The organism is Streptomyces sp. NBC_01520 (assembly GCF_045040375.1).
Taxonomy (GTDB): Bacteria; Actinomycetota; Actinomycetes; order Streptomycetales; family Streptomycetaceae; genus Streptomyces.
The window spans coordinates 975,217-1,030,040 of record NZ_CP109404.1 but is presented as its reverse complement, the minus strand read 5'-3'; the positions used below and the strand labels follow the sequence as shown (position 1 = coordinate 1,030,040).

The 54,824-nt window shown below is 70.1% G+C and carries 58 protein-coding genes and 1 riboswitch (2 of these 59 only partly in view); of the genes, 25 read left to right on the top strand and 33 right to left on the bottom strand.

Annotation, left to right across the window (positions count from 1 at the left end):
• A protein-coding gene (locus OG524_RS04720; RefSeq protein ID WP_405392198.1) for an SRPBCC domain-containing protein crosses the window boundary here: on the bottom strand, positions 1 to 474 show its 5' portion. Its footprint begins 54 nt before the window's first position; the window shows 474 of its 528 coding nt (coding positions 1-474); its start codon is at positions 472 to 474; its stop codon lies beyond the left edge, outside the window.
• A 189-nt stretch (positions 475 to 663) separates the two neighbouring features.
• Here OG524_RS04720 and OG524_RS04715 point away from each other — a divergent pair, with 189 nt between their 5' ends.
• The 4 genes from OG524_RS04715 (at position 664) to OG524_RS04700 (ending at position 5,747) form a co-directional block, all read left to right on the top strand.
• Positions 664 to 1,659 carry a LysR family transcriptional regulator gene (locus OG524_RS04715; RefSeq protein ID WP_405392199.1) on the top strand — a complete coding sequence of 332 codons (996 nt, stop codon included), beginning with the start codon at positions 664 to 666 and terminating at the stop codon, positions 1,657 to 1,659.
• A 1,440-nt stretch (positions 1,660 to 3,099) separates the two neighbouring features.
• The gene (locus OG524_RS04710; protein ID WP_405809191.1) at positions 3,100 to 3,642 is read left to right on the top strand and encodes a GNAT family N-acetyltransferase; all 543 of its coding nucleotides are present in this window, start codon (positions 3,100 to 3,102) and stop codon (positions 3,640 to 3,642) included.
• A 116-nt stretch (positions 3,643 to 3,758) separates the two neighbouring features.
• Entirely contained in the window at positions 3,759 to 4,643 is an 885-nt protein-coding gene (locus tag OG524_RS04705; RefSeq protein ID WP_405392201.1) for an RNA polymerase sigma-70 factor, read from the top strand.
• 333 nt (positions 4,644 to 4,976) lie between these two features.
• Positions 4,977 to 5,747, top strand: a complete 771-nt coding sequence (locus tag OG524_RS04700) for a GntR family transcriptional regulator (protein WP_405392202.1) — start codon at positions 4,977 to 4,979, stop codon at positions 5,745 to 5,747.
• 88 nt (positions 5,748 to 5,835) lie between these two features.
• Here the strand turns inward: OG524_RS04700 and OG524_RS04695 are convergent, their stop codons facing one another.
• From OG524_RS04695 to OG524_RS04685, 3 genes are all read right to left on the bottom strand, one after another.
• The gene (locus OG524_RS04695) at positions 5,836 to 6,993 is read right to left on the bottom strand and encodes an ROK family protein (RefSeq protein ID WP_405392203.1); all 1,158 of its coding nucleotides are present in this window, start codon (positions 6,991 to 6,993) and stop codon (positions 5,836 to 5,838) included.
• 100 nt (positions 6,994 to 7,093) lie between these two features.
• The gene (locus tag OG524_RS04690; RefSeq protein ID WP_405392204.1) at positions 7,094 to 7,744 is read right to left on the bottom strand and encodes a response regulator; all 651 of its coding nucleotides are present in this window, start codon (positions 7,742 to 7,744) and stop codon (positions 7,094 to 7,096) included.
• A gap of 4 nt (positions 7,745 to 7,748) precedes the next feature.
• Positions 7,749 to 8,921 carry a sensor histidine kinase gene (locus OG524_RS04685; RefSeq protein WP_405809190.1) on the bottom strand — a complete coding sequence of 391 codons (1,173 nt, stop codon included), beginning with the start codon at positions 8,919 to 8,921 and terminating at the stop codon, positions 7,749 to 7,751.
• Between the two features lie 107 nt (positions 8,922 to 9,028).
• Between OG524_RS04685 and OG524_RS04680 the strand changes: the two genes are divergently transcribed.
• The 3 genes from OG524_RS04680 to OG524_RS04670 all read left to right on the top strand — a co-directional run bounded on the left by OG524_RS04680 (position 9,029) and on the right by OG524_RS04670 (position 12,393).
• A complete protein-coding gene (locus OG524_RS04680) occupies positions 9,029 to 9,964 on the top strand; it encodes an ATP-binding cassette domain-containing protein (protein ID WP_405392206.1) in 936 nt (311 codons plus the stop codon).
• A 5-nt stretch (positions 9,965 to 9,969) separates the two neighbouring features.
• Positions 9,970 to 10,713: an ABC transporter permease gene (locus OG524_RS04675; RefSeq protein ID WP_405392207.1), complete on the top strand. Its 744-nt coding sequence runs from the start codon at positions 9,970 to 9,972 to the stop codon at positions 10,711 to 10,713.
• 684 nt (positions 10,714 to 11,397) lie between these two features.
• Positions 11,398 to 12,393, top strand: a complete 996-nt coding sequence (locus OG524_RS04670) for a phosphotransferase family protein (protein ID WP_405809187.1) — start codon at positions 11,398 to 11,400, stop codon at positions 12,391 to 12,393.
• Positions 12,394 to 13,097: 704 nt separating this feature from the next.
• On the opposite strand, the gene OG524_RS04665 is transcribed toward OG524_RS04670, so the two are convergent.
• Complete coding sequence (locus OG524_RS04665) at positions 13,098 to 13,763, bottom strand: class I SAM-dependent methyltransferase (protein WP_405809185.1); 666 nt, start codon at positions 13,761 to 13,763, stop codon at positions 13,098 to 13,100.
• 216 nt (positions 13,764 to 13,979) lie between these two features.
• A complete protein-coding gene (gene purB / locus OG524_RS04660) occupies positions 13,980 to 15,422 on the bottom strand; it encodes an adenylosuccinate lyase (protein ID WP_405392210.1) in 1,443 nt (480 codons plus the stop codon).
• 700 nt (positions 15,423 to 16,122) lie between these two features.
• On the opposite strand from purB, the gene OG524_RS04655 reads away from it, so the two are divergent.
• Together OG524_RS04655 and dhaL are read left to right on the top strand one after the other, a co-directional pair.
• Positions 16,123 to 17,121 carry a dihydroxyacetone kinase subunit DhaK gene (locus OG524_RS04655; protein ID WP_405392211.1) on the top strand — a complete coding sequence of 333 codons (999 nt, stop codon included), beginning with the start codon at positions 16,123 to 16,125 and terminating at the stop codon, positions 17,119 to 17,121.
• A gap of 55 nt (positions 17,122 to 17,176) precedes the next feature.
• A complete protein-coding gene (dhaL, locus tag OG524_RS04650; RefSeq protein ID WP_405392212.1) occupies positions 17,177 to 17,842 on the top strand; it encodes a dihydroxyacetone kinase subunit DhaL in 666 nt (221 codons plus the stop codon).
• A 145-nt stretch (positions 17,843 to 17,987) separates the two neighbouring features.
• Here the strand turns inward: dhaL and OG524_RS04645 are convergent, their stop codons facing one another.
• Positions 17,988 to 18,668 (bottom strand): HAD family hydrolase, encoded by a 681-nt coding sequence (locus OG524_RS04645; RefSeq protein WP_405392213.1) that lies wholly within the window; start codon positions 18,666 to 18,668, stop codon positions 17,988 to 17,990.
• A gap of 555 nt (positions 18,669 to 19,223) precedes the next feature.
• Between OG524_RS04645 and OG524_RS04640 the strand changes: the two genes are divergently transcribed.
• Positions 19,224 to 19,859 (top strand): ScbR family autoregulator-binding transcription factor, encoded by a 636-nt coding sequence (locus OG524_RS04640; RefSeq protein ID WP_405393319.1) that lies wholly within the window; start codon positions 19,224 to 19,226, stop codon positions 19,857 to 19,859.
• Between the two features lie 167 nt (positions 19,860 to 20,026).
• Here the strand turns inward: OG524_RS04640 and OG524_RS04635 are convergent, their stop codons facing one another.
• The 6 genes from OG524_RS04635 to OG524_RS04610 all read right to left on the bottom strand — a co-directional run bounded on the left by OG524_RS04635 (position 20,027) and on the right by OG524_RS04610 (position 26,167).
• Entirely contained in the window at positions 20,027 to 20,908 is an 882-nt protein-coding gene (locus tag OG524_RS04635) for a universal stress protein (RefSeq protein ID WP_405809181.1), read from the bottom strand.
• A 143-nt stretch (positions 20,909 to 21,051) separates the two neighbouring features.
• Entirely contained in the window at positions 21,052 to 21,981 is a 930-nt protein-coding gene (locus OG524_RS04630) for a universal stress protein (RefSeq protein WP_405809179.1), read from the bottom strand.
• A 205-nt stretch (positions 21,982 to 22,186) separates the two neighbouring features.
• Complete coding sequence (locus OG524_RS04625; RefSeq protein WP_405809177.1) at positions 22,187 to 23,023, bottom strand: SGNH/GDSL hydrolase family protein; 837 nt, start codon at positions 23,021 to 23,023, stop codon at positions 22,187 to 22,189.
• Between the two features lie 104 nt (positions 23,024 to 23,127).
• Positions 23,128 to 24,147: a hemolysin family protein gene (locus OG524_RS04620; RefSeq protein ID WP_405392217.1), complete on the bottom strand. Its 1,020-nt coding sequence runs from the start codon at positions 24,145 to 24,147 to the stop codon at positions 23,128 to 23,130.
• On the bottom strand, positions 24,144 to 25,481 hold the full coding sequence (locus OG524_RS04615; protein WP_405392218.1) for a hemolysin family protein: 1,338 nt from the start codon (positions 25,479 to 25,481) through the stop codon (positions 24,144 to 24,146). Before OG524_RS04615 ends, OG524_RS04620 begins: the two co-directional genes overlap by 4 nt.
• 251 nt (positions 25,482 to 25,732) lie before the next feature.
• Positions 25,733 to 26,167 (bottom strand): GNAT family N-acetyltransferase, encoded by a 435-nt coding sequence (locus OG524_RS04610; protein WP_405809176.1) that lies wholly within the window; start codon positions 26,165 to 26,167, stop codon positions 25,733 to 25,735.
• A gap of 212 nt (positions 26,168 to 26,379) precedes the next feature.
• Here OG524_RS04610 and OG524_RS04605 point away from each other — a divergent pair, with 212 nt between their 5' ends.
• Both OG524_RS04605 and OG524_RS04600 read left to right on the top strand, forming a co-directional pair.
• Positions 26,380 to 26,607: a hypothetical protein gene (locus OG524_RS04605; RefSeq protein ID WP_014157595.1), complete on the top strand. Its 228-nt coding sequence runs from the start codon at positions 26,380 to 26,382 to the stop codon at positions 26,605 to 26,607.
• Positions 26,604 to 26,975, top strand: coding sequence for a fic family toxin-antitoxin system, toxin component (locus OG524_RS04600; protein ID WP_405392220.1), 372 nt, complete (start codon positions 26,604 to 26,606; stop codon positions 26,973 to 26,975). The genes OG524_RS04605 and OG524_RS04600 overlap by 4 nt, the downstream gene beginning before the upstream one ends.
• Before the next feature lie 53 nt (positions 26,976 to 27,028).
• On the opposite strand, the gene OG524_RS04595 is transcribed toward OG524_RS04600, so the two are convergent.
• The 4 genes from OG524_RS04595 to bioB form a co-directional block, all read right to left on the bottom strand.
• The gene (locus tag OG524_RS04595) at positions 27,029 to 27,706 is read right to left on the bottom strand and encodes a class I SAM-dependent methyltransferase (protein WP_405392221.1); all 678 of its coding nucleotides are present in this window, start codon (positions 27,704 to 27,706) and stop codon (positions 27,029 to 27,031) included.
• 66 nt (positions 27,707 to 27,772) lie between these two features.
• Positions 27,773 to 28,462 carry a dethiobiotin synthase gene (gene bioD / locus OG524_RS04590; protein WP_405392222.1) on the bottom strand — a complete coding sequence of 230 codons (690 nt, stop codon included), beginning with the start codon at positions 28,460 to 28,462 and terminating at the stop codon, positions 27,773 to 27,775.
• Between the two features lies 1 nt (position 28,463).
• Positions 28,464 to 29,768, bottom strand: coding sequence for an adenosylmethionine--8-amino-7-oxononanoate transaminase (locus OG524_RS04585; RefSeq protein ID WP_405809174.1), 1,305 nt, complete (start codon positions 29,766 to 29,768; stop codon positions 28,464 to 28,466).
• The gene (gene bioB / locus OG524_RS04580; protein ID WP_405392224.1) at positions 29,761 to 30,969 is read right to left on the bottom strand and encodes a biotin synthase BioB; all 1,209 of its coding nucleotides are present in this window, start codon (positions 30,967 to 30,969) and stop codon (positions 29,761 to 29,763) included. Before bioB ends, OG524_RS04585 begins: the two co-directional genes overlap by 8 nt.
• A 144-nt stretch (positions 30,970 to 31,113) precedes the next feature.
• Between bioB and OG524_RS04575 the strand changes: the two genes are divergently transcribed.
• Positions 31,114 to 32,262: an 8-amino-7-oxononanoate synthase gene (locus OG524_RS04575; RefSeq protein ID WP_405392225.1), complete on the top strand. Its 1,149-nt coding sequence runs from the start codon at positions 31,114 to 31,116 to the stop codon at positions 32,260 to 32,262.
• A gap of 5 nt (positions 32,263 to 32,267) precedes the next feature.
• Here the strand turns inward: OG524_RS04575 and OG524_RS04570 are convergent, their stop codons facing one another.
• Together OG524_RS04570 and OG524_RS04565 are read right to left on the bottom strand one after the other, a co-directional pair.
• Positions 32,268 to 32,492: a DUF397 domain-containing protein gene (locus tag OG524_RS04570; protein WP_405392226.1), complete on the bottom strand. Its 225-nt coding sequence runs from the start codon at positions 32,490 to 32,492 to the stop codon at positions 32,268 to 32,270.
• Positions 32,493 to 32,523: 31 nt separating this feature from the next.
• Positions 32,524 to 33,381 carry a helix-turn-helix domain-containing protein gene (locus tag OG524_RS04565; protein ID WP_405392227.1) on the bottom strand — a complete coding sequence of 286 codons (858 nt, stop codon included), beginning with the start codon at positions 33,379 to 33,381 and terminating at the stop codon, positions 32,524 to 32,526.
• A 230-nt stretch (positions 33,382 to 33,611) separates the two neighbouring features.
• Here OG524_RS04565 and OG524_RS04560 point away from each other — a divergent pair, with 230 nt between their 5' ends.
• The gene (locus tag OG524_RS04560; protein ID WP_405392228.1) at positions 33,612 to 34,043 is read left to right on the top strand and encodes an ATP-binding protein; all 432 of its coding nucleotides are present in this window, start codon (positions 33,612 to 33,614) and stop codon (positions 34,041 to 34,043) included.
• Between the two features lie 63 nt (positions 34,044 to 34,106).
• Here the strand turns inward: OG524_RS04560 and OG524_RS04555 are convergent, their stop codons facing one another.
• Positions 34,107 to 35,024 (bottom strand): LysR family transcriptional regulator, encoded by a 918-nt coding sequence (locus OG524_RS04555; protein ID WP_405809171.1) that lies wholly within the window; start codon positions 35,022 to 35,024, stop codon positions 34,107 to 34,109.
• 72 nt (positions 35,025 to 35,096) lie between these two features.
• Between OG524_RS04555 and OG524_RS04550 the strand changes: the two genes are divergently transcribed.
• Positions 35,097 to 35,738 carry a LysE family translocator gene (locus OG524_RS04550; protein WP_405809169.1) on the top strand — a complete coding sequence of 214 codons (642 nt, stop codon included), beginning with the start codon at positions 35,097 to 35,099 and terminating at the stop codon, positions 35,736 to 35,738.
• A 392-nt stretch (positions 35,739 to 36,130) separates the two neighbouring features.
• Here OG524_RS04550 and OG524_RS04545 read toward each other — a convergent pair whose 3' ends face one another.
• The 4 genes from OG524_RS04545 to OG524_RS04530 form a co-directional block, all read right to left on the bottom strand.
• Positions 36,131 to 36,499, bottom strand: a complete 369-nt coding sequence (locus OG524_RS04545; protein ID WP_405392231.1) for a VOC family protein — start codon at positions 36,497 to 36,499, stop codon at positions 36,131 to 36,133.
• Positions 36,500 to 36,701: 202 nt separating this feature from the next.
• Positions 36,702 to 37,172 carry a C40 family peptidase gene (locus OG524_RS04540; protein WP_405392232.1) on the bottom strand — a complete coding sequence of 157 codons (471 nt, stop codon included), beginning with the start codon at positions 37,170 to 37,172 and terminating at the stop codon, positions 36,702 to 36,704.
• Between the two features lie 3 nt (positions 37,173 to 37,175).
• Positions 37,176 to 37,348, bottom strand: a riboswitch (cyclic di-AMP (ydaO/yuaA leader).
• 364 nt (positions 37,349 to 37,712) lie between these two features.
• Positions 37,713 to 38,021, bottom strand: coding sequence for a hypothetical protein (locus OG524_RS04535; RefSeq protein ID WP_405392233.1), 309 nt, complete (start codon positions 38,019 to 38,021; stop codon positions 37,713 to 37,715).
• 25 nt (positions 38,022 to 38,046) lie between these two features.
• Complete coding sequence (locus OG524_RS04530) at positions 38,047 to 38,652, bottom strand: ATP-dependent Clp protease proteolytic subunit (protein ID WP_405809167.1); 606 nt, start codon at positions 38,650 to 38,652, stop codon at positions 38,047 to 38,049.
• 77 nt (positions 38,653 to 38,729) lie between these two features.
• Here OG524_RS04530 and OG524_RS04525 point away from each other — a divergent pair, with 77 nt between their 5' ends.
• Positions 38,730 to 39,020: a type II toxin-antitoxin system Phd/YefM family antitoxin gene (locus OG524_RS04525; RefSeq protein WP_405809166.1), complete on the top strand. Its 291-nt coding sequence runs from the start codon at positions 38,730 to 38,732 to the stop codon at positions 39,018 to 39,020.
• A gap of 180 nt (positions 39,021 to 39,200) precedes the next feature.
• Here the strand turns inward: OG524_RS04525 and OG524_RS04520 are convergent, their stop codons facing one another.
• The gene (locus OG524_RS04520) at positions 39,201 to 40,196 is read right to left on the bottom strand and encodes an ABC transporter permease (protein WP_405809164.1); all 996 of its coding nucleotides are present in this window, start codon (positions 40,194 to 40,196) and stop codon (positions 39,201 to 39,203) included.
• Positions 40,197 to 40,340: 144 nt separating this feature from the next.
• Between OG524_RS04520 and OG524_RS04515 the strand changes: the two genes are divergently transcribed.
• The 8 genes from OG524_RS04515 to OG524_RS04480 all read left to right on the top strand — a co-directional run bounded on the left by OG524_RS04515 (position 40,341) and on the right by OG524_RS04480 (position 47,392).
• A complete protein-coding gene (locus OG524_RS04515) occupies positions 40,341 to 40,961 on the top strand; it encodes a TetR/AcrR family transcriptional regulator (protein WP_405392237.1) in 621 nt (206 codons plus the stop codon).
• Positions 40,962 to 41,098: 137 nt separating this feature from the next.
• Positions 41,099 to 41,401: an urease subunit gamma gene (locus OG524_RS04510; RefSeq protein WP_405392238.1), complete on the top strand. Its 303-nt coding sequence runs from the start codon at positions 41,099 to 41,101 to the stop codon at positions 41,399 to 41,401.
• Between the two features lie 12 nt (positions 41,402 to 41,413).
• On the top strand, positions 41,414 to 41,725 hold the full coding sequence (locus OG524_RS04505) for an urease subunit beta (protein WP_405392239.1): 312 nt from the start codon (positions 41,414 to 41,416) through the stop codon (positions 41,723 to 41,725).
• Positions 41,718 to 43,439, top strand: a complete 1,722-nt coding sequence (locus tag OG524_RS04500; RefSeq protein ID WP_405392240.1) for an urease subunit alpha — start codon at positions 41,718 to 41,720, stop codon at positions 43,437 to 43,439. Before OG524_RS04505 ends, OG524_RS04500 begins: the two co-directional genes overlap by 8 nt.
• A 59-nt stretch (positions 43,440 to 43,498) precedes the next feature.
• Complete coding sequence (locus OG524_RS04495) at positions 43,499 to 44,164, top strand: urease accessory protein UreF (RefSeq protein ID WP_405392241.1); 666 nt, start codon at positions 43,499 to 43,501, stop codon at positions 44,162 to 44,164.
• Positions 44,165 to 44,202: 38 nt separating this feature from the next.
• A complete protein-coding gene (gene ureG / locus OG524_RS04490; protein ID WP_405392242.1) occupies positions 44,203 to 44,880 on the top strand; it encodes an urease accessory protein UreG in 678 nt (225 codons plus the stop codon).
• Positions 44,877 to 45,662 (top strand): urease accessory protein UreD, encoded by a 786-nt coding sequence (locus OG524_RS04485; RefSeq protein ID WP_405392243.1) that lies wholly within the window; start codon positions 44,877 to 44,879, stop codon positions 45,660 to 45,662. Before ureG ends, OG524_RS04485 begins: the two co-directional genes overlap by 4 nt.
• A gap of 152 nt (positions 45,663 to 45,814) precedes the next feature.
• The gene (locus OG524_RS04480; RefSeq protein WP_405392244.1) at positions 45,815 to 47,392 is read left to right on the top strand and encodes an alpha/beta hydrolase; all 1,578 of its coding nucleotides are present in this window, start codon (positions 45,815 to 45,817) and stop codon (positions 47,390 to 47,392) included.
• Positions 47,393 to 47,490: 98 nt separating this feature from the next.
• On the opposite strand, the gene OG524_RS04475 is transcribed toward OG524_RS04480, so the two are convergent.
• From OG524_RS04475 to OG524_RS04440, 8 genes are all read right to left on the bottom strand, one after another.
• Positions 47,491 to 48,540, bottom strand: coding sequence for an NAD-dependent epimerase/dehydratase family protein (locus OG524_RS04475; RefSeq protein WP_405809160.1), 1,050 nt, complete (start codon positions 48,538 to 48,540; stop codon positions 47,491 to 47,493).
• 65 nt (positions 48,541 to 48,605) lie between these two features.
• A complete protein-coding gene (locus tag OG524_RS04470) occupies positions 48,606 to 49,319 on the bottom strand; it encodes a lysophospholipid acyltransferase family protein (RefSeq protein ID WP_405392246.1) in 714 nt (237 codons plus the stop codon).
• A 143-nt stretch (positions 49,320 to 49,462) separates the two neighbouring features.
• Entirely contained in the window at positions 49,463 to 49,651 is a 189-nt protein-coding gene (locus OG524_RS04465) for a hypothetical protein (RefSeq protein ID WP_405809158.1), read from the bottom strand.
• 250 nt (positions 49,652 to 49,901) lie between these two features.
• Positions 49,902 to 50,060 (bottom strand): hypothetical protein, encoded by a 159-nt coding sequence (locus OG524_RS04460; RefSeq protein WP_405392248.1) that lies wholly within the window; start codon positions 50,058 to 50,060, stop codon positions 49,902 to 49,904.
• 66 nt (positions 50,061 to 50,126) lie between these two features.
• Positions 50,127 to 51,077, bottom strand: a complete 951-nt coding sequence (locus tag OG524_RS04455) for a cytochrome c oxidase assembly protein (RefSeq protein WP_405809156.1) — start codon at positions 51,075 to 51,077, stop codon at positions 50,127 to 50,129.
• Positions 51,078 to 51,188: 111 nt separating this feature from the next.
• Positions 51,189 to 52,214 (bottom strand): 6-phosphofructokinase, encoded by a 1,026-nt coding sequence (locus OG524_RS04450; RefSeq protein ID WP_405392250.1) that lies wholly within the window; start codon positions 52,212 to 52,214, stop codon positions 51,189 to 51,191.
• A gap of 203 nt (positions 52,215 to 52,417) precedes the next feature.
• Complete coding sequence (locus tag OG524_RS04445) at positions 52,418 to 53,146, bottom strand: type 1 glutamine amidotransferase (protein WP_405392251.1); 729 nt, start codon at positions 53,144 to 53,146, stop codon at positions 52,418 to 52,420.
• Positions 53,147 to 53,180: 34 nt separating this feature from the next.
• Entirely contained in the window at positions 53,181 to 54,419 is a 1,239-nt protein-coding gene (locus OG524_RS04440; protein ID WP_405392252.1) for a MurT ligase domain-containing protein, read from the bottom strand.
• Between the two features lie 113 nt (positions 54,420 to 54,532).
• Between OG524_RS04440 and def the strand changes: the two genes are divergently transcribed.
• Positions 54,533 to 54,824, top strand: the 5' portion of a protein-coding gene (def, locus tag OG524_RS04435) for a peptide deformylase (RefSeq protein WP_405392253.1). Its footprint extends 254 nt past the window's final position; the window shows 292 of its 546 coding nt (coding positions 1-292); its start codon is at positions 54,533 to 54,535; its stop codon lies beyond the right edge, outside the window.

The window sequence follows — 54,824 nt, the reverse complement described above, 5'->3', positions numbered from 1 at the left end:
GTGGCCGTTGAGCATCGGGTTCGGCCGCTCCCCGGCAAGCGCCGCGGCGGGCCGGCCGATCTGCGATTCCTGGGTCAGGATCCGCAGCCGGCCGCCGGGCAGGTCCTCCACCAGCCAGGCGTGCAGCACGTCCAGCCGCTCCTCGGGCGTGCCGTCCTGCTTCGCGGTCCACGACAGGCGTCCGGGCACGCCCTGGGCGGGGTCCTGGAACTCGACGACGCGGGCGTCCAGGGGAGGGAAGCCGAAGGTGCCGAAGCTGAAGACGAGGTCCTTCTTCAGCTCGGGGCCGCCGTCCTGGGGGAAGGAGATGTCGGCGACGTTGTCGTAGTACGACTCCCAGGTCGAGGTGTCCACGAGGTAGCGCCACACCTGGGCGGCGCTCAGACCCTGGACGATCACCTCGTTGGAGACGAAGTTGTCGCCGGTGCCGGGCAGGTACTTCTCGGGCCAGTTGATCGCGTTCTGCGTGGTCATGCCGGGGTTCCTCTCGGAGGGGCGGACTTCGGGACGGCGTTGCCGCGTCAAGGGCATCATTACGGTCCGCTGCCGTTGCCGCCTTTTGGCGACTCCTCGAAACTAAGCCCGTAAGCCATCGGCCAGCCAATAGGGAAGCCGATCCCTCCCATCGGGGTGCCGATGGGTTCCGGGGCTATCCTGAGGTTCATGAAGCACTCGCCGCCCGACGAGCCGTCGACAGGGCCCGGGGAGCCCGTCCCGGCCGCGACGCCCGCGACCGAGACCGCCCCCGCAGGGGTGAGGACCGCCCCGCATGCGGACCTCAACCTGCTCCGCACCTTTCTGGCCGTCTACCGTGCCGGTTCGTTCACCGCGGCGGCGCCTCTGCTCGGCCTGTCCCAGCCGACCGTCACCGCCCAGATCCGCACACTGGAGCAGCACAGCGGGTACGAGCTGTTCACCCGGCTACCGCGCGGGGTCGAACCCACTCCTCGCGCCCACGAACTCGCCGCCCGCTCCGCCGCGCCCCTCGACGCCCTGGCCTCCCTGGACAGCGGCCCCCTCCCGGGCCGAGCCACTCCTGTCCACCTCGCCGGCCCCTCCGAGCTGCTGTGCACCCGCGTACTGCCCGCACTCGCCCCGCTGGTCGCCGAGGGCGTGCAGCTCCGCGTCAGCACCGGCCTGACCGAACCACTCGTGGACGAACTCCGGGCTGGCCGGCACGACCTGGTCATCGCCACCCGGCGACCCAGGGGCCGCGCCTTGGCCTCGGCGCCCCTCACTGACGAGGAGTACGTCCTGGTAGCAGCCCCCCGCTGGCAGGCACAGGTGGACACCGCCCAGACCGCCGACGACCTCTGCGGAGCACTCAGGGACATCCCTCTCGTCACCTACGCGGAGGACCTGCCCATCGTGCGCCGTTACTGGCGGCTCGTCCTCGGTAGACAGCTCACCACCCAGGCGGCTGTCACCGTGCCCAACCTGTACGCCGTCGTCTCCGCGGTCGCCGCCGGCGCCGGCTACAGCGTCCTGCCCCGCTCCCTGTGCCAGGACCACCTCACCGCCGGCACCCTGGCCTTCCTCCACGACCCGGACGAGCCCCCGCTCAACACCCTTTTCCTCGTCCAGCGCCCCGGCATCGAGACCAACTCCGACGTCATCCGCGTCCGCGATACCCTCCGCCACGCGGCCCTCACCTGGTAGGAGCAGCGAGCCGTCGTCAACGAGACCGCCGCAGCCGGCCCGTCGCGCCTCGGTAAACCCCTCGACGCCTGCAGCTGTCCCCGCCTCGTCCGCATCGAAACAGGGGTGTGGGTCATCGCACCGGACCCGCGATTCGCGCTACCGCCGAGCCTTGGAAGCACACCGTGCGGCATGGCAGAGCATGCCGCGGGACGCAGCGATCCAGGCGGCGGCCGAGCGGCAGATCAAGGAACAGACGCGCGAGTCGGCCGAGCGATTCGGCGAAGGGCAGGCACCCCCGCGGCGTAGGCGCCTTTCTGACGGGCCACCAAGGGCCGGTGCCACGCGCTACGGCGCTTGAGGATCGGCCGACGGACGGGAATGCCGCCCTGGTGGTGGCATTGGTCAGCACCGAGAATCACAGTTGGCCAAAGCGCCCAAGCACTCCCGTACGATGAAGTTGTAGCGAAGAACTGCGACAGGCCTGCATCGGGTGCAACCGATACAGGCCCGTCGCTTGCGTCAGCAGGAAGTGAGCCCGGCCGTGTTGCATTCGGCCGGGCTCATTGCTGAAGCCTGGCGCCCGTTTGGGTTCACGTCTCGTCTGGTGGCTACCGGACGAACCGCGTCGCACATTCGATGAGCACCGCCATCACGGGCGCCCAGGCGAGCAGGGCCTTCTGTCGGTACGACAGCCGTGGCTCGCACGAGCATCCATCCTTCGGTTCCATCGGCTTCTCCCATCCAACCCCATGAGCCCTGGGTCAGGGCCTTCGCCGGCTCCCGGCGAAGAACGAGAGGGCTTCAGGTGAAGCAGCCCCAAGCATATGCGAGTTGGGTCAGGCACTCGCCTGCCGCCGGTCAAGAAGAAGCGGGCAGCCACCGCACGTCGATCCGGCGAAGGCGGGTCGGCAAGGAATCATGAGGGCGACCTGTGATATAGCCGCCAACTTCTCTTCGTTCACCGCTGTCGTGACCAGTCCATGTCGAACCGAGGAGAGATTCGGTGACCGAGGCCCGTACGGCGGCCGCATTTGTTCTGCTGGGACTGCAGGCGCTGGGTTCGTAACTCTCTCGAACGTGAGAGCGATTTCGGTTCTGGCACTCGCCGTAGCTGTATGGGTGGCTCTGAGTATCTGAGGCCCCCGTGTGGTGAGTGCCGCCCTCTGTCACACCTCACCGGAAGCACGGGGAGCTCCTGCAGCAGAGTGGCGTTACGCGGCTCCTGCCCCTGACTCGGCCGCCAGATGGCACTTCCTGGATGGCGGACAACGGGTCGATGCTGGACTGGCCGATCTCGCCAGCGGATTGTCGGCAAGGGGGTGCGACCTCCCGCGTTCGTGGCAACATCGGGGACATGGGAAGAGCCTCACGCCGCCGGGCTGAACACCGGGCCGGCCGGCTGTACCGAAGTTCACCACGGTTCTCAGGCCGCTGACGTCCGATGATCTGCCGCAGGTCATGCCCTTGCTCCGTGGGGTAGCTGAGCACAGGGATCCGGAGAAGCTGGAGCTCTACCTGGCGGAAACATCCCCCGCCAACCGGTTCGGTGTCGGTCTGGTCGCCGAGGTCGACGGCAAGGCCGTCGGATTTGTCGCAGGGGCAGGTATCGCCGTCGCCCTGTCTGGACTGGACGTGTCCGAAGAGGACATCACCAGGCGCATCGGGTTGCTGGACATACTGGCCGTGCACCCGGATTACCAGCGGCGTGGGATCGGAGCTCTGCTCTGTACGACCTTGCTGGACCGGTTCAGGGATACGGGGCAGCGATTGGTCGTGGCGAAACTCGCCAACGGCAGGCGTGATCTCATCCCGATCTATGCGGGTTGGGGATGGAGCGTGGGCGGCAACGGCAGCGGCCTGGCGGTCGAGCTGGGCTCCCACCCAATCGTCATCGCTGAGCATCCAGCGGAGCGCATCGCCTGGAAGGCTCTCTCGTCCAGGGTTCGTCCGGGTTCCTCTGGGGTGCAGGGAGAAGTGGCCGTGTCCGGGATGTTCGACTGACGGGTTGGTCAAGCTGATACGTCTTGTCACCACTAATTACCGCTGAGTAGCTTGCAGTTCAAGGGGCGGGGCGAATCCTGCTGGACACTGTCCGGCGTGTCGGCTGGGATGGAGACGTGACTGCTGACACCGCGACCGATCTGTTCGAAGAAAACCGGCCCGTCCTCACGGGGGTCGCCTACCGGATGCTCGGCCGTGTGGCCGATGTCGAGGACGTGGTGCAGGAGGCGTGGCTGCGCTGGTCGTCCGCGGAGCGCGAGGGTGTGCGGGAGCCGAGGGCCTTCCTTGTCCGGATCACCACCCGGCTGGCCATCGACCGCCTGCGCCACCTGCGGTCCAGACGCGAGTCGTACGTGGGGCCGTGGCTGCCCGAACCCGTTGCCACCGGCTTCGGGCCCGCAGTCCCCGACACCGCGGAACAGGTGGTCCTCGCCGATTCCGTCTCGCTGGCCGTGCTGGTCGTCCTCGAGTCACTCTCCCCGCTGGAACGCGCGGTCTTCGTCCTGCGCGAGGCCTTCGGCTTCCCGTACGCGGAGATCGCGGCCACCCTCGAACGGTCCGAAGCGGCGGTACGCCAGCTCGCAGGCCGTGCGAAACGGCATGTGGAGGAACGCAAGCCGCGTTACGACGTCGATCCGGCCGTGCGCCGGGAACTCACCGAGCGCTTCCTCGCCGCCGCGTCGGGCGGAGACCTGGAGCAACTGCTCGCCCTGCTGGCGCCCGACGTGCGGCTGGTCGGCGACGGCGGAGGTAAGTCGAAGGCGCCGCGCCGGATCATCGAGACGGCGGACAAGGTCGGCCGCTTCCTCTTCGCCGTGGGGCAGGGCGGGGTTTCGGGGATGGAGGCCGCGATCGTGGAGCTCAACGGCGGCCCGGCCCTCGTGATGACCGTCGACGGGAAGCCGGACACGGTCTTCCAGGTGGAGGTCAGGGGAGGCGTCATCCAATGCGCCTACATCATTCGCAATCCGGACAAGCTGGCCGGTTTGCTCAGGGGTTAGGACTTCGACAGCTGGTCGATCGTCCTCCCGGGCTGTTGCCCGGCTGCCCCGCGCGGTAGCCGGGCGACGCGTGAGCCGCGACCGCATGAGCCGCGCACCGCATTGCACCAGCCCCACGGGCCTGCCCGGACGTGGGGTTTTCCGCTGCCCGGGCCTCACGGCTCCACGAACGTCCTGTGAACGCTCTGCGGCAGAGACCGTCCCGCTCCGTTACCGGGAGAGTATTGGTCTTGACCAAGGTGGTACGCCGCCCTAAGGTTCTGAACGTTAAGACAGGAACCTTTAATAAATAACGTCGCGGATATGGACGCTGGGCGATTGCGGAGGATCAGGGTGGGGACCACGCAGCTGGAATCGGTACAGGAGCCGAAGTACTGGCACCTCAAGACCGTGCTCAGTGAGGCACTCGACTCGGACTTTGCGGTGGGAGAGATCCTGCCCAACGAGCGTGATCTCGCGGCGCGCTTCGGCGTCGCCCGGGCAACGCTCCGACAGGCTCTGGAGCAGCTGGAACTCGAAGGCAGACTGCAGCGTCGCCGGGGTGTGGGCACCACCGTCGCCCCGCCCCGTGTCGGCGTGGCCGTCGCCGCGGCGCAGCACGACTGGGCTGGCGGAGGCTCGTCGGACGAGGCGTGGCAGCCCGTCGAGTGCACCACCGCGAAGGCTCCTGCCGCCGTGGCCGCCGTACTCGACAACGGCGCCGAGGACGAGGTGCACGTCGTGCGCCGTATCCGTGTGGCCAACGGGCAGTCCGTCGCCGCGGAGCTCCTCTACGTCCCGCAGTCGTCCGTGCCCGAACTCTCCGCGATCGACGCGCCGTCCGGCCCGGCCCGGGCACGGAGCGTCCTGCGCGAGCTGCACCGTCTGGGCCTCGACGGCCAGGACCGCTCGGTCGAGCTGGGATCGGCCCGGGCGGACGACGCCAGGGAGCTCGACCGGCTTCCCGGTGCCCCGGTTCTCGTGGTCACGACGCGCTACTTCGCCGCTTCCGGTACGGCCGCCGTTTCTGTGGCCACCTACCGGGCCGACACCTGCCGGCTCACCTTCGGTGACTCCGGCGCCCTGGAGATCAGCCACGAGGAGCAGGAGCAGCAGGCCTCCTGACTCACCGGCTCCGAGGTTCCTGTCCCCGGCGCCGACGCGCCGCCCTCCGGCGGAGCCCCCCCAGCAACACCCGTGCGGCCCGTCGCAGTCAGCGGCGGGCCGTCACCGTACCCTCCACGGCGAAGAGCTGCTCCTCGACATGGTCCAGGGCCAGCCGCAGGGCGCCGGTGGCGACAGCGGCCTCACCCAGCAGCGAGAGGGTCACCCGGGGCGGCCGCAGACAGTAGCGGGCCAGCTCGTCCCGGAGCGGATCCAGGACACCGTCCAGGCCGGCGGCCCAGCCTCCGATCACCACCAGCTCGGGGTCGAGGGCGAGCACCAGGGCGGCGACATCGTGTACCAGCCTCTGAATGAACCGCTCGACGGCTGCCCGCGCTCCGGCGTCGCCCTGCTTGGCCGCCGCGAACACCGCGGCGACTGCGTGTTCGTCCAGCGGATCCAACGGGGTGTCCGTCGTGGAGAGCAGGTGTTCCGGCGTGACATCCCGGCCCAGCAGGTGCAGCGCACCGATCTCGCCCGCCGCACCACCGAACCCGCGGTGCAGCCGCCCGCCGATCAGCGAACCCGCCCCGGGGCTCAGACCGGCCAGGACGAAGACGATGTCGTCGGACTCCGTGGCCGCACCCTTCCAGTGCTCGGCCACGGCAGCCGCATTCGCGTCGTTCTCCACCAGCACCGGACAGCGGAAGGAACGCCGCAGCTTCTCGCCCAGTGCGAGGCCGGTCCAGTCGGGCAGCGCCGTACCCAGCCGCACGGTGCCGTCGGCCTCCACGATGCCGGGGCTTCCCACACCGACCGCGCGCAGACTGCTCCGGGCGACCCCAGTGCGCCGCAGAACATCGGCGATCACGGCCCTGACCTGGTCGATCCTGTCATCCGCACACGCGGTCTCGGACACCTCGCGTGAACCGGCACCTATGATCCGGCCGTCCAGCCCGGACAGCAGCGCCGAGACGCGATGAGGACCGATCTCGATACCCAGCAGATGACCTGCCTCGGCACGGAACCTGAACCGTCTCGCGGGCCGTCCCTGCTTTCGGGCTCCGCTCTCGTCGGGCATAGCCTCGACGACCAGGCCCGCTGCGAAGAGGCCCTCGACCACGCCCTCGACCGTGGGACGGGACAGGCCCGTGATCCGGGTCAGGTCCGTGAGCGTCGGAGATTCGGCCCCCCGGAGGGCATGCAGAACCACCGCGGAATTGATCCGCCGCAGCAGAGACGGGTCCCCACCGGTCAGCCGGCCCACGGTGTGTCCTCCCAGGTCGTGCGCATGTCTGCCGGATCGTACTCGTTGGCCGAGGTCGCGGCGACAGCCACCCGGAGCCGGTACCGAGAGGTGACCTCGGTCAGCCCGGAGCCACGAAGCCGGACTCGTAGGCCGCGATCACCGCCTGGGTTCGGTCCCTCGCCCCCAACTTCGCCAGCACCGCGCTGACATGCGACTTCACCGTCTCCACCCCGACCACGAGCTTGGCCGCGATCTCCGCGTTGGACAGGCCCCGCGCCATCAGACGGAGCACCGCCGCCTCACGGTCGGTGAGCGCCGCCCGGTCCATGACCGCCCGCGCCTTCGTGGTGCCGTACTCGGCGGCGAGCTGTCTGACCGCTGCGGGGAACAACAGTGACTCCCCCTCGGCCACCAGCCGTACCGCGTGCACGATCTCCGCGGGCCGGGCCCGCTTGAGCAGAAACCCGTCCGCGCCGGCTCGCAGCGCCTCGTAGACGTACTCGTCGTTCTCGAACGTGGTGACCACCAGGATCTTCGGCGGTTCGGGAACGGTACGCAGCACCACCCGCGTCGTCTCGATCCCGTCCATCAAGGGCATCCGCACATCCATCGCCACCACATCGGGGCGCAGTTGACGTACGAGAGGAATCACGGCCGCGCCGTCGGAGGCCTCACCCACCACCTCGATATCGGGCTGGGCCTCAAGGACCGCGCGCAGTCCCGCGCGCACCAGAGGCTCGTCGTCGACCAGAAGTACGGTAACCGGCATCCGGTCAGCGTATGTGCTCCAGCGGGAGGCTCGCGTGCACCATCCACTCTCCGTCGTACGGACCCGTCTTGGCCTTTCCGCCCAGCAGAGCGGCCCGCTCCCGGATGCCCCGCAGCCCGCTGCCGCCGCCCTGCCCACGGGGCGACCCCTCGAGAGGATTGGTCACCTCCAGCTCCAACGAGGCACCCGCGACGCGGATCCTCACCCGCACGGGGACGGCACCGGCGTGACGCAGCACATTGGTGAGTGACTCCTGCAGGATCCGATACCCCTCACGGGACACCGGACCCGGGATCAGATCGAGTGAACCGGACACCTCCGCGTCGATCTTCGCCCCGGAGCCACGAGCCGAGTCCAGCAGCTTGTCGGCCTCCGCCAGTGTCGGACGCCCACTCGCGGGAGTGTCCGATTCGCGCAGCACCCGCAGGACCCGCTCCAGATCGTCCAACGCGTCGCGTCCCGTCTCCTCGATCGCGGCGAGTGCCCGCTGTGTGAACTCCGGGTCACCCGCCGTCCGGGCCGCCCCCGCCTGTACGACCGCGACCGTCAGCGCGTGCCCGATCGAATCATGGAGCTCGCGCGCTATGCGATTGCGTTCGAGGAGCATCTCGGTGCGCTCCTCCAGCGCGGTCATCCGTTCCACGGGTGACGGGCCGAGCAGCCGGCGGGCAGCAGCTGTGACGATGTCACCGCACAGCACGACCACACCGAGCAGCAGGAGAATCGGCAGGGGGGCGAGCAGGGCGCACCACCAGCCTGGCTCGACACCTCGGGCCAGCCAGTCCTCGCTCGGAGCCGTTCCGAACGAACCTCGCACGAGATCGACCGTCGTCGCCGGCAGCCAGACCGTCGCGAAGGTCGCCACCGTCGCGAGAACCAGCCGTACCTCCAGCCAGGCAACAGTGCGCCAGCGGGCGGTCCATGTCGTGGCCGGATCGGCGGAGATCGCGGCGTCGGGGCGGCCCCGCTGGTCGGGCGTGAGCAGCAGCTGCGCCTGGATTCCTTCGCCGAGGCGCATCGCCGGAAGCAGCCCGACAGGTATCGCGAACAGGAACGGCATCCAGGGCCTGCTCGGCGAGATGAACAGCCACACGCTGGCCACCGCGGCCGGAATGAGCAGGTGCAGCCAGCGACTGTACGTGGCCGGTCTGGCCAGCCTTGCGAGGTAGCGGCGCATGCTGCCATCGTGCCAGCGCCGGCCGGGGGACGGCTCCCCCGGGAGAGGGAGACGATCCACCCGGGCGGGGGAGGCCACGGACCTGGCCCCGCGGCCAGGCTGAGGTCATGACCAGCATCGACGTGCACGAGCTCACCAAGGACTACGGACCCACCCGTGCGGTGGACCACCTCACGTTCAGCGTGCGACCCGGCCGGGTGACGGGATTCCTCGGGCCCAACGGCGCGGGCAAGTCCACCACCATGCGCCTGGTCCTCGGCCTGGACCGGGCGACCGGCGGCACCGCGACGATCGGCGGGCAGACCTACACATCACTGGTAAATCCGCTGCGCCGGGTGGGCGCCCTGCTCGACGCCCAGGCGGCACACGGTTCGAGGACCGCCCGTAATCATCTGCTGGCACTCGCCACCAGCAACGGCATAGAGGGCAGCAGAGTCGAGGAGGTGCTGGTGGAGGCCGGCCTCGGCTCGGTCTCAGGGCGGCGGATCAAGACGTTCTCGCTCGGAATGCGGCAGCGCCTCGGTATCGCCGCGGCCCTTCTCGGGGACCCCGAGGTGGTGATGCTGGACGAGCCGTCGAACGGGCTGGATCCGGAAGGCATCGTCTGGATCCGAGAGCTGATGCGGAGACTGGCCGGTGAGGGCCGCACGGTCCTGGTCTCCAGCCATCTGATGAACGAGACCTCGTCGTTCGCCGATCATCTGGTCGTTCTCGGCAAGGGCAGGCTCCTTGTCGACATGCCGATGCGGGAGTTCCTCGCGTCCCGCAGCCGGCCCGGTGTCCGGCTGCGCACGACGGAATCGGCGCGGCTGCGCGATGCATTGATCCACAAGGGATACGAGCCCGTACAGGACGACGACGGGCGGTGGGCGGTGGACGGAGCCACGGCGGAGGAGATCGGCGCCCTGGCCGCCTTCGAAGGCATCCCCCTTCTCGAACTCATCGACGAGCAGGCCACGCTGGAAGAGGCCTACCTCGATCTCACGGCGACCGAAACGGAATTCGCCGCCACCACATCTCCCACCGCCGGCCAGGAGGTCTGACCATCATGACCATGTCGACGACCGCGGTACTGCACTCCGAGTGGATCAAGATGAAATCAGTGCGGTCCGTCTTCGGTTCGCTCATAGCGGTCTTCGCCGCCACCCTCCTTGTCACGGTGCTCGTGTTCGCCACAGTCGGGCAGGCCGAGGCGGACAATCCGGGTAACGACGTAGTCTTCTCCGCTTTCTACGCCCTGAACTTCGGCCAGATCGCAGCCATCAGCTTCGGTGCGACCGCTCTTTCGTCCGAGTTCCTGAACGGAGCCCTGCGGATATCGCTCACGGCCGTCCCGAGCCGCGGCCTCTTCTACGCCGCGAAGATTGCGGTGGTCGGTGGGCTCGCCCTCGTCGTGGGACTGATCACCAGCTTCGCCACATTCCTGGTGGGCCAGCTGTTCATGGGTGAGTACGCGATCGGTCTCGGCGAGCCCGGCGCTCTGCGGGCGGCGTTCGGTGGCGGTGTCTACCTGGCTCTCATCGCCCTGTTCTCGGCGGGACTGACGGCGGTGCTTCGCAGTGCGGTTGCCGTGCTCAGCCTACTCATCCCCTTCATCCTGATCGTTTCCTTCGTGGTCGGAGACATAGCCGGCGGAGTTGCCCAGTACCTGCCGGACCGGGCCGGGCAGTTGGTGCTCTACCAGAATCCGGAAGGAAGCCTGGGCCCGTGGACCGGTCTGGCCGTCACGGCCGGATGGGCCGCCCTGACACTGTTCGCCGGCTGGTGGACGGTGCGGACCAGGGACGCCTGAGCAGCGGCACGGATATCACCTCACCCCTTCGGGCACCCGACATGAGACGGGTCTGGGATGCCGCGGGTGCGGGTGAGCGGCCGGGGAGAAGCCGGGTGCCAGTGCGGATGGTCCACGGACGGCATGACCACCGCACACACCTCCGCCTCATCGAGGCAACGCGCACCAGGGATTTCCTTCCGGAACGCACCATGCACCGTGCAGGGCTCGGGCATCAGCAGACCGGTGGACGGTTGGCGGCGATCCAGTCGTCGGGGCGCCACAGTGGACCAGGTCTTCATCAGAGTCGCCGGTGTCCTTCCGCCGGCTGGCTCGTTCGCTTTCAGCAGCAGCGTTTGTCCGGCACTTTGGGCAACATCTGGAGGTCGATGGGCGCGCGAATGTTCACGAGAAATGGTTCTGGCTCAACTTCTGTGATGTGAGCGGTCACGCCGGTCTCTGGACGGAGCCGTGTCCCGCGGCTCGCAGGTCAGGCCGGTGGAGCAGGCTCATGGAGGAGGCACTCGCTCTCCGAACCACAGAAGTTGAGCCAGAACCCGAGAAATGACGTCAGTGCATGGGATGGCATGCCACCCGGTGCCTGTTCTTGAATCATGCATGACACCTTCGGAGTAATTCGTGCGGCGATGAACGATGACTCGCGTAGGGTGCCCCAGTTATCAAGGCGGAAGGCGGGTTGCGGGCATGGCACCTAAGGAAGTGACGCGGCATCAGTTGGCGGGTGCGGTGCGGGCCGCACTGGGCGGCGGGCGACGGTTGGAGGCGGTCGAGCGACTCGCGGGCGGCACCACGAAGGGCGTCTATCGGCTGACGATGGACGACGCCCTGACGGCGATCGCCTATCTGTGGGAGGACTCCGAGAACTACTGGCCGGCCACCGAGCACGACGGCGACCTCGCCGACCCGTTCTCGCCCGCCATCGGGCTCGACCTGTTCGAGGCCGCGCACGCACGGCTGGAGGCGCTGGGCCTTCGGGTCCTTGAGATCCACCTGGCCGATCGTGACCGCACCCACTACCCGGCCGACCTCGCGATCGTCGAGGACGTGCCCGGCGAGAAACTGATGGACCTGCGCAACCGTGACCCGCGTGCCGCGGAGCCGACCATGACGCGCCTTGCTGAGAGCCTGGCGATGATGCGCGGGCACCGGGCACCGTCCTTCGGCAAGGTCGCTCTGATCGACGGGGGCGGCACATCACGGTCGGCCTCGTGCGAGCAGGCAGCGCTCGCCTTCGCGCTGCGCTGCCTCGCCGAGGCGACCGCGCGCGACCCCAGGATCGCCGACGCCCGCGATCAGCTGGAGGGGCGGCTGCGTCAGCTGACCGCGGCGATTCGGCCACGCGCCGAGTACTCCGTCGTCCACGGCGAGCTGGGCCTGGACCACGTCATGGTCGACCGGGACGGCCATCCCGTCGTGATCGACATCGAGAACCTGCTGTACTTCGACGTCGAGTGGGAGCACGTGTTCCTACGCCTCCGCCATACCAACAGCCAGTATCAGCAGTTGGCGGTGGACGGCCTCGACGAGGACCGCCTCGCGCTCTACAAACTCACCCAGCATCTGTCGCTGACAGCCGGCCCGCTGCGCCTGCTCGACGGGGACTTCCCCGACCGGGAATTCATGCGAGGGGTTGCCGAGCATCACCTGAACGAAGCGCTGGCACTGGTCCCGGTGAGTTAAGGACGCGCCCCGCGTGTTTGTGCCAGGGCTGGGCGATCTCCGAGACCGTCGGCCACAAGAAGCCAGACGGCCCCTCGGGATGACGTCAGCGCATGGGACGGCCCGCCGCCCGCGAGGACGGCGGGCCGTCGAGACTGAAGCCGCAGAAGTCAGCTATCCGCGGCGGGCTCTTCTGCCCCCGGGCTCGGGTGCTGGCGAGGCGGTAGGAGTCGGTGTCAGTCCCGCTGATGGTGCCGTTGAAGGTGGGGCTGCCCCGGCACGCACCTCAGCGCTGCCAAGACTTGGGTTCTGGCTCACTTCTGTGGTGCGGAGAGCGAGTGTCTCTTCCAGGAGCCTGCTCCACTGGCCTGACCTGGGAAACGCCGGACACGGCTTCGTCCAGCGACCGGCGTGACCGCTCACATCAAAGAAGTTGAGCCAGAACCAAGACTTGTGGACATCACCAGACCGTGGATCCGGTGCCTCCCAGCCCATGAACAACTGACGGCACCAATCGTGAATAGAGCCAGCCGACACCGAGCTGGCGCGCCACCTGTGAGGTGGCACCAGCGCAGCGGCATCGGCGCAGTGCCACCGGTGCAGCGGCATCGGGGTGGCGGAGCCGGCGCAGGAGGCTGCCCGGCGATGGCGTCGGGGCCTTGACCGGGCCGGGCAGCGCGGCGTCGTGAGCTCCGGAGGAGCCGGGCAGGGGCAGTCGGCCGTTCTCATGCGCCGTCTGCCTCCGTGTTCGCCTGCTTGAGCACGTCGTATCCGATGAATCCGAAGAGCTGCACACCCGACGCCAACCGCTGCGGCTCGCCGGTGAAGCGGTGCGCGCCCACGCCGAAGCCGGCTTCCCGTTCCGACAGCCACTGCAGATCGAACCCTCGGGTCGCGAACCGCTCACAGATCAGCGGCACCCGGTCCGGTTCGGCACGGTGGCGGGTCCAGATGACCGTGCCACCCGTCCTGCACAACTGGGAGCATGCGTCGATGGTGCGGTCGATGTCCGCGTCCGCGATGTTGCCGAAGACGCCGCAGACCAGTACGAGGTCCGCCGGCACCATGCCGCGGTACTGATCGGTGAGGGAGGCGTCCGCCGTCACCACTTCCACCTGATCCAGGTCGGCGGCTCGTACCAGGTCCCCGGCGAACGCGGTGTTCCGCGGGTCCAACTCGACCAGACGGGCACGGACATCGTCGCGACGAGGATGGTCGGCCAGCACCCCGAGCAGGTCACGCCCCTGGCCGGCGCACAGGCTGATCACCTGCAGAGGACCGGACGGGCTGCGGTCCAGGGCAGCCCGGATCTGTGATTGAACGGCTTGCAGCCGCCGTTCCAGCCAGGAGCCGCCAAGATCGTATCGGTCGTGCCAGGTCCGCCAGTCCATGGCGGGAACCCTAGGACGACAACCGCTCACCGGGCGACCCAATTCGAATCATCTGCGCGGACCGGATCCACCCCGGATCACCAAGGGCACGGTCTCAGGCGCAGCGCAGGCCCGGAGGATCGGAACACCGAAAGCAGCCCGCCCGCGACCACGTCGGGGACGACACGGACGCGGGCGGGCTGGAGTCCTCAAGTGCTCCGGCGGGGGAGCGGGCTGTCAGAGAATGGAGCCGGGGGCGTAAGCGGCGGCTTCCGGGTGCTGCTTGGCGATCTCCTCGATCCGGGACACCAGTGCGGTGACCTGGTCGCCCGCAGCGCCGGTGAACGACAGCTTGTCCGCCATCAGGGCGTCGAGCTGCGCACGGTCGAGCGGGATGCGCTCGTCGGCGGCCAGCTTGTCCAGGAGCTCGTTGCGCTCCGCGCCCTGCTCCCGCATGGCCAGCGCCGAGGCGACCGCGTTCTCCTTGATGGCCTCGTGCGCGACCTCCCGCCCGACCCCGGCCCGGACAGCGCCCATCAGCACCTTGGTCGTGGCCAGGAACGGCAGGTAGCGGTCCAGCTCGCGCGCGACGACGGCCGGGAACGCGCCGAACTCGTCGAGCACGGTGAGGAAGGTCTCCAGCAGACCGTCGAACGCGAAGAAGGCGTCCGGCAGCGCGACCCGGCGGACCACGGAGCAGGACACGTCGCCCTCGTTCCACTGGTCGCCCGCCAGCTCGCCCGTCATCGACGCGTAGCCCCGGAGGATCACCATCAGGCCGTTGACGCGCTCGCAGGAGCGGGTGTTCATCTTGTGCGGCATCGCCGACGAGCCGACCTGGCCAGGCTTGAAGCCCTCGGTCACCAGCTCGTGCCCGGCCATCAGCCGGATGGTCTTGGCGACGGACGAAGGCGCCGCCGCCAGCTGCACCAGCGCGGTCACCACGTCGTAGTCGAGAGAGCGGGGGTAGACCTGGCCCACGGAGGTGAAGGCGTGCGCGAAGCCGAGGTGCCCGGCGATGCGCTGTTCCAGGTCGGCGAGCTTGCCGGCGTCACCGCCGAGCAGGTCCAGCATGTCCTGGGCGGTGCCGACGGGCCCCTTGATCCCGCGCAGCGGGTAGCGGTCCAGCAGGTCATCCAGCCGCCCGTAGGCGACCAGCAGCTCGTCGGCGGCCGTGGCGAACCGCTTGCCCAGCGTCGTCGCCTGCGCGGCGACGTTGTGCGAGCGGCCCGCGATGACCAGCTCGCGGTACTCGGCGGCCAGTTTGCCTAGCCGGGCCAGCACCGCCACCGTACGGTCGCGCATCAGCTCCAGCGAGAGCCGGATCTGCAGCTGCTCGACGTTCTCGGTGAGGTCCCGGGAGGTCATGCCCTTGTGGACCTGTTCATGGCCGGCGAGGGCGTTGAACTCCTCGATCCGGGCCTTCACGTCGTGCCGGGTGACCTTCTCGCGCTCGGCGATGGAGGCCAGGTCGACCTGGTCGATCACGCGCTCGTAGTCGGCCAGGGCCGCGTCGGGTACCTCGATCCCGAGGTCCTTCTGAGCGCGCAGCACCGCCAGCCACAGCTGACGTTCCAGCTTCACCTTCTGCTCGGGGGACCAGAGGACGGCCAGCTCCGTAGAGGCATAGCGGCCGGCCAGGACATTGGGGATGCGAGGCTTCGCAGACACAGCAGTCACGTGTCCGGAGTTTACCGGGCGTCCATACAGGCTCCGAACCGTCTACCTGCTGTAGGAAGCTCCAGGTCAGAGGCTATTCATCACTCTCGCCGCATCCGGTTGGTGAGACAGATGTGAGTAGCTGAGCCGGCTGGCGCCGTCACACCACCCCTCGCGGGGTGTCTTGATCCAGCCGCTGTGCGGCAGATTCAAGTGCGATCGCGGAAGTGCCGGTACCCCGGACCCCAAACGGACGCACCCCGGACACCAGACGGACGTGACCGTGGCCGATGCGGGGTGGCGGGTGCCGTCGGAGAAGGGCATGCTCCTGGGCGTCGACACCGGACAGGACCGTTCAGGCCGCAGGGAACTCCCCCTGGCCGCCACACTCCCGCCGTACACCGGCGGCCGGCTCGAAGGCCCAGGAGCCGGTGTGACACACCTGCTGCGCCTCCTCCGCGGCACACAGCCGCTCTCTCCCACGAACCACTGGACACCTTCCGCGACGAAGTTCTCGCCGCCTTCGGCGCCGCGAGCACCGACGACACAGCCCTCCGCGCCGCGCGGAAACACTCGCCGGGTCTGCCCCGGGCTGCGATACCGCACCACCTGCCGATACGCTCCGCGAGTTGCCGCACGCACGGAGTCACCCGCACCATGGAGGTCTCGTCCGGAGCCGACGCGCCCGGCCTCATCGCCGGGGACCGAAGGGGTGCGGCGCATGGTCAGATATTTCGAGAACGGCGCAGGTGACCTGGTCCCCGACGCGCTGTCCGGCTTCGCCCGTGCACACGCGGACCTCGTGGCGTACGAACCCGGCGACGGATTCTTCACCGCCCGGCACACCGCGCCGACGCGGAGAGTGGGCCTCCTGTCCGGCGGCGGCTCGGGTCACGAACCCCTGCACGCCGGATTCGTCGGCGAGGGCATGCTCGACGCCGCCTGCCCCGGGCGAATCTTCGCCTCCCCGCACAACCGGCAGATCTTCCGGGCCTCCTGCGCGGTGGCAGGACCGGAGGGAGTCCTGCACATCGTCAAGAACTACACGGGGGACCGGATCAACTTCGGCATCGCGGCCGAGCGGCTCGCCGACGCGGGAATCACCTGTGCGCGGGTTCTCGTCGACGACGACCTCGCCTCCGACTCCGCGGAGATCGCCGCCGGGCGTCGCGGTACGGGTGCCACGATGCTGGTGGAGAAAGTCCTGGGCGGCGCCGCGGACACCGGGATGGGACTCGACGCACTGGTGGAACTCGGCACCGCGCTGGCAGGCCGGTGCCGGACGCTCGCCGCCGCCTCCGCCGCCCATCACGCACCCGTCACGGGCGAACCGGCGTTCGGACTGCTGCCCGGAGAGCTGGAGTACGGCGTCGGGATCCACGGCGAACGCGCCGATCGCACCAGAAGCCAGGGGCGCGTCGGCGAGCTGGTGGAGGACATGACAGGCGCTCTGCTCGATGCCCTTCGTCCAGCGCCCACCGATCCCGTCGTGGCCCTGGTCAACGGTCTGGGTTCGATCACCTCGCTCGAGCTGTACGGCATCTTCGGCGAACTGGGCCGAGTTCTCGACGCCCGGCGGGTGCGGTTCGCCCGGCACCTCGTCGGCGACTACGTCACCGCACTCGACATGCGGGGCTTCTCCCTGACCCTCATGGTCGCCGACCGCGAGACGCTGGACTTCTACGATGCGCCGGTTCACACCCCGGCGTTGCGATGGTGAGCGGCCGGCCGGCTGATGCCCCGGCGGTCCCCGACAGGACAAGGAGGACGCACCCATGACGCCTGTGGCACTGGACGGTGTGGAGACCCGCGACTGGACGCTTCGGTTCGCCGAGTCGGTGTATGCCACCGAGGCCGAGCTGACCGCGCTCGACCAGCAGGCGGGAGACGGCGACTTCGGGACCAATCTCGCCGCCGGTGTCCGGGCCGCCGGGCTGCTGCTCGACGGCACGGATGAGCCGGCCGGGCCGGCGGAGACCCTGGGCGCCATGGCCACCGCCTTCCTGGACGAGATCGGCGGTACCAGTGGCCCTCTTTTCGGTCTGCTGTTCCATGCGTTGAGCAGGGCCGCGGCAGATTCCGGTCCGGGCCTGACGGCGGCCGCACTCGCCGACGGCACCGCCCAGGGCCTGGCAGCCATCCGGCGTGTGGGTGATGCCTCGCCCGGGGACAAGACACTGGTCGACGCACTGACGCCGGCAGCCGCCGCTTTGCGGGCGGCGGAGGGTGCGCCGCCCGCAACCGCTCTCCTCGCGGCGGCGGACGGCGCATGGCGGGGGGTGCGGGACACGGCGTCGCTGTCGGCCCGGATGGGTCGGGCAAGCTACCTCGGTGAACGGGCGACAGGCATTCCGGATCCCGGAGCGGTGGGAGTCGCCCTGCTCTTCTCCTCTGCGGCCGGCGCCGTGTACGCCCTGGGGCCGCATCTGGCCGGCGGCTGACCGCCCCTCCGCAGGACTCCGCCTCGTGCACTCGGGCCGGACCGGTGGTCGTGCACCGAAGGACCGGTGCATGCACCGAAGGACCGGTGGTCGTGCACCGAAGGACCGGTGGTCGTGCACCGAAGGACCGAGGGGACCGGCAGGTCTACGCGCCGATCCGGCTACGGGCCCACCACACCAGCTCACGGTCGGCGAGGCTCGTGACCCACAGATCGGCCTGCTCGGCCTCCTGGCCCGGCGGGCAGGGCCCGAGGCCGATGACACGGAGGCCCGCACGGCGGGCCGATTCCATGCCCGTGAGTGAGTCCTCCACGGCCAGGGCATCCTCGGGCGGAACACCGCAGAGGCGCACGGCCAGGCTGTAGACATCGGGCTCCGGCTTGGGCCGTACGCCCTCCCCGGCGACGACGACGTGGCTGAAGGAGCTGAGGAGTCCGGCCCGGGCGAGGCACGATTCCACCATCTCCCGGGGGCAGTTGCTCGCCACCGCGAGAGGGAGATGGCGAGCGGCCGACCGGACCAGCGCGGCGGCGCCCGGCATGGTGACGGGGTCCTGGTCGACCAGGGCGGAGAAGGTGCTGAGGAGGGTGTCGGCCAAGTCGTCCACGAGGTCCGGCTTCCCGGTCTCCTCAGCCATGAGCGCACCGCACTCGGTGTAGTGCACGCCTTTGGCACGGTCGGCGAATCCGGCCGGCGGCTTGAGGCCGAACAGCCGGAAGGTGATGTTCCGGGCCTCCTGCCAGTGTCGTTCCGTGTCCATCAGGGTCCCGTCGCAGTCGAAGACGATGGCGGACGGGGACCACGAAAGGATGTTGCGAGCTGTCATGTGACTGCCGTTCTTCGAGGCTGCGCCGAGCGGTTCGGTGCGCGGGCGCAGGTGGGTGCCGGGATGTGGTTGATCCACTCGCGGAATTCGGAGGGCCGAACGCATTCGCACGGCTGCCGCAGTCGTGTGCACGTGCTGAGAGCGTCGCGGCGGGCACGGACGGGAGCTTTCAGCCGGAGCTGGAAACATCGTGCCCATTACGTTATTTCGGCCTCTTCAATTTCCGCAATCACCAATTCGAGTGCATGGAAATGCCTCGACCTCGAGTGGCCGGGTCTTGCGAGTGGGGTGACGGCAGGGGGTGGAGCGCCGGGAAAACTGACAACAGTGCTGGTGGGCGCCACCGTGGGTCCTGCGTGGTGCTGTTCCGGGTGTAGTCGTGACGCGCACGCGAAACGATTCTTCCCGGCAGGGCGTCAGATTGTGTGAACAGTCAGCCATGCATGTTCGGGTGGCGAATAATAAGATCTTCGCGCGATGCGACTGCGCCCTTCAGGGGAGGGTTCGGATTCCCGTGTCATAGAATTAGCACAACTGAGCGAAGGTGGAACTGAAGTGCAGGACAGGGCCCGTGAAACCCGCAAAGTGCTGCTGGAGTCGGCAGCACATCTATTTGTCGAACGTGGATATGCGGGAACGAGTGTCAATGACATAAGCGATCACTCGGGGAAAACCAGCGGGGCTATCTATTTCCATTACTCGAGCAAGGAGAAGTTGGCGCTGGCCGTGGTCCGGGAGCAGTTCGCCACCTGGCCGCAGCTCACCGGCCCCTACACCGCACCCGGCGTCCCCCCGCTCGAAAAGCTGGTCGTCCTCAGCTTCGACGTGGCACGTTCCCTCAGGGAGGATGTGGTGGCACGCGCGGGCGCACGGCTGTGGGCGGAACGCCGTGGTATCGAAGCAGTCGTGCCCACGCCGTTCGACGCCTGGGCCTCGGCTGCCACCCGGCTCCTCGCCCAGGCCCGCACGAGGGGGGAACTCGCGGCGGGAGTCGCACCGTCGGCTGCCGCCGTTACGCTCGTGTGTGCCTTCTTCGGGCTCTGCACGCTGACCGACGAACTGCCGGGCGAGCGGGACTGGAGGGAGCAACTGGACCAGTGGTGGCTGCTGGTGCTGAAGTCCCTGCAGGCGGACCCGGAACCGGCTGCTCTGCTCGCCCGTGCGCGTGCGCGGATCCCCGTGCGGCCGTAGGTCCGGTTCCGTGCCGTATCCGAAAGGGGTGCGGCCGCCCGTGCCGAAGGCTGTGGGCAAGGAGTCGTCGACGGCGGTTGCCGTGATGCCTGCACGGGGCCGGTGGCGGGACTCCGGCGACCTGTACAAAGACTTCGGTCAGCCCGATACGAGGCCCGGGGACGAGGTCATCCCCGGTCGGTGAGGGGTGTGAGGAGCACCGGGCAATGCGCATGGTGCAGGACCGCGTGGGTGACGTGCCCCAGCGGAGCACCGACGGGGGAGGATCGCCGACGGGAACCGATCACGACAGCGTCGGCATCGGCGGTCGCCGCCACCAGCACGGCCGCTGCCGATGCGGCACGAACGACGTCGTGGACCACCCGCAGACCGGGACGGTCCGTGCGTAGCTCTGCGACGATGCGTGAGGCCTCCGCCGCCGCGAGATCGGCCGGGTCGCCGAACATCGTCGCCATGCTGCCGACGTTCTCGAGGAAGATCCAGGCACTGAACACATGTAGCGCTGCGCCGCGGCGCAGCGCCAGGTCCGCGGCGAGGCGTACCGGCTCCCGGTCCCGCTCGTCCCGCGCGGCCACCAGGACGACCTCGGCAGGGCGGCTGCGCTCCCGCCCGGGGACCACGACGACCGGTACGTGGGCCCGGGCGGCCACCCGCAGGGCGTCGGACCCCACCAGCAGAGCCAGGAATCCTCCGTGTCCCCGCGTACCCACGACGACCGTGCCGTCGTGGGCGGCCTCGCCGAGCAGGCAGGCCGAAGTCCCGTACGGGCATGCCGTGGTCGAGAGGGTGATACCGGGAGCGGTCTCCCGTGCGAGGTCTGCGGCCTCGTCCAGCACCTCAACGGCGCGGTCCTTCGCCTGATGGACCCCGCGGGCGGTGAGACGCGGATGCCCCGATCCGGTCCTGGTGGCGTGCACGATGCTGAGAGGCCGGCCCCTGGAACGGGCCTCGGACGCCGCCCAGCGCACCGCCCGGTGGGCGTCCTGCGTGCCGTCGGTGCCGACGGCCAGGGGGCCGTCCAGAGTCAGGCCCCGCCGATCGGTCTGCATGGTCCCTCCTCGACAGGCGCGGGACCGGCGACCCCGGCCGGCCTCCGCCTGCGGGTGGTCGTGGGCATGCGCAGCCCTGTGCGTGTGCCGCTGCGGACAGCGGCCGTGAGCCTTCCTCGCGCCGCCGCCTGTCGGTGCCGATGTCAATCGCCGTCATCCCCGAGTCCCTCCTCGGTGACGCGCCTCCTGTCACGTGGATACGGCACGATCTGTACCGGACAGTGGGAATGGTGCAGCAGCGCGTGAGCGACATGGCCGAGTCCCAGAACGGAGACGCTCTGCCGCTCATGGCTCCCCATGACCAGGAGACCTGACCCACTGCTCGCCTCGACGAGCGCCGCCGCCGCGGACCGGGCGGTGACCACCTCGGTCCGCACGGTGAGACCGGGACCGCGTTCGCTGATCCGGGAGGCCAGGTCCGCCAGGAGCCGCTCGCCGGTGTCTGCCAGCCTTCCGGCATCGTCGGGCGAGGCCGGACGGTCGCCGAACCGGGTGAGCAGGTTCCGGACGTTCAGCAGACGCAGGGGGCACCCACGGATTTGGGCCTCCTGAGCGGCCCGGAACAGCCATGCGGCGTCCTCCTCGTCCCGTACCGCCGCGATGACCGGCGCATCGTCCGCCGCTTCGGACTCGCCGCGCACCACGACGACGGGTGCGGGACTGCCGACGACCGCTCCGAGCCCGACCGATCCGAGCAGGAGGGGACCGAATCCGCCGCTGCCCCTGCTGCCGACGACGATGATGTCGCCCGGCCGGGCAGCCGAGTGGAGCGCAGGGACCGGACTCCTGCGGCTCAGCTTGAGCGTGAGGCCGAGCTCGGGGAAGCGGTGCCGTACTTCCTGCGCCACCTCTGCCAGCACGGTGTCGCCTCTGTCCCGGACGTGCGCCGACGTCTCGAACGAAGCGAATCGGTCCAGGCGGTCCAAGTCCGCGGCGTGTACGAGACACAAGCTGTGGTGATGGAGGGTGGCCTCGGCCGCACCCCAGAGTGCGGCGGCCCTGGCGTGCTCCGAATCGTCCACGCCCACGATCGTCCTCGAGCCTTCCATGGCGCCGGACGCTTCGGTACGCATCGCTGCTCCTCGTGCCGTCCGTCTGTCCGCACCTTCATGCTGTCACTGCCGGTCGAGTCGCGGCCACTGCCGGGAGGCCCCGAGAGGCCGAAAGGCCCTGCCCAGGTGTGATGTGCCAGGCCGAACGCGCTGTTCCGGCACGTTGCCGGTTCCCGACCGGCCGGCGCCGATTCAGGGGCCGGCCCAGGTGGCGAGGCCGCGGGGGTCAGCCGTCGAGCCGGCGCCACCCCGTCACCGGGCCCGGGACAGCTCCGTCCTCGGGCGTGATCCAGAAAGCCTTGCCGAGCGCCCCGTCGAACTGGGCGCCGCCCCGCCCGTCACCGGACGACCTCCCGGTGAGCCGCCGCCCGATCCAGGGCATCAGATGCTGTCGGGCGAAGCGCACGTCGTCCACCCGCCGCCTCGCCCAGCGCGCAGGCGGGGAAACGGGCATCGGAGTCCGCCAGTCACTCTCCGCGGGCAGCCCCAACCTCTGCCAGACCGCCTCCGCGACCCGGGCATGTCCCTCTGCCGTCAGGTGCAGCCTGTCGACGTCCCACATCCGCGGATCGCCGAGCGACGGCGCACCGTACAGGTCGGTCACCAGCGCGCCGTGCCGCTCCGCCAGGTCGTCGACCAGCGAGAACAGCTCCTCCATGCGCGGGCGGAAGCGCTCCATCACCGGACCGTTGCGACCGGGACTGCGCATCAGTACCAGCGTCTTGCAGGACGGCGCGAGCCGCTCCACGGCCTCCTCCAGCCGGGCGCGGACCATTCCCATGTCGCACTTCGGCCGCAAAGTGTCGTTGAGCCCGCCGACGAGCGTGATCACGTCCGGTTGCAGCGCCGCTGCGACGGCGACCTGCTCCTCGACGATCTGGCCGATGAGCTTCCCGCGTACGGCGAGATTGGCGTAGCGGAAGCTGGGCGCACGGGCCGCGAGCCGGGAAGCGAGGACGTCGGCCCAGCCGCGATACGTACCGTCCGGCAGCAGGTCCGACATTCCCTCGGTGAAGGAGTCGCCGACCGCGACAAAGCTGGTGTAGGAGGCATTCAAATCCATGGCGGTGAGATCGTACCGTGACAGCGACCGGAGACCGGCGGCCGGCGGTGTACGGAGAAGGGGGCGCGGCAACGGCCGCGCCCCCGATCCGGAAGCCGGAGGCATCAGCGTGCCTGGGGCCTGCCCACCAGCTCACGCAGCACGTCCTCCATGGTGACCATGCCCGCCAGCCGGTCGTCCTCGTCGAGAACCGCCGCGAGGTGCGTACGGCTGCGCCGCAGCGCGGTCAGGACGTCGTCGAGCGGCGTCGCCGCCCGCACCCGGGCGATCGGCCGCAGCGCCGTCACCGGGAACGGGACATCGCGAGGCGTGGCGTCCAGGGCGTCCTTCACGTGCAGGTACCCGAGGATCCGCTGTTCGCTGCCCATCACCGGGAAGCGGGAGAAGCCGGACTCGTACGACAGCCGCTCCAACTCCTCCGGCGTCGTACCGACCCGGGTGTACAGGACCCGGTCGACCGGCATCAGCACGTCCCGCACCGGGCGGCGGCCCAGCTCCAGGGCATGGCGCAGCCGCTCCGCCGAACGGTCGTCGACGAGACCGGCGTCCCCCGCGTCCTTGACGAGCCGCGCCAGCTCGTCGTCGGAGAAGGTCGCGGACACCTCGTCCTTGGTCTCCACCCTCAGGAGTTTGAGCAGCGCGTTGGCGAAGGCGTTGATCGTGAAGATGACCGGCCGAAGCGCCCGGGCCAGTGCCACCAGCGGCGGCCCCAGCAGGAGCGCGGTGCGTGCGGGCTCGGCCAGGGCGATGTTCTTCGGGACCATCTCGCCCAGCAGCATGTGCAGATACGTCGCGACGGTCAGGGCGATCACGAACGAGATCGGGTGCACCAGCCCGTGCGGAACGCCCACCGCGTCGAAGACGGGCTCCAGCAGATGGGCGATGGCGGGTTCGGCGACGATGCCCAGAACCAGGGTGCAGAGCGTGATGCCGAGCTGCGCCGCCGCGAGGAGGGCCGACACGTGCTCCAGGCCCCAGATGACGCTGCGCGCCCGCCGGTTCCCGGCCTCGGCCTCGGGTTCGATCTGGCTGCGCCGTACGGAGATCAGCGCGAACTCCGCGCCGACGAAGAACGCGTTGACGACCAGGGTCAAAAGACCGATGAGGAGCTGGACGGCGATCATCGGGCGTCCTCCTTCGGCTCGCCGGTACCGGGCAGCGGTGCGTGCAGCAGAGCCCGCGCGGCGCGGTGCCCCGAGGCGTCCATCACGTCGATCCGCCAGCCGGCGAGCTCGACGGTGTCGCCGACCACAGGGATGCGGCCGACGTCGGTGGCGATCAGACCCGCCAGCGTTTCGTAGGGCCCGTCGGGCACTCGCAGTCCGATGGTCCGGAGCTGGTCGGTGCGGGCCGCCCCGTCGGCGGACCACAGGACGCGTCCGTCGGCGTCCTCGCCGGCGGCGGCGAGGTCGGGCGTCTCGTGCGGGTCGTGTTCGTCGCGGACCTCGCCGACGACCTCCTCGACGATGTCCTCCAGCGTCACGACACCCGCCGTGCCGCCGTACTCGTCGATGACGACGGCCATGGCGAGCTTCCCCGAAAGACGGTCGAGCAGCCGGTCCACGGTGAGGGTCTCCGGTACGAGCAGGGGCTCGCGCAGCATGTCGGCCACCCGCTTGCGGGGCCGCTGGTCCGCCGGAACGGCCAGTACGTCCTTGATGTGCGCGACGCCGACGACCGTGTCCAGGCTGCCCCGGTAGACGGGGAAGCGGGAGAGGCCGGTCGCCCGGGTGGCGTTCGCGACGTCCTCCGCGGTCGCCCGGATCTCGAGGGCGGTGACCTGGACGCGCGGTGTCATCACGTTCTCCGCGGTGAGCTCGGACAGGTTGAGGGTGCGCACGAAGAGCTCCGCGGTGTCCGCCTCCAGCGCGCCCTCCTTCGCGGAGTGACGGGCCAGGGCCACCAGTTCCTGCGGGCTGCGCGCGGAGGCCAGTTCCTCGGTCGGTTCGAGTCCGAAACGGCGCACGATCCGGTTGGCGGTGTTGTTGAGGTGGCTGATGAACGGGCGGAACACGGCGGTGAACACCCGCTGCGGGGTGGCGACCACCTTGGCGACGGCGAGCGGGGACGAGATCGCCCAGTTCTTCGGGACGAGCTCGCCGACCACCATCAGGACCACGGTGGACAGCGCGGTGCCGATCACGAGTGCCAGCGAGGAGGCCACGGCCGAGGAGATGCCCGTCGCCTCCAGCGGTCCCTGGATCAGCTTGGAGATGGACGGTTCGGAGAGCATGCCGACCACCAGATTGGTGACCGTGATGCCGAGCTGTGCGCCGGAGAGCTGGAAGGTGAGACTGCGTACCGCCTTGAGGGCTCCGGCGGCGCCGCGCTCCCCCCGCTCGACGGCTCGTTCGAGCTCGCCGCGCTCCACGGTGGTCAGGGAGAACTCCGCCGCCACGAATGCGCCACAGGCGAGGGAGAGCAGTACCGCCACGAGGAGCAGTAGCACTTCGGTCATCGGTTCACCTCCGTCCCATGATCGGGCAGGGTCAGGAGGTTCGCGCGATGTCGGCGGTGTCTACTACTGGGAGGCTCGCCCATGGGCGGACGCTCACACCTTTCGAAAAGTCGGGACGATCGGGGATCCATCGTAAAGGGTCGGCAAAGTGCCGGACGTACCGGTTGTCCGCCAGGTCCGCTCCGCCCTTCGGTCGTCCCCGGGGTGCGTCGCAGGGCTCGGCCCCTCCCGGGCGGGCGGGGCCCGCCCCCTCAGACGGTCAGGCGCTTCACCCATCTGCTCCAGTGGGCCTCCCGCACATACCCCGCCGCCCGCCAGGCATGCTGCGCGAGTGCGTTGCGGTCCAGGACCATCGCGTCGCCCCGCCGCCCGCCCAGCGCGGTGAAGCGTTCCTCCGCGGCGGCGAGCAGCGCCGCGCCGACACCGCGGCGCCGCTGGTCGGGGTGGACGGCGAGCCGGTACAGATGGCAACGCCAGCCGTCGAAGCCCGCGATGACCGTCCCCGCGAGCGTGCCGTCCCGCTCGGCGAGGATCAGGGCGTCGGGGTCACGTGCGACCAGCCGTTCGACGCCGTCACGGTCGTCGCTGATGCTGGTGCCCTCGGCGGCGACCCTCCAGAACGCCAGAACCGTATCGACGTCGTCCGCCGTCGCTGTGCGGATCACGAGATCAGTCATGGCCGTCATCCCATCATCGGCGGAACGCGGGAGTCGAGCGGATTCCTGTACGCGGGCGGACTCCGGCGGGCGAACGACGGCCCCGGATGTACGGCCGCAGACGGCCTCGGCCGGCCGCAGACGTATGGCCGCAGACGTGCAGCCGTAGATGTGGCGCAGATGTACGGGCCACCAAGTGGTTCCTCTTGCCGGTGCTAGCGCGGACGCGCTAGCTTGATGCCGTGCCCAAGACTCAGCTGAACGTTCGCGTGGACGAGGCGACTGCCGAAGCGGCGCGGCAGCGCGCCCTGCAACGGGGGATGAGTGTGAACCGCTACATAGAGGAACTCGTCAAACAGGATGCGGGCGAGGTCGGACACACCTTCGTCGAGGCCGCGGCCGACTTCATGAAGCAGTACGAGTCGGTGTTCGCCGAGGAGTTCGGCCCGGAGCGCGAAGGTACCCGTTGAACCTGCAGATCGACCTTTCCTGGCTGCTCATGGTCGCCGAGCACAAGACGCCGGGGGATCCGCAGGTCGTCGACTGGGGCGCCCTAGTCGCCGCTGTCAGCCGGCACGAGGCGGAGATCTTCGGCAGCCCCGTATACAGCGATCCGCACTCCCGGGCGGCAGCCATGCTGCAGCTGCTCCTCCACGTACCCGCGCTCGAACACTCCAACGCCATGTTCGCGTCCGCGGTCGCCTACGGCTACCTCGTCGCCTCGGGCCTGAAGGTCATCACGTCGCCCGAGCAGGTGCGCGATCTCGCCCGCCTGGTGAAGGAGGGCAAGGCGGACGTCCGGGTGATCGCCGACGAACTGCGCCAGTGGAGCCTGTGACCCGGCCTCCTGGTTCATGGAGCCTCTGAGCCCGTGGTGAGCCCCCGGGAGCCTCAGTCCACGGCCATGGACCTGCGGGCCACACCGAGCACGCACGGTGTGGACGGCAGCTGCACGCCCTTCTCCGGAATCCGGAGCCTGCGGTACGTGCCGAGCTCGAAGCCGGCCGCCTCGATCGCCGCGAGTGTGTCCCGCGACGTGTGACAGCCCCCGAACAGCAGCGGCCAGACCGTCCGGTCCACCGCCCGCTGGGCGGTCGCCAGCACCCGTCCCTGGGCCAGTGTGTGCTCGAAGAAGCGCAGTTCACCGCCCGGCCGGAGCACCCGCTTGATCTCGGACAGGGCCCGCGGCAGATCCCGCACGGTGCACAGCACCAACGACGCCACCGCCACGTCGAAGGCCTCGCTCTTGACCGGAAGAGCCTCGGCCGTGCCCGGCACGACATCGACCGGGACCTCCGCACGCAACCCGGCACGGGCCGCCAGCTGGCGCAGACCGCGCTCGGGTTCGATCGCCACCACCTCGGACACGGACCCCGGGTAGTGCGCGAAGTTGAGGCCGTTTCCCGCGCCGATCTCGATGACCCGGCCCGAGACCCCGGACAGCAGCTCCTCACGGAGGGCGGCGACACCGCCCCTGAGGTCGGCGGTCACGCTCATCCGGGCGTAGAACCGGGCGAAGACCGGATGGTGCACCGCGTCCCGCGGGATCTTCGTGCTGCGCAGACGCATGACGGACCTCCTTGGCGGACGGGTACGGCTCCTTCGATTCTCCCCCGTGCGGGCCCGCTCAGCCCTTCATCGGACGGGCCGGTCCCCGCCCAGCTCCGGGGCCAGCCAACTCGCCGCCCGCGCACGGAAGTCGACAGGGGAGAGCGAGCCCGCCCCGGCGGGGACCACGCCGAGCAGCGGGGCGCCCGCGGCGACCGGGAGGTCCTCGATGTTGCACCGGGAGGCCAGATCCGGTTCGGCCGGCATGCTGCCCACCACGACACCCGGACATTCGAGACCACGGGCCCGCAGCGCCTCCGCGGTCAGCGCGGTGGCATTGAGGGTCCCGAGGCCCGCGGGTGCCACCACCAGCACGGGCGCGCCCATCAGCCGGGCGGCGTCCGCGAGCGTGGAGCCCTGCTCGTCGAAACGTACGAGCAGCCCGCCCGCGCCCTCGACCAGCACCAGATCGTGCTCCGTCGCCAGCTTCTGCGCCGCCTCGGCGATCTCGTACGGGCGTACGGGCGGCAGACCGGACCGTCGCGCCGCGGTCTCCGGGGCCAACGGCTCGGGGAAGCGGGCCAGTTCCACCGCCGTCACATGGCCGCCCGCCAGCCGCACTACCTCGGCGGCGTCTCCCGGCTCCCCGGGTGCGAGACCGGTCTGCGCGGGCTTGAGCACTGCGACCCGCCGGCCACGGCAGGCAGCCGCCACAGCGGCGGTCACCATTGTCTTGCCGATCTCGGTGCCCGTACCGGACACCACCAGAATGGTCATCTCAGCCTTCCCGCGCCGCCGCGCACACGGCCCGGCAGATTTGTGCCACATCGTCGTCATCCGTCACGTACGGCGGCATCGTGTACACGAGGTCGCGGAACGGCCGCAGCCATACGCCCTCGCGGACGGCCGCCCGGGTCGCGGCCGCCATGTCCACCTCGTGATCGAGCTGTACGACACCGATCGCGCCCAGCACCCGTACGTCCCGCACACCGGGCAGACCGGTGGCCTCGGCGAGACCGTGCCGGAGCCCGGCACCGATCCGCTTCACCTCCTGCTCCCAGTCCTGGCCCAGCAGCAGGTCCACGGAAGCGCAGGCCACCGCCGAGGCGAGCGGATTGCCCATGAACGTGGGCCCGTGCGCCAGCACCGGCACCTCCCCGCTCGAAATGCCCTCCGCCACCCGCGTGGTGCACAGCGTCGCCGCGAGCGTCAGATATCCGCCGGTCAGCGCCTTGCCGACACACATGACGTCCGGGGACACCCCCGCGTGCCCGGCCGCGAACAGCTTGCCCGTACGGCCGAATCCCGTGGCGATCTCGTCGAACACCAGGAGCACGTCGTTCGCGTCGCACGCCTCGCGCAGCACCCGCAGATAGGCGGGCGAGTGGAACCGCATGCCGCCCGCGCCCTGCACCACGGGCTCCACGATCACTGCGGCCAGTTCGTCGGCGTGCGCCGCGATCAGCTCCCGCAGGTGTTGGACGTAGGCGTCGTCCGGCTCCGCGTCGAAGCCGTCCGGCGGCGCGTCCGCGAAGACCTGCCGGGGCAGGGCACCCGACCACAGCTCGTGCATCCCGCCCTCGGGATCGCACACCGACATCGGCTGCCAGGTGTCCCCGTGGTACCCGCCGCGCCACGTCAGCAGCCGGTGCTTGCCGGGACGCCCGGCCGAGCGCCAGTACTGCAGGCACATCTTCACCGCGACCTCGACCGAGACCGATCCGGAGTCGGCGAGGAAGACGTGCTGCAACGGCTCCGGGGTGATCTCCACCAGCCGGGTCGCCAGCCGGACGGCGGGCTCATGGGTGAGACCGCCGAACATCACATGGCTCATCCGGTCCAGCTGCCCGCGGGCCGCCTCGTTGAGCACCGGATGGTTGTAGCCGTGCACCGCAGACCACCAGGACGACATGCCGTCCACCAACTCATGCCGACCGTGGGCCGGTTCGGCGAGCCGGAGCCGCACCCCGGACGCGGACTCCACGACCAGCGGCTCCTGACGGCCCGGCATCGGGCCGTACGGATGCCAGACGTGGGCCCGGTCCAGGGAACGGAGTTCGGCGGGCGAGAGCGGATCAGGCATTGGGCGCGATGTCCGTACCGGCGCCGCGACGCCTGACCGCCACCAGATCCGTCCGTGCCGCATCCGAACGCACCGGCTCCGTCCGCACTGCTTCCGTCCGCACCGCCGGGACCTCGGAGGAGTCCTGAGCGGCCTCGGGGGCGTCGCCGCAGGGTGCGCAGCCGCCGTCGTGCGAACCGCAGCCGCCGCCCGCCGCGGCCCGGTGTCCGGGAAGCGTCGTCGTGTCCGCCCCCTCCACCTCGAATCCTGCGTCCGCGATCATGTCGAGGTCGGACTGGCCCGACTGGCCCTCGGTGGTCAGATAGTCACCCAGGAAGATCGAGTTGACCAGGTTCAGCGCGAGCGGCTGCATCGAGCGCAGATGGACCTCACGCCCGCCCGCGAGCCGCACCTCGACGTCCGGGCAGACGAACCGGACCATCGCCAGGATGCGCAGGCACCGCTGGGGGGTGAGGTGCCATTCCTTGGCGAGCGGGGTGCCTTCGATCGGGATCAGGAAGTTCACCGGAACCGAGTCCGGGTCCAGCTCGCGCAGCGAGAACACGACGTCCACCAGATCGGCGTCGGCCTCACCCATCCCCGCGATCAGCCCGGAGCACGCCGAGAGGCCGGCGGCCTGGGCCTGCTGCACGGTGTCCACCCGGTCGGCGTACGTGTGGGTGGTCGTGATCTCCCCGTACGTCCCCTCCGAGGTGTTGAGGTTGTGGTTGTACGCGTCGGCGCCGGCGGACCTCAGCCGGTCGGCCTGTCCCTCCGAGAGCAGGCCGAGGCAGGCGCACACCTCGACGTCCTCGTGCTGCTCCTTGATGGCCTCGATCGTCTGCGAGACCCGGTCGACGTCCCGGTCCGTCGGCCCACGCCCGCTCGCCACCAGGCATACCCGCTTCGCGCCGCCGGCCACCCCGGCCGCGGCGGCCTTCGTCGCCTCGTCCGGCTTCAGCCAGGTGTACTTGAGGATTCCCGCCTTGGAACCGAGCCGCTGCGAACAGTACGAGCAGTCCTCGGGGCAGAGCCCGGACTTCAGGTTCACCAGATAGTTGAGCTTCACGCGCCGCCCGAACCACTGACGGCGCACCTTTCCTGCCGCGGCCACCACGTCGAGCAGTTCGTCGTCGGAGGTCGCCAGCACGGCGAGCGCTTCTTCACGGGTCGGCAGTTCGCGCCGCAGCCCCTTGTCCACCAGCGTGTTCAGCAGGTCCATGGCCCTGATCCTGACGTACGGCACCGCCTTCGGCCAAGGAGGAACCGGACAGTAGAGGTGGCCGAGCGTGTGTGTATTGCCACATCCTGACCTGCTGCGCACCCCGCTAGGGTCTGTGAGCTGCCTACAAAAGGGACCGCCCCCATGTCCTTCGCCCCGTTCGACTGGATCGACGACGAGGCCCGTCGCCGTGCCGCGGCCGGACTCGTCCGGAACCTGCGCCCCAGGCCCGCCGAATCGGAACTGCTTGACCTCGCGAGCAACGACTACCTCGGTCTCACCCGCCATCCCGAGGTCACGGCCGCCGCGGCGGAGGCGGCCCGCCTGTGGGGGGCGGGCGCCACCGGCTCGCGGCTGGTCACCGGGTCCACCGCGCTGCACGCCGAACTCGAACGGGAACTGGCGGACTTCTGCGGTTTCGAAGCGGCCCTCGTCCTGTCCTCCGGTTACGCCGCCAACCTCGCAGCCCTCACCGCGCTCACCGGGCCGGGCTCGCTGATCGTTTCCGACGCCGGAAACCACGCCTCGATCGTCGACGGCTGCCGGCTCTCCCGCGCGGCCACCGCCGTCGTCCCGCACGCGGATCCCGGCGCCGTGGGCAAGGAACTCCGCGCCCACGACGGACGGGCGCTGGCCGTGACCGACTCGGTCTTCTCGGTGGACGGCGACGCCGCCCCGCTGACCGAGCTCGCCCAGGTCTGCCGGGACGGGGGAGCGGCTCTCCTCGTGGACGACGCGCACGGCCTCGGCGTCCTGGGCGCGGGCGGGCGCGGCGCGCTCGGTGCCGCCGGGCTCGCGGGCGGCGAGGACATCGTGGCCACACTCACCCTGTCGAAGTCCCTGGGAAGCCAGGGCGGGGCGGTCCTCGGGCCGGCCCGGGTCGTCGACCACCTGGTCAACACGGCCCGTACGTTCATCTTCGACACCGGTCTCGCACCGGCGGCCGCGGGCGCCGCCCTGGGCAGCCTGCGGCTGCTGCGCCGCGAACCGGAACGGGCGGGCAGGGCCCGGGCCGTCGCCACCGAGCTGTACGACCGGCTGACGGCGGCCGGGCTGACCGCCGTCAGCCCCGACGCGGCCGTCGTGTCGGTCCGCGCACCGTCGGCGGAGGCGGCGGTGCGCTGGGCGGCGGACTGCCGCTCGGCCGGTCTCGCGGTGGGGTGCTTCCGGCCGCCGTCCGTCCCGGACGGCATCTCCCGGCTGCGGCTGACCGCGCGGGCCGATTTGACCCGGACGGAGATCGCGGCCGCGGTGGCCACGATCGTGGCGTCGGCTCCGGCCCCCGCCGACTGAATCCGTCAGCCCTCCCGGTGTTCCGGCAGCCGGGACACGAAGGACGTCCAGGCCGTCGCGGTGAAGCGTAACGGCGGCAGACCCACGTCCTTGGAGTCCCGTACGGCGAGTTGACCGCCGCCCAACGGTGCGGCCTCCACACAGTTGTTCATCCCGGTGCTGCGGCTGCTGCGCCGCCACCGTAGTGCGGGCTCTACGGGCTCTACGGGCTGTGCGAGACGGTCGGACATCGTGCCCCCCTCGGGCAGTCAGAAGGTCCGGTCAGCCGCCGCGGCCGACTGCGGCGATGAGGTCCAGCGAACGCTCCGGCGACAGCGCGTGAGCCTGCATCGTGCGGAAGGCCGAGCTGTACGCCTCAAGGTCTTCTCTCCGCTCCAGATAGAGACTACTCGTCAAATGGTCAAGAACGACCACATCCAGATCAGAAATGGTCGGGAAGGAGAAGATAACGAAAGGACCTGTGAGGCCGATATAGCTGCCCGCCTGGAACGGAAGCAACTGGAGCTGCACATGGGGTAGTTGGGCCACCGCTGCAAGATGGTCCAGCTGATTCCGCATGACCTGCGGACCGCCCACGCCACGCCTCAGCACGGCCTCGTCGAGCACCGCACTCAACCGGAGAGGGCTGGGCGCGTGCAGCACCCCCTGCCGCGCGAGCCGCACCTCCACCAGAGAGTCCAGCTGTGCGGGTGGCAGCCCGTCCAGGGAGGACCGGGTCACCGCCCGCGCGTAGTCGGCGGTCTGCAGCAGTCCCGGCACCACCGAGGTCTCCAGGGTGCGGGCCGCCCCGGCCTGCGACTCCAGGCTGATGAAGTCGCGGTACTGGGGCGGGATGAGGCCGCGATAGGCGTGCCACCACCCGTTGCCGCCCCCGCCCGCCGAGCCCGCGAGTGCCTGCAGCAGGGAGCGGAGCTGTACGTCGTCCACCCCGTAGGCGTCCAGTAAGCGGGTCACGTCGGCTGGCCTCACCCCGCTCGCACCCGTCTCGATCCGGCTCACCTTGGACTGGTGCCAGCCCAGCAGGCGTGCCGCGTCACGGCTCGTCAGTCCCGAGCTGTGACGCAGGCCGCGCAGTTCCTCGCCGAGCTTTCGACGGCGTACGACAGGGCCGTGCCGCATGCCGGCCTCCTTTCGCCGTGCGGAGAGCCGGCCCGTACCGGGACGGCTCGGAAAAGGGCCAGTGTTGCGTCCGTATGGGGCTTACGGGGCAGAGTTCACCGCATTGAGCGACAGATATATGCATATCTTGGCGGATCGCCGTTACAGAGGGCAGCATCAGTGGCAGTCTGACGCGAAGCACAATCCAGGCCGATCGCGGGTCGGTCCGGGCGGGAAGGGACGGCGTCGCCATGGCGGACCATCAGGAAGCAACCGTCACTCTGCCGAGCGATCCGGTCTCGGTGTCCGCGGCCCGGAGACACGTGGCCAGGGTTCTTACCGAATGGGGCCTGCCCGACGACACCGAAGCCGCCGACGCCATCCGGCTGATCGTCTCGGAACTCGCCACCAACGCCGTCCTGCACACCTTCGGGCAGTCACCCACCTTCACGGTGGATCTCCGCCTCGACCGGGACGTGGAGCTCCACCTCGGCGTGACGGACAGTCACCCGCGCTGGCCCCAGCGGCTGCCCGCTGCGGTGCAGCAGGACAACGGCCGCGGCATGGTGATCATCCGGGCCCTGGCCAAGGAGTGCGGCGGGCGGCTCAGTGTCAGCCCCACCCCGGACGGCGGCAAGACCGTGTCGATCGCCCTTCCCTGGTCCGTACCCGCGCAGAGCTGACGTCCGGTGCGGGCCTGATGCCCCGTGCGGATCCGATGCCCGGCACCGGGCACGCGTCGGCGGTCACTGCGTACCCGTCGCCCGGCCGAAACCGCTCCGGAGCAAGGCCCTCAGAGTGGTCGCCGCAGCGGTGTTCCGGTCTCCCCGGTGCACCACGGAGATCGTCCGCCGGAACGCCACGGGTTCCAGCCGGCGTACGGCGAGTGGGGTGGAGGACATCGACGCGACCATCTCCGGCACCACCGCGACCCCGAGCCCGGCGCTGACCAGCGCGCACACCAGCGCGTAGCCGGGGGATTCGCACACCACGGCGGGAGCCGCCCCCGCCTCGGCCAGCGCACGTTCCACCCCGCGGCGAGGCGGATGGGCGGGTGCGCTGCTGATCAGCGGGCGGCCCGCCAGCTCGGCCACGGGCAGCGGGCCGCTGCCCTCGGACAGCACATGGCCGACCGCGGTGACCAGCACCAGCTCCTCCACGAGCAGCGGATCCGCAGCCACCCCGGCCGGCAGCGGATCGGCGGCAGCGGGCTCGTACGCATGGGTCAGCGCCAGATCCACATCGCCGGCGGCCACGGCGGCGACCCCGAAGGGCGGCTCGTAGTCGGTGACGGTCAGCTCCACATCGGGGTGCGCGCGCCGGAAGGCGCTGAGCACGGGGGGCAGCAGATGGATCCCGGCCGTCGTGAACGTACCGACGCGCAGCCGTCCTCCCGACAGCCCCGCGAGCCGGGCGAGCTCGTGCCGCGCCTGGTCCATCTCGTCCAGCACCCGCCTGGCCCGGCCCGCCAGCAGTTCCCCGGCCGCCGTCAGCTGTGCCCCGCGATGGTGGCGCACCAGCAGCGCCGCACCGGCCTCCCGCTCCAGCTTGGCCAGCTGCTGGGAGAGTGCGGGGGCGGTGTAGCCGAGCCGCGCGGCGGCCCGTGTGATCGATCCGGCCTCGGCCACCGCCACCAGCGCGGCCAGGCGTGTCGGGTCGTACATTAAGCGTTCCTTTTGGTGGACCCAGAAGATTGCAAGTACACGCTAAAGGGCCGGCCGGGTCAGGGTGTACTCATGGACGCACAACTGCTCGCCTTCATCGCCGTGGCCGCCGGGATGGTCGCGCTGCCCGGCGCCGACTTCACCGTGGTCGTACGCAACGCGCTCGCCTCGCGCGGATCGGGGGTCGCCACGGCGGTCGGCGTCGCCGCGGGCCTGTTGGTGCACACCGCGCTGGCCGTCGCCGGACTCTCCGCGGTGCTCGTGACGATGCCCGTGCTCTTGCGCACCGTGCAGTTGATCGGTGGTGCCTATGTGCTCTACCTGGGGCTCAGCGCCCTGTACGCGATACGGCGTGCGGCGGGGGAGCGGGCCCAGGACCCGGACGAGGCCGGCTACAGGGCGCCGATGAGCCCCGGACGCTCGCTGCGCCAGGGTTTCCTCACCAACGCCCTGAATCCCAAGGCGCCCGTCCTCTTCCTGAGCCTGCTGCCCCAGTTCGTCCCCGACGGGCAGCCACCCCTCCCGAGGACCGTGCTGCTGGCCTCGGTGGTCGTACTTCTGGCGCTCGTCTGGTTCCCGGCCGTGGCCCTGCTGGTGGACCGTCTCGGCCGGTGGCTGCGCCGGCCGCGTACCGCCCGCGCAATCGAGGGCGGCAGCGGCGCGGCACTCACCGCACTGGGGCTCGTACTGGTGGGCGGGCCCCTGCTGCACTGAGCCTCCGCCAACCTGAATCGGCAGGTCAGCGCGGCCGAGGCGCGTTCGTCGGCGAGCTGTTCGCTCATCCGCTCAAGGACACGTTCGGCGACGGCGAGTTCATCCCGCTCGGCTCGCACCTCCGTCAGCTGCTTGGCCATTTGTTTCTCGAGCTCGTCCAGCTCCGCCCGCCGCGCGGTGATCCGTTCCAGCAGCTCGGGATCCGTGTACCGGATCGTAGAAGGCCGCCCGGCCCCAGCGAGCAGGAATCAACGAACCGTCCGGCTCCGTCGGACGATCTACTCCTCAGGCGGCACCCCCGAGCAGCGCTGTTCGCCCAGCATCGAGGCCACCACCGGCAAACGATCTCTACTGGGAGCAGCCCACGACCAGCACGAGCACCTGGAACAGTGTCACTGGGCCGGGATCGGCTGGGTCAGGTTCACCGGGTTGCCGTCGGGGTCCTGAATGTGGGCAACGCGCTGTCCCCACGGCATGTTGTTGGGGCCGCTGCGGACTGAGCCGCCCAGAGCCTCCACGCGGCCGAGCGTCTCGTCGACGTCGTCGACACCGATGCTGAGCAGCATCCGCGGTGCTGCCCCGGTCCCCAGGTCCGTCTTGGCCACCAGCCCGAGGTCGGTGTCGCCGATGCGCAAGCCGCGGTAGAAGGCCGCCCCTTCCTCCGGTACCCGGAAGATCTCCTCGGCGCCGAACAAATTCGTGTAGAAGCCGAGCAGGACGTCCTGGTCGGCAGTCAGGATCACTGGCTGGATGGTGGACATGGCACTCCTATCGAGAACGGTCGTGTCGTTGGGTAGACCGTTCGCGGACGGTGAATTCATCGGCAGGCCGCCCTGCCGGACGATCTGCGCCCCAGACTGCCGCCTGAGACCAGCGTAAGCACCCCGAGAACCGATCACATCAGCCCTCTTGACCCGCTGTTTCAAGTTGGCGGAGGCTCACTGATCCGAGTGGCTGCGACCGTCAGCGGACCCTCCCGTACCAGACGCTCTTCGACCAGATCTTCTCCAGCCGGACCACGGCCCCGGTCTTCGGCGAGTGCCAGATCTTCCCACCGCCGGCGTAGATACCCACGTGGTAGACACTGCGGCCCGCGTGGAAGAAGACGAGGTCGCCGCGTTGCCGCTGCGACCTGGTGAGGTGGCGGGTCTTGTTGTACTGCTGCTGGGCCGTGCGGGGGAGTTTCCTGCCCGCCTTCTTGAACGAGTAGAGCGTGAGGCCCGAGCAGTCGAACCGGTGGGGACCTGTGGCTCCGTAACCGTAGGGCGACCCCTTCTTCGAAGCGGCGATCTTGAGCGCCTTCGTCGAATGGGTCGCGGCCTCGGCTTCGTCGACGAGGCCGGGGGTGAGCATGGTGGTGCCCAGAGCGATGGTGAGAACCGAGGCCGTTCCGGCTCGGGCGAACAGAGACGGGACATGAACCTGCGCAGTCATGCGCAACCCTTCGTCAGCCGCCTGTGAAGGATGACCTGTCGGGTTCGGGCTGGCGAAGTTGCCCGGCCGCACACGGCGGCTTCACCCCGAGGACCGCCCGGGTGTCCGGTCGGCCCGTTGTGCTCGGGTCCTCCACTCCTGCCGATCCACTTCTGTCGACCAGGCATCCGGACAGCGGCAGGACTCGGCGTCCGCCCGGACCGCCCCGCCGCGGTGGCGGGGGCTTGTCGTCCCAGGGATCTTTACTCACGCACTGCCGGATTTCCGCACTGAAATGGCGTTATGTGAGAGTCGTCACGACTGATCCATTCGGGTGGACGGGGTGGATCCGGGACCTCGGCGTCGTCGGCCGACCAGCCTCGTACCAGCGGCGGAACAACATATTCCGTTCAGCGTCCGTGCGCATTGCGCAAGTTGAGCTGTCCCTCGTGCGGGGGACCGCCTACGCCGAACGAGCGAGAAAATTCGATCGGCCTGTCGGGCGTGTCGTGAACGGGCGCCGAAAGGCCGGCGGCGCGGGGGAGTCGGGCGGAACGCCGGTCAACTCGTCGGCTCGGGGGGCATGGTGACCCGCCCGGCGCGCCGCTCCCCGTCCAGCAGCCGCAGCGCCCGTGCCAGCGTGGCCGCGTGGATCTGCGCCTCGCCCCGCTCGTGCATGAGCGCGAGCGCGTCACGGAGGGCCGCGGCCCGGGAGGCCAGCGCCTGCGCGGCCCGCAGTGCCCCGTACGTGTCGCTGCCACGGGCCGGATTGATCCGGCCCACCTGGTCGAGCACTTCCAGGTAGCAGTCGATGAACTCGGCCTCGGCACGGGTCAGTGCGGGGAGCGGCGGGAACTGGGGTGAGTGCATCGGGGATTCACCTCGCGGGGTACGGCTAGCGGTTTTCCATGACGTGGTCCACGAGTCCGTACGCCAGGGCGGCCGGTGCGTCGAGGATGGTGTCCCGCTCGATGTCGGCACCGATGTCCTGTGCGGAACGCCCCGTGTGACGGGCCAGCATGGCGGTGAGCGTCTCGCGCACCCGTACCAACTCGCGTGCCTCGATCTCGAGATCGGAGAGCTGGCCCCGCACCGGTTCGTCCAGGGCGGGCTGCTGAATGACTACCCGGGCACCGGGCAGGGCATGTCGGCGTCCGGGCGCACCGGCCGCGAGCAGCACGGCGGCACTGGATCCCGCCTGGCCGAGGCAGAAGGTCTCCACCTCGCAGGTGAGGTACTGCATGGTGTCGTAGATCGCCGTCATGGCGTCGAACGAGCCGCCGGGCGAGTTGATGTAGAGGGCGAGCGGCCGGTCGGGCTCGGCGTGCTCCAGGTACATGAACTGGGCGATCAGGTCGGTGGCCGCGGTGTCGTCGACGGGCGTCCCCAGGAAGACGATCCGCTCGGACAGCAGCTTCGAGTACGGATCCAGGGTCCGGGTCCCGTAGGCGGTGCGCTCGGTGAACTCGGGCAGTACGTAGCGGGCGTCGGGACGGAACATGGCGATGCCTCTCCTTGGACCAAGGCTGATCAGGATGTAAAAAATGTACAGGACGTACAGGAGGTTATGATGGGGCCATGGCCTACGAGATTCCGGTGACGCAAGCCCGAGCAGAGCTCGCCGAGCTGATCAACCGCGTCGTCTACGGCGGTGAACGCGTGGTCGTGACCCGCCACGGCAAGCCGCTCGTGGCGCTGGTATCCGCCGCTGACCTGCAGAGACTTGAGAGCGATGAGGTGGAGGCGGTCGAGGAGCAGGTGATCCGTTCGGTCTCATCGACCGGCTCGGCGACGTCCGCTCCGGGCGAACGGCGCAGCGTCGGCATCGCCGCGGAGCACCGGGGGCATCACGACTGGTCCGGCGACTGACCGACCGGCCGTCACGGCCGGTCGGTCGGAGGGCCACACGACCGGTTCCTGGGGAGGTCGTGGACCGGTACGGGGCGCGCCGGCCCCGGGCAGATGACGACGAGGCCGGCGCAGCGGAAAGCCGTGCGTCCCCCGCCCGACGTGACGGGGGATGCACGGCCTGTTCCGGTGCGGAGCCGCTCAGCCCACCGGGACCGGATCGGGTCTGTGCGCGGAGGGTTCGGCGCCACCGGTCCGCGCCGGGCGCCTGCGCCCGCCGATCAGGACCGCGACCAGGCCGAGCGCCGCCCAGGCCACCAGGACCGACGCGGCACCGCCCGCGGCGCTGCCGTCGAAGAACGCCACCGACCGCAGCAGTGAACCGCCCGCGCCGGGCGGCAGCCACTGCCCGATCATGCCGACCGGCTCAGGGAGCAGTTCGGGCGCACTCGTGACGCCGGAGAACGGATTGCCCAGCAGCACCATCAGTAGCGCACCCAGGCCGATGCCCGGCGTGCCGATCAGGGCGGCGAGCCCGGCCACGGCCGAGCCGATCGCCAGCACGGTCAGCCCCATGACGCCGGCCTCGGCCCACCAGTCGCCCGTGATCACGCCGAGCCAGCTGTGGGCGACCGCGGTCGCCGCGATGCCCACCAGCACCCCTGTGGCGGCCAGGGTCACCGCTGCCCGGGCGCCGCGCAGCTTCATCACGGTCACGATCGCCCCGGAGGCGACTCCTGCGAGCGCCAGTGGCAGGATGCTCGCCCCGAGCGCACTGCCGCGGGGGTCCGCGGCCGGCGCCGCCACGACATCGGTGACCGGTACGGCGGTCCCGGCGGGCGCCGCGCCCGTGACCGCCCCGGTCAACAGCTGGGAGACGACGGGGCTCGCCGCCGACGCGGTGAGCAGCTGAGGCCCCTCGTCGGTGGCCACGACCGCGCCGTATACGACCCGGTCCTCGATCGCGGCGCGTGCGGCGGCCGCGTCGTCGTAGCGGTGGATCTCGAATGCCCTCTCATGCCGTTCGAGCTGCGTGTGCAGCTGATCGGCCGCGGGCGCGGAACCGGCGACGCCCACGGGCAGGTTGCGCGGCGCGATCCGTGCGGCGGGCCACGAGAAGGCCCAGAGGGCGAGCGTCACCATCAAGGGGACGAGCAGGATGACCGCCACCGCACGGTGGTTCGGTGCAGACGGCATGGCGAGCGCCTCGATTCGAAGAGGGGGCTGTTCGTGGGTCGTTCAGGAGCTATTTATAGAGAAGGATCGTTCGTTTTACGGAGCCCACTGTCCTGCCGGGGCGTGTCGCTTGTCAAGAAGGAACGTTCGTTTTAGATTTGGGCCATGGCACGCGTATCCCAGGAGCACCTCGACGCCCGCCGCCGGCAGATCCTCGCCGGGGCCGCGCGCTGTTTCGCAGGCAACGGCTTCCACGGCACCTCGATGCAGGACGTGCTGAAGGAGGTCGGGCTGTCGGCGGGGGCCGTCTATCGCTACTTCGCGGGCAAGGAGGACCTGATCGCGGCCATCGCCGAAGAGGCCTTCCGTGGCATCCGGCAGGCGTTCGAGGAGGCGGCCGACCTCACCCCGCCGCCCACTCCCGACGTGCTGCTCGGCAGGGTGCTGCGCCGCGTGATCACCGGGCAGGTGTACGGGATGGAGCGCCGCGCGTGTGCCGCGCTCATCGTCCAGGTGTGGGCCGAGACCCTGCGCAACGACCAGTTGGCGAAGACCCTCGAGGACGGCTTCACGGGCATGCGTGCCGCCTGGGCGAAGCTGGTGGAGGCCTACCGTGCGACTGGCCTCATGCGTGCCGATGTGCCCGCCGACGACGTCGCCCGCACGATGATCGCCACTGCCCAGGGATTCATGGTGCAGGAAGCGCTGTTCGGTGGGGCCGAGCCCGAGGTGCTGGAGAACGGGCTGCGCGGGCTGATGTCCATGGATCCGCAGAAGATCAGTTAACGCGCCGGAAAAACTTCCGCCCTAACGTGCAATACCTGGCCGCGGAGCCCCGTTCGTCATTCAACAGACTGTTGAAGGCGGATAGGGTCCCGCTGTGCCCGGGGCCGGTACCGGGCGGAAGACGAAGAGGTGGAAGCGTGCAACTGACTCCGCACGAACAGGAACGCCTGCTCATCCACGTGGCGGCCGACGTCGCCGAGAGGCGCAGGGCGCGCGGGCTGCGGCTGAATCATCCCGAAGCGATCGCCCTGATCACCGCGCACCTCCTGGAAGGCGCGCGCGACGGCCGGACCGTCGCCGAACTCATGGCCTCCGGCAGGAAGGTGCTCACCCGCGCGGACGTCATGGACGGCATCCCTGAGATGATCCACGACGTCCAGGTCGAGGCCACCTTCCCGGACGGCACCAAGCTCGTCACCGTCCACGACCCGATCGTCTGACGGGGGCGGCCGATGATCCCCGGAGAGATCCTGTACGCGGACGGCCCGGTGCCGCTCAACGAGGGGCGCCCTGTCACCCGTCTCACCGTCCTCAACGCGGCGGACCGGCCCGTCCAGGTCGGCTCGCACTACCACTTCGCCGAGGCCAACCCCGGTTTGGACTTCGACCGCCGGGCCGCGCACGGGCTGCGGCTGAACATCGCCGCAGGGACCGCGGTGCGCTTCGAACCCGGCATCCCCGTCGACGTCGAACTCGTCCCGCTCGCAGGCCTGCGCATCGTCCCCGGACTGCGCGGCGACACCGGAGGTCCCCTCGATGCCTGAGCTCAGCCGCCCCGTGTACGCCGACCTGTTCGGGCCCACCACCGGCGACCGCATCCGGCTCGCCGACACCGATCTCGTCGTCCAGATCGAGGAGGACCGCTGCGGCGGTCCCGGGAGGGCCGGTGACGAGGCCGTGTTCGGCGGCGGGAAGGTGATCCGCGAGTCGATGGGGCAGGCGCGCACCACCCGCGCCGAGGGCGCACCCGACACCGTGGTCACCGGCGCCGTCATCATCGACCACTGGGGCGTGGTCAAGGCCGACATAGGCATCCGCGACGGCCGGATCACCGGCATCGGCAAGGCCGGGAACCCGGACACGATGGACGGCGTCCACCCCGACCTGGTCATCGGGCCCGAGACCGAGATCATCGCGGGCAACGGCAAGTTCATCACCGCGGGCGCCATCGACGCGCATGTCCACTTCATCTCGCCGACCCTGGTCGACCAGGCGCTCTCGGCGGGTATCACCACGCTCGTCGGCGGCGGCACGGGGCCGGCCGAGGGCACCAAGGCCACCACCATCACCCCGGGACCCTGGCACCTTGCCCGGATGTTCGAGGCGCTGGAGGCCTACCCCGTCAACATAGGCCTGCTCGGCAAGGGCAACACGATGTCCCGCGAGGCCATGCACTCCCAACTGCGGGCCGGGGCGCTGGGATTCAAGATCCATGAGGACTGGGGTGCCACCCCCGCCGTCATCGACGCCTGCCTCGGAGTCTGCGAGGAGACCGGCGCACAACTGGCCATCCACACGGACACACTCAACGAGGCCGGATTCGTCGCCGACACGCTGGCCGCCATCGCCGGGCGTTCCATCCACGCGTACCACACCGAAGGTGCGGGCGGTGGGCACGCCCCCGACATCATCAGCGTGGTCTCCGAGCCCTATGTTCTTCCCAGCTCCACCAATCCGACCCGGCCGCACACCGTCAACACCATCGAGGAACACCTCGACATGCTGATGGTCTGTCACCACCTCAACCCCGCGGTGCCGGAGGACCTCGCTTTCGCCGAGTCCCGGATCCGGCCCTCGACCATCGCGGCCGAGGACATCCTGCACGACCTGGGCGCCATCTCGATCATCTCCTCGGACTCCCAGGCGATGGGGCGCATCGGTGAAGTTGTCCTGCGCACCTGGCAGACCGCCCATGTGATGAAGCGGCGACGGGGCTCCCTGCCGGGCGACGGTCCGGCCGACAACCACCGAGCGCGTCGCTATGTCGCCAAATACACCATCAACCCGGCGGTCGCCCAGGGGCTCGACCGTGAGATCGGCTCGGTCGAGACCGGGAAGCTCGCCGACCTCGTGCTGTGGGACCCGGCCTTCTTCGGCGTCAAGCCGCAGACCGTGATCAAGGGCGGCCAGATCGCGTACGCGCAGATGGGCGACGCCAACGCCTCGATCCCCACCCCCCAACCGGTCATGCCCCGACCGATGTTCGGCGCCGTGGGCCGGGCCCCCGCGGCCAACTCCCTCAACTTCGTGTCCGGGGCGGCCATCGAGGACGGGCTGCCGGAACGGCTGGGGCTCGGGAAGCGGTTCGTGCCGATCACCAGCACGCGCGGAGTGACCAAGGCGGACATGCGGGAGAACGACGCCCTGCCCCGCGTCCGGGTCGATCCCGACAGCTTCGACGTCACCATCGACGGTGAGCGGGTCGAACCCGCGCCGGCCGCGGAACTGCCCATGGCCCAGCGCTACTTCCTCTTCTGACCGCTCGCTCCCACCATCCCACCGAGTTCACCGAGTTCACCGAGGGCAGGACTGCACCCATGACCACGCGCGCCGCCCTGCTCGTCCTCGCCGACGGCCGGTTCCCCGCCGGTGGCCACGCCCACTCCGGCGGGGCCGAGCCGGCCGTCAAGGCGGGACACATCCGCAACGCCCAGGACCTGGCCGGCTTCTGCCTGGGCAGACTTCACACCACCGGACTCACCTCAGCCGCCCTCGCCGCCGCGGCGGCCCACGGTCTCGACCCGCTCGCGCTCGACGAGGCCGCCGACGCCCGCACCCCGTCACCCGCGCTGCGCGCCGTCGGGCGCAAACTGGGCCGCCAGCTCATGCGGGCGGCACGGGCCACCTGGCCCAGCGCCGAACTGGCCGCGCTCGCCGCAGCCCGGCCGCGCGGCGCCCACCAGCCCGTCGTACTCGGCCTCACCGCACGCGCCGCCGGCCTGGACCCGGAGGACGCCGCACACTGCGTCGCCTACGAAGCGGTGAGCGGTCCGGCCACCGCGGTCGTCCGGCTGCTCTCCCTCGACCCCTTCGAGGCCACCGCCGTCCTCGCCCGCCTCGCACCCGCGCTCGACCAGGTCGCCGAACAGGCCGCAGCGGCCGCACGGGACGGCATCGACGCACTGCCAGCCGCCTCCGCCCCGTTGCTCGACATCACCGCCGAAGCACACGCGGCCTGGCCGGTCCGCCTGTTCGCTTCCTGAACCCCGCCCCCACGCCGCCACCACCAGGAGCCGCACCCATGCACCTCGACCACGCGCACCACGGTCCCGCAGCCGTCAGCGCCGACGCCGCACGTCCCGACGGCACCCGTCGCGCCCTGCGCATCGGCCTCGGCGGACCGGTCGGCTCGGGGAAGACCGCCACCGTCGCCGCCCTGTGCCGCACCCTGCGCGACCGGCTGTCCATCGCCGTCGTCACCAACGACATCTACACCCGCGAGGACGCCGCCTTCCTCCTCCGCAACGCCGTCCTGCCGCCGGAACGCATCCAGGCCGTCGAGACCGGTGCCTGTCCGCACACCGCCATCCGCGACGACATCTCGGCCAACCTGGAGGCGGTCGAGGACTTGGAGGACTCCGTTGGGCCCCTCGACCTCATCCTGGTCGAGTCCGGCGGCGACAACCTCACGGCCACCTTCTCCAAGGGCCTCGTCGACGCACAGGTCTTCGTCATCGACGTCGCCGGCGGCGACGACATCCCGCGCAAGGGCGGCCCGGGAGTCACCACCGCCGACCTCCTCGTCATCAACAAGACCGACCTCGCCCCGTACGTCGGCTCCGATCTGGACCGGATGGCCCGCGACGCCGCCGAGCAACGCGGCGATCTCCCCGTCGTGTTCACCTCCCTCACCTCCGCCGAGGGGGTCGCGCCCGTCGCCGACTGGGTGCGGGCGCAGCTCGCCGCCTGGTCCGCATGAGCGTCAAGGCCACCGCGCGGATGACAGCAGTCCCCGACGGCCGTGGCGGCACCGCCCTCCCCGTGCTGGAGAGCGAAGGACCGCTCGCCCTGCGCCGCACGAGATCGCAGAGGCCCGGATACGCCCGGGTCACCGTGGTCGGCGCGATGAGCGCACCCCTCGGCGGCGACCGGCTCGCCATCGAGGCCCGGGCCGAGGACGGCGCGCTGCTCGCCGTGGACTCCGCCGCCGCCACCGTGGCGCTCCCCGGCGCGGGACCTGACGCGGGCCGCGCCTCGTACGACCTGCGCCTGAGCGTGGGGGAGGGCGCGGAGCTCCGCTGGCTTCCCGAGCAGCTCGTCTCCGCGTGCGGCAGCGAGCTCGACCAGTCCACCCGGGTCGAACTCGCAGCCACCGCACGGCTGGTGCTGCGCGAGGAACAGATCCTGGGCCGGCACGGCGAGGACACCGGCAGCCTCACCACCCGACTGACCGTCCGCCGGGCCGGCCGTCCGCTGCTCGACCAGCAGCTGGCGTACGGACCCGGGGCCCCCGGCGGCTGGGACGGTGCCGCGGTCCTGGGCGGCAACCGGGCCGTCGGGCAACTGCTCGTCGTCGACCCCGCGTTCGAGGCCGACCCGCCCGCGCCCCGGGTGCTCGGCCCCACCGCCGTGCTCACACCGCTGGCCGGACCGGCCGTTCTGGTGACGGCGCTGGCCCCGGACGCCCGGCTCCTGCGCGGCGTGCTGGACGAGGCGCTGGAAGGGTTGTTGGACGGGCCGAGGACAGCTCGCGAAGCCTGAGTCCGCTCAGCGGGACAGTACTCACCGGTTATGGGTTCGGTAAAGAAACACGCGTACGCCCTGTTCTCAGTCACCTCACAGACGAAAGGATCCGCTGGACGCAGGAACTCGTGCGCCGCCACGGCGGCGCCACACACAGGGGGAGGTTCCACTTGAGACGCACAGCAGTGCTCGGTTCGGCCGGCACTCTGATCGCGGGCACGCTCATAGCGGGCGCGATAGCCGCGCCCGCCGCCAGTGCCGACGGCCGTCACCACGGTGGCAGCGAGGCGCGTGGCGTCCAGATCGCCGCCGCGAAGGCGGCGAAGACGGGCATCGACTGGACGGACTGTCCGGCCGACTGGGCGATCGCCGCACCTATCCAGTGCGGATGGGTGACCGTACCCCTCGACTACGCCAAGCCCCACGGCAAGCAGATCGAACTCGCCGTCGACCGGCACGTCAGCACCGGCACGAAGGCTGAGCGCCAGGGCGCCCTGCTCTACAACCCCGGCGGCCCCGGCGGTTCGGGCATGGCGTTCCCGAAGCGCATCGTCACGAAGAACCCGCTCTGGGCGAACACCGCCAAGGCCTACGACTTCGTCGGCTTCGACCCGCGCGGCGTCGGCCACTCGGCGCCCATCTCCTGCATCGACCCGCAGGAGTTCGTGAAGGCCCCGAAGGCCGACCCGGTGCCCGACAGCGAGGCCGACAAGCGCGCGCAGCGCAAGCTGGCCGCCGAATACGCGGACGGCTGCGCCGAGCGCAGCGGCGACATGCTGCCGCACATGACCACGCCCAACACCGCACGCGACCTGGACGTCATCCGCGCCGCACTCGGTGAGAAGAAGCTCAACTTCCTGGGTGTCTCCTACGGCACCTACCTGGGCGCGGTCTACGGCACACTCTTCCCGACCCACGTGCGCCGCATGGTGGTCGACAGCGTGGTCAACCCCGCGAAGGACAACATCTGGTACGAGGCCAACCTCAACCAGGACATCGCCTTCCAGACCCGCTGGGACGACTGGAAGGCGTGGGTCGCCGAGAACGACGCCGTCTACCACATCGGCGACACACCCCAGAAGGTCGAGCAGGCGTGGCTGACCCTGCGCGCGGCGGCCAAGAAGAGCCCGATCGGTGGGGTCCTCGGCCCGGCCGAACTCATCGGATTCTTCCAGGGCGCGCCGTACTACGACTCCGCCTGGGCACCCACCGCCCGGATCTGGAGCGACTACCTGGCAGGCGACACCCAGGCGCTGATCGACGCCGCTGCTCCCGACCTGTCGGACACCGCGGGCAATGCCCGTTCGGAGAACGGCAACGCCGTGTACACGGCGGTCGAGTGCGCCGACGCCAAGTGGCCCACCAGCTGGAAGAAGTGGGACCGCGACAACACCCGGCTGCACCAGGAGCACCCGTTCATGACCTGGGCCAACGCCTGGATGAACCTGCCCTGTGCGACATGGTCGGCCGAGCAGCAGACCCCGCTGGACGTCAGGACCGGCAAGGGCCTGCCTCCGGTGCTGATCGTGCAGTCCACGCGTGACGCCGCCACTCCCTACGAGGGCGCCGTCGAGCTGCACAAGCGGTTCAAGGGCTCCCGTCTCATCACCGAGAAGGGCGCCGGCTCCCACGGTGTCACCGGCCTGGTCAATCCCTGCGTCAACGAGCGGGTTGACGCCTACCTGCTCACCGGGAAGACCGACCCCCGCGACGTGACGTGCGCACCGCACGCCGCGCCGAAGCCGTAGCGCCGCTCCCGTAGCGCCGAAGCCGCAGGCACCACCCGGTCCGGGTGAAAGGGCGGCCTGCCGGGAAACCACCCGGCCGGCCGCCCGTCCCATCGGCCTCAGACCGTACGGCCGTACAGATCCAGCCAGGCGTCCTCCGCCGCGTAGTCGAAGAGGCCGTCGCCGTAGTTCCGCGCCATCTTCGGGAAAGCCTCCGTCCACTCCCGCCCGTGCAACCGGGAGGCGAGCCACTCGACGGTCTCCGGAAGTGACTCCGCATAGCCCGTCACCGGCTCGTAGCCGAGCTCCCGACCCGCAGCCGTCATGTCGTAGACGATGGGATGAGCGACGGTCCACGGTGTCTCTCCGACGCCTCCCCCGGGAGGGGCGCCCGCGACCAGAACCGTCTCGGTCGTCCGGCCGAGCACGCCGTCGACGGCCACGCCGATCTCGGCGACCGTCGGTGCCTGCGGGTCCCCCGCATTCAGCACCCGTGAAGCCGGCCGCAGGGCGGCGAGCCGTATCAGCTCCGCGAGGTTGGAGACATGGACGGGATGGAAGCGGGACTTCCCGTCGTACGCGAGCACCCGGCGCGCGCGTCCGTCCAGCAGCCGTTTCACGAAGTACAGCTCGCGCGGCGTGCGGCAGTGGGGCCCGTGGATCGCCCCCGCCCGCAGCAGCGTCACCGGCAGCACGTCACCGGCCGCGAGCAGCTCCCGCTCCAGCCGGATCTTCCGCGTGGCGTACGTCGTGTCCCCGGGCGCGACGGTGCGCTGCGATTCGGGGATCGGCAGCGGATAGCGCGGAGCACCACCCGGCTCCTCCTGCGTGTCGAAGCCCCGCCCCTCGTCGTCCTCGTACACCGCGCCGCTGGATATCACGACGGCCGAGCCGATCCGGCCGGCCAGTCCCGTCAGCTGCCGGGCGTGGGCCCCGTCGAACGCCACCATGTCGACCAGGACGTCACAGCCGTCGCCGAGCGCCGCGGCCGTCGCACCCTCCACCTCACGGTCGAGCGCCACACAGCGGACATCGGCCGCCCAGTCGTCGGCCCGGCCGCCCCCGCGCGACGCCGCCGTCACAATCCAGCCGTCCTCGGCCAGAGCCCGCACCGCGACCCGGCCGATCTGTCCCGTGGCGCCCAGTACGAACGCTCGTCCTCTGCTCATACGGGAAACGCTAGGCGCCCCGCCACCGTCGGGCCAGCACTGTCTGCCAGGAGCAGATTCCGCCCTCAGCGCCGGCGCCGGGGGAACTTCCTGGGCTGCTCGGCCTGTGCCGCCGCCTTCACCTTGGCCGCGTACTCGTCGACGTACTCCTGTCCGGAGAGGCCGAGCACGGCGTACATGATCTCGTCGGTCACCGCCCGGATCGCCGTCTTCTGGTCCTCCAGACCCGCGTAACGGGAGAAGTCCAGCGGCTCGCCGAAACGGATCGTGACCCGCTTGATCCGGGGCACGACCTTCCCGGGCGGCTGGATCTCGAACGTGCCGACCATCGCGCACGGAACGACCGGGACCCCTGCCTTGATCGCCATCACAGCGACCCCGACCTTGCCCTTGTACAGGCGCCCGTCGTGCGATCGGGTTCCCTCCGGGTAGATCCCCAGCAGCTCACCCTTGCTGAGCACCCCCAGCCCTTCGCGGATCGCCGCCTGCCCGGCGTCCTTGCCCGACCGGTCCACCGGAATCTGCCCGGCGCTGTGGAAGAAGGCAGCGGTCAGCCTGCCCTTGATGCCGGGGCCGGTGAAGTACTCGGCCTTCGCGAGGAACGTGATGCGCCGCTTGATGATCGCGGGCATCAGGAAATGGTCGGAGAACGACAGATGGTTCCCCGCCACGATGGCGGCGCCGTCGTCGGGAATGTTCTCCAGTCCTTCGATACGGGGCCGGAACACCAGCCTCAGCAGCGGTCCGAGCACGACATATTTCAGGACGTAATAGAACACGATCTCTCCCCACTCCGGATCGGCCGGTGACCGCGTTCCACCAGGTCACGTGACACAACCTCGCACATCGCCGATCTCCGCGTGTGCCGACCGCGCCCGCCGCCCGGTCCGAACGGGCGCGCTCTTCCGGGCCGGCCGGACATTCACTCCCGGTCGGGTACCCCGATGCCGACGTCCCTGAACGGACCTACGAGGGCGCGATACCGCTCGGCGTCGATCCGGTCCCGTTTCCAGATGGCCTCAGCGGCGAGGGTGGTGTGCGCGATCGCGGCGCGCAAACCTCCCGGCCGGTCGGCCCGCAGTTCGCCCCGGTCCCGGAAGGCGTCACGCACACACCTGTCGAGGGCGCTGAAGTGCGCCGCCGACAGGGTGGGGCGTCGGACGCGTCACGGATACCGGCCGCCATGGCCGAAGCGGCCGCCCCGCGCACGAGACCGAGCGCCCCGACCGTCAGCAGCGAGGCCGCCGCCACGAAGTCCTCCACCTCACGCGGAAGTACCGACACCGCTCCTCCGCCGCGGTACACCCGCGAGATCCCACCGGCAGCCTGTGCGACACGGCCGTCCGCCCGGCGCCCTGCCCTCAGGTGTCCCGGGTGGCCAGCATCCCCAGGGTGGCCAGTCCCAGGACCACCCAGCCGAACCAGAGCCAGCCGTTGCTCCCCAACGCCACCGTGTACGCGGTCACCGCGACCAGCGTCGCGACGGTCAGCACTCCCATGGTCTTCGTGGATCCGGGCATGGGCGCACGCTCCTCACCGGCCGCACGGCCGTTGAGGCCATGGTCACCCCAGAGGTGTGCCGGGCGCTACTGTCCGCGCGCCTGCAAAGAGGCGAGATAGGCGTTGTACGCGTTCAGCTCCTTGTCACCGTCACGGTCCGCGGCCCGGTCGGCACGCTTGGCCGTCCGCTGCTCGGAGCGGTACCACTGGAAGACCAGCGCGATCAGGACCAGCACGGAGGGGATCTCGCTGAACGCCCAGGCGATACCGCCCGCGGCGGACTGGTCACTCAAGGCGTCGATCCCGAGCGAGGCCGGGGGATTCGTGTACGTCTCCACCATCGGCTGGCTCGCCATCATCAGCGCGATGCCGAAGAACGCGTGGAACGGCATGCCCGCGAAGAGCTCCAGCATCCGCATCACGTAGCCCGGCCGGTGCGGCCCCGGGTCCACTCCCATGATCGGCCAGAAGAACACCAGGCCGACCGCCAGGAAGTGCAGCATCATCGCGAGATGGCCGAGCGTCGAGCCCATCAGGAAGTCGAACAGAGGGGTGAAGTAGAGCGCGTAGAGGCTCGCGATGAAGAGCGGGATCGTGAACACGGGATGCGTGATGATCTTCATGTAGCGGCTGTGGAGGAGCATGAGCAGCACCTCGCGCGGGCCGGTGCGGCCACGTCCCGCCACCGGCAGCGCCCGCAGCGCCAGCGTCACGGGCGCACCCAGCAGCAGCAGGATCGGCGACAGCATGCTGATCACCATGTGCTGCACCATGTGGACGCTGAACATGACCATGCCGTAGTCGTTGAGTCCGGTGCACATCACCAGGGCGATGGACAGCACACCGGCGACGAAGAACGTGATCCGGTTGGCAGGCCAGCTGTCACCCCGCCTGCGCAGTCGCAGCACCGCGTATCCGTACAGGACGAGCGCCGCGATGCAGCCGGTCAGGAAGAACGGGTCCGCGGAGAATTCGAGCCCACGTCCCAGCGTGAACGGCGGCAGATCCATGTTCATGCCGTGCCCGCTGTGATCCATCTGTTCACTCCCGCTGGGGACGTCCCCGTTTCGTGCCGGTTGTCCCGTCCAGAGTAGAACTGCCCCCGGCCGCGGTTGCGGCCGGGGGCAGTCCGGAGTACGCCGTACGGATCAGAGCACGCACTGGGCCTCGGCGTAGCGCTCCGCCGGGACCGTCTTCAGGGTCTCCACGGCCGCCGCCAGCGGAACCATCGTGATGTCCGTGCCGCGCAGGGCCGTCATCATGCCGAACTCACCGCGGTGGGCGGCCTCCACCGCGTGCCAGCCGAAGCGGGTGGCCAGGACACGGTCGTACGCGGTCGGTGTGCCGCCGCGCTGGACGTGCCCCAGGATCACCGGGCGGGCCTCCTTGCCGAGGCGCTGCTCCAGCTCGCCCGAGAGCTGCGTCGCCACTCCGGCGAACCGCTCGTGGCCGTAGACGTCCTTGGTGCCCTGGTTGAAGTCCATCGAGCCCTCGCGCGGCTTGGCGCCCTCCGCGACGACGACGATCGCGAACTTCTTGCCGTCCGAGAAACGCCGGCCGACGAGCGCGGTCAGCTCGTCGATGTCGAAGGGCCGCTCGGGGACGACGATCGCGTGCGCGCCCGCGGCCATGCCCGAGTGCAGGGCGATCCAGCCGGTGTGCCGGCCCATGACCTCGACGATCAGCACCCGCTGGTGCGACTCGGCCGTGGTCTTCAGCCGGTCGAGGGCCTCCGTCGCGACGCCCACGGCCGTGTCGAACCCGAAGGTCACGTCGGTGGAGGCGATGTCGTTGTCGATGGTCTTGGGCACACCGACGATGGGCAGCCCCGCCTCGGACAGCAGATTGGCAGCCTTCAGCGTGCCTTCACCGCCGATCGGGATGATCGCGTCCAGACCGAGATCGGCGACATGGCCCCTGGCTCGCTCCACACCGTCACGCAGATGCGCGGGCTGGACCCGGGACGAACCGAGGATCGTGCCGCCCCGGGCGAGGATGCCGGCCACCGCGTCGAGGTCGAGCTTGCGGTAGTCGCACTCGAGGAGGCCCCGCCAACCGTCGTGGAAGCCGATGACCTCGTCACCGTGGTCGACCACCGCGCGGTGCACGACGGAACGGATGACGGCGTTGAGGCCGGGGCAGTCGCCGCCGGAGGTGAGCACACCAATTCGCATTGCCCGGGAAACCTTTGCAACGTGGGCCGACGACCGGACCACGTCGTCCGGTTGGATCCCCGCCACCCTACCGGCGCAAGGTGGCGGGACCGAACCCGCTGTCCGACTGCTGGACGTCCACCGGCCGTACACAACACCTCACGATCACGGACGGCCCGTCAGGAGGGCGTGTCCGCACGGAAGGCCGTGCCGGCCGGAGGACGTCAGGCGGGCTGCGTCGCCGAGGCGATCCGCTCGGCGCGCAGCGCCTCGTACCAGCGGTCGTCGCACGGCGGCAGCGCGTTCACATCGAGGGCCAGCTTCAGCAGGTGGTCCGCGATCAGCGGATTGCGTGCCAGCACCGGACCGTGCATGTACGTACCGAAGACCGTGTCGTTGTACGCACCCTCGGTGCCGTCACCCGTGCCGTTGCCCCGCCCGATCCGGGTGCGCGCGAACGGCCTGGCCGTCGGGCCGAGGTGGGTGATGCCCTGGTGGTTCTCGAATCCGGTCAGCGGCGGCAGCCCCAGGTTGGGATCGATGTCCCCGAGCACGTCACCGACGCACCGGGCACCCTCGCCCCGCGTGGAGATCACGTCGAGCAGCCCGAGGCCCGGCTCGCGCTCGCCGAGGTCGTTGATGAACTCGTGGCCGAGGATCTGGTAGCCCGCGCAGACCGAGAAGATGATCGCGCCGTTGGAAGCGGCCCGGCTCAGCCCGCCGTCGCGGCGCAGCCGCTCCGCCGCCAGCCGCTGCGGCCGGTCCTCGCCCCCGCCGATCAGGTAGATGTCGCCCGAGGTCGGGATGGGCTGGTCGCTGCGCACGTCGACGCGCGACACGTCCAGACCGCGCTGCCGCGCCCGGCGCTCCACCACCAGGGCGTTGCCCTGATCGCCGTAGGTGCTGAGGAGGTCCGGGTAGACCCACACCAGCCGCAGGCCGTTGTTGCTCATGCTTCGTCCTCTCCGGGGGTGGCCCGCGCCGGGGTCAGTTGCCGACACGACGGCGCAGATCCTGGAAGGCGGTGTAGTTGGCGATGACCTCGATGCGGCCGGGCGGAGACATCTGGACGGCCTCGTCCAGGGTCTCGCAGACACGGAAGTCGAGCCCGGCGACCTCCAGGCGGACCGCGAGGTCCAGCTTGCGGTCACCGAGCACGAAGATCGGGTGGCCGTAGAGCTGGGTGTAGTCGACGTCCCAGAGCCACGAGGTGTCCGTGCCGTCCGCGCCGCGGGCGTTCACGGAGAGGATCACCGGAGTGGGCGGCGGATCGATCAGGGAGAACGTCTCGAGCCAGCCCGCCGGGTTCTTCGCCAGCAGCAGCCGCAGCTCACGGCCGAGGAAGGTGACGACGTCGTAGCGGCCCGCCACGGCCTGCACCTGGTACATGCGCTCCAGGGCGACCTGGGGCGGCACGCCGAACACCGCGGCGACGGCGGCCGAGCTGGTGGCGTTCGCCTTGTTGGCGCGGCCCGGCAGCTGGAGGTGGATCGGCCACGCGGAACCGTGCGGGTCCAGCACGTAGTCGCCGTTGAGCGCCCAGCTGGGGGCGGGGCGGCGGAAACCGCACTCGCCGCAGAACCAGTCGTCGCCGGGGCGCTGCATCACACCGCCGCAGGACGGGCAGGACCAGGCGTCGTCCTTCCACGCCTGTCCCGCGGCCACCCACACCACGTTGGGGGAGGAGGACGCCGCCCAGACGATCAGCGGGTCGTCCGCGTTGGCCACGATCACGGCCTTCGAGCCGGAGAGGCCCTCACGCCACTTCTCGGCCAGCATCCGGGTCTCCGCCGCGCGGTCCAGCTGGTCGCGGGAGAGGTTGAGCAGCGCGATCACCTTCGGCGTCGTGTCGCGTGCGACGCCGGCGAGGTACTTCTCGTCGACCTCGATCACGCCGTACTTCGCGTCCGAGCCGCCGGCCAGCGCGGAGGTGATCCCCGCGGGCATGTTGGCGCCGAGCGCGTTCGACACGACCGGACCGGCGGCCCGCAGGGCCTCGGCGATCAGTCTGGTGGTGGTCGTCTTGCCGTTCGTCGCGGACACGAGGATCACGTCCAAGTGCTGCGCCAGCCGCCCCAGCAGGTCGGGGTCGAGCTTGAGCGCCACCCGGCCGCCGATCACCGATCCGCTGCCGCGCCCCGCAGCGCGCGACACCGCCGCCGCGGCTTTGCCCGCCGTCACGGCGAGCTTGGCCCGCGGCGACAACGGCTCCGTGTTGCCTGCCATCGTCCTAGATCCTCCTTGCATAGTCCGCGCCCAGCCTATCGATGTCCGGCACCGCAACCGCACGTCGGCACCGGGCGGAACGTGGAGGTCACCTGGAACGTACCCTTCTCCCCATGCGAAACCGCCCGATCCCCGGCAGTTCCGGACTCGTCCGCGCCATGAGTCTGCTCGGCGACCCGGTGCTCCACAGTCCCTGCGAGGACGTCACCGACTTCGGGCCCTCGCTCGCGAGACTGGTCGAGGACCTCTTCGCCACGATGTACGCGGCGCAGGGTGTGGGTCTGGCCGCCAACCAGATCGGGGTTCCGCTCAAGGTGTTCGTCTACGACTGCCCGGACGACGAGGAGGTCAGGCATCTCGGCCATCTCGTCAATCCGGTACTCGTCGAGGCGGACGGGATTACCG

Excerpts from the sequence above, each read along its gene's own strand:
- OG524_RS04715 (WP_405392199.1), top strand. The coding sequence starts at position 664 with ATGAAGCACTCGCCGCCCGACGAGCCGTCGACAGGGCCCGGGGAGCCC.
- OG524_RS04710 (WP_405809191.1), top strand. The coding sequence starts at position 3,100 with ATGCCCTTGCTCCGTGGGGTAGCTGAGCACAGGGATCCGGAGAAGCTG.
- OG524_RS04690 (WP_405392204.1), bottom strand. The coding sequence starts at position 7,744 with ATGCCGGTTACCGTACTTCTGGTCGACGACGAGCCTCTGGTGCGCGCG.
- OG524_RS04685 (WP_405809190.1), bottom strand. The coding sequence starts at position 8,921 with ATGCGCCGCTACCTCGCAAGGCTGGCCAGACCGGCCACGTACAGTCGC.
- OG524_RS04680 (WP_405392206.1), top strand. The coding sequence starts at position 9,029 with ATGACCAGCATCGACGTGCACGAGCTCACCAAGGACTACGGACCCACC.
- OG524_RS04675 (WP_405392207.1), top strand. The coding sequence starts at position 9,970 with ATGACCATGTCGACGACCGCGGTACTGCACTCCGAGTGGATCAAGATG.
- OG524_RS04670 (WP_405809187.1), top strand. The coding sequence starts at position 11,398 with ATGGCACCTAAGGAAGTGACGCGGCATCAGTTGGCGGGTGCGGTGCGG.
- OG524_RS04665 (WP_405809185.1), bottom strand. The coding sequence starts at position 13,763 with ATGGACTGGCGGACCTGGCACGACCGATACGATCTTGGCGGCTCCTGG.
- OG524_RS04655 (WP_405392211.1), top strand. The coding sequence starts at position 16,123 with ATGGTCAGATATTTCGAGAACGGCGCAGGTGACCTGGTCCCCGACGCG.
- dhaL (WP_405392212.1), top strand. The coding sequence starts at position 17,177 with ATGACGCCTGTGGCACTGGACGGTGTGGAGACCCGCGACTGGACGCTT.
- OG524_RS04645 (WP_405392213.1), bottom strand. The coding sequence starts at position 18,668 with ATGACAGCTCGCAACATCCTTTCGTGGTCCCCGTCCGCCATCGTCTTC.
- OG524_RS04635 (WP_405809181.1), bottom strand. The coding sequence starts at position 20,908 with ATGCAGACCGATCGGCGGGGCCTGACTCTGGACGGCCCCCTGGCCGTC.
- OG524_RS04630 (WP_405809179.1), bottom strand. The coding sequence starts at position 21,981 with ATGCGTACCGAAGCGTCCGGCGCCATGGAAGGCTCGAGGACGATCGTG.
- OG524_RS04625 (WP_405809177.1), bottom strand. The coding sequence starts at position 23,023 with ATGGATTTGAATGCCTCCTACACCAGCTTTGTCGCGGTCGGCGACTCC.
- OG524_RS04620 (WP_405392217.1), bottom strand. The coding sequence starts at position 24,147 with ATGATCGCCGTCCAGCTCCTCATCGGTCTTTTGACCCTGGTCGTCAAC.
- OG524_RS04615 (WP_405392218.1), bottom strand. The coding sequence starts at position 25,481 with ATGACCGAAGTGCTACTGCTCCTCGTGGCGGTACTGCTCTCCCTCGCC.
- OG524_RS04610 (WP_405809176.1), bottom strand. The coding sequence starts at position 26,167 with ATGACGGCCATGACTGATCTCGTGATCCGCACAGCGACGGCGGACGAC.
- OG524_RS04595 (WP_405392221.1), bottom strand. The coding sequence starts at position 27,706 with ATGCGTCTGCGCAGCACGAAGATCCCGCGGGACGCGGTGCACCATCCG.
- bioD (WP_405392222.1), bottom strand. The coding sequence starts at position 28,462 with ATGACCATTCTGGTGGTGTCCGGTACGGGCACCGAGATCGGCAAGACA.
- OG524_RS04585 (WP_405809174.1), bottom strand. The coding sequence starts at position 29,768 with ATGCCTGATCCGCTCTCGCCCGCCGAACTCCGTTCCCTGGACCGGGCC.
- bioB (WP_405392224.1), bottom strand. The coding sequence starts at position 30,969 with ATGGACCTGCTGAACACGCTGGTGGACAAGGGGCTGCGGCGCGAACTG.
- OG524_RS04575 (WP_405392225.1), top strand. The coding sequence starts at position 31,114 with ATGTCCTTCGCCCCGTTCGACTGGATCGACGACGAGGCCCGTCGCCGT.
- OG524_RS04570 (WP_405392226.1), bottom strand. The coding sequence starts at position 32,492 with ATGTCCGACCGTCTCGCACAGCCCGTAGAGCCCGTAGAGCCCGCACTA.
- OG524_RS04565 (WP_405392227.1), bottom strand. The coding sequence starts at position 33,381 with ATGCGGCACGGCCCTGTCGTACGCCGTCGAAAGCTCGGCGAGGAACTG.
- OG524_RS04560 (WP_405392228.1), top strand. The coding sequence starts at position 33,612 with ATGGCGGACCATCAGGAAGCAACCGTCACTCTGCCGAGCGATCCGGTC.
- OG524_RS04555 (WP_405809171.1), bottom strand. The coding sequence starts at position 35,024 with ATGTACGACCCGACACGCCTGGCCGCGCTGGTGGCGGTGGCCGAGGCC.
- OG524_RS04550 (WP_405809169.1), top strand. The coding sequence starts at position 35,097 with ATGGACGCACAACTGCTCGCCTTCATCGCCGTGGCCGCCGGGATGGTC.
- OG524_RS04545 (WP_405392231.1), bottom strand. The coding sequence starts at position 36,499 with ATGTCCACCATCCAGCCAGTGATCCTGACTGCCGACCAGGACGTCCTG.
- OG524_RS04540 (WP_405392232.1), bottom strand. The coding sequence starts at position 37,172 with ATGACTGCGCAGGTTCATGTCCCGTCTCTGTTCGCCCGAGCCGGAACG.
- OG524_RS04535 (WP_405392233.1), bottom strand. The coding sequence starts at position 38,021 with ATGCACTCACCCCAGTTCCCGCCGCTCCCCGCACTGACCCGTGCCGAG.
- OG524_RS04530 (WP_405809167.1), bottom strand. The coding sequence starts at position 38,652 with ATGTTCCGTCCCGACGCCCGCTACGTACTGCCCGAGTTCACCGAGCGC.
- OG524_RS04525 (WP_405809166.1), top strand. The coding sequence starts at position 38,730 with ATGGCCTACGAGATTCCGGTGACGCAAGCCCGAGCAGAGCTCGCCGAG.
- OG524_RS04520 (WP_405809164.1), bottom strand. The coding sequence starts at position 40,196 with ATGCCGTCTGCACCGAACCACCGTGCGGTGGCGGTCATCCTGCTCGTC.
- OG524_RS04515 (WP_405392237.1), top strand. The coding sequence starts at position 40,341 with ATGGCACGCGTATCCCAGGAGCACCTCGACGCCCGCCGCCGGCAGATC.
- OG524_RS04505 (WP_405392239.1), top strand. The coding sequence starts at position 41,414 with ATGATCCCCGGAGAGATCCTGTACGCGGACGGCCCGGTGCCGCTCAAC.
- OG524_RS04500 (WP_405392240.1), top strand. The coding sequence starts at position 41,718 with ATGCCTGAGCTCAGCCGCCCCGTGTACGCCGACCTGTTCGGGCCCACC.
- OG524_RS04495 (WP_405392241.1), top strand. The coding sequence starts at position 43,499 with ATGACCACGCGCGCCGCCCTGCTCGTCCTCGCCGACGGCCGGTTCCCC.
- ureG (WP_405392242.1), top strand. The coding sequence starts at position 44,203 with ATGCACCTCGACCACGCGCACCACGGTCCCGCAGCCGTCAGCGCCGAC.
- OG524_RS04485 (WP_405392243.1), top strand. The coding sequence starts at position 44,877 with ATGAGCGTCAAGGCCACCGCGCGGATGACAGCAGTCCCCGACGGCCGT.
- OG524_RS04475 (WP_405809160.1), bottom strand. The coding sequence starts at position 48,540 with ATGAGCAGAGGACGAGCGTTCGTACTGGGCGCCACGGGACAGATCGGC.
- OG524_RS04460 (WP_405392248.1), bottom strand. The coding sequence starts at position 50,060 with ATGCCCGGATCCACGAAGACCATGGGAGTGCTGACCGTCGCGACGCTG.
- OG524_RS04455 (WP_405809156.1), bottom strand. The coding sequence starts at position 51,077 with ATGGATCACAGCGGGCACGGCATGAACATGGATCTGCCGCCGTTCACG.
- OG524_RS04450 (WP_405392250.1), bottom strand. The coding sequence starts at position 52,214 with ATGCGAATTGGTGTGCTCACCTCCGGCGGCGACTGCCCCGGCCTCAAC.
- OG524_RS04445 (WP_405392251.1), bottom strand. The coding sequence starts at position 53,146 with ATGAGCAACAACGGCCTGCGGCTGGTGTGGGTCTACCCGGACCTCCTC.
- OG524_RS04440 (WP_405392252.1), bottom strand. The coding sequence starts at position 54,419 with ATGGCAGGCAACACGGAGCCGTTGTCGCCGCGGGCCAAGCTCGCCGTG.